Origin of the sequence: Kocuria sp., from assembly GCF_030538595.1 — a bacterium.
GTDB lineage: Bacteria > Actinomycetota > Actinomycetes > Actinomycetales > Micrococcaceae > Kocuria.
Map to the genome: position 1 here is coordinate 1 of NZ_JAUNTS010000018.1, position 56,610 is coordinate 56,610.

Below are 56,610 nucleotides of genomic sequence, written 5' to 3' on the forward strand. Positions count from 1 at the left end.
CCGAAGACGGCAACCGCTTCCAACACGACTGGGCAGGACGCTGGCGCCCATAACAGGCCCGGGATTTACACACTTTTTGGGGCGTATAACCCGTGAACCTGCGGGGCATGTGAACTGATCAGGGACTCATGGAACGCGTGCGACTCATGGGAAAGGGGGTCCAGGTGCGGCCAATGCCGTACCTGGACCCCCTTTCAGTGGGCCGTCTGCTTCACCACCTCAGTGGTTGGAGGAACTTCCAGCAGATTCCAGCTCGTCAACATCGTGGGTGTGTTGGTGGTGTGCTGCTTCCAGTTCAGCGGGGGTCACGGGCGCCACGCGGTCTTCAAAGAAGAACCGGGAGAGGCGTCCACGTAGTTTCTCCGGGCCGCTGACCTTGCCCTTGGCGTTTTCCTGGGCGGGGTGAACGCGCCGGTCCTCGAAAGCCACCAGGCTGTAGCGCCGGTACTCGTCCAGGGGCTCGTGCACCTCGATGAACTCACCGTGGGGTAGTTGCTGCACGCGACCGGTTTCACGGCCGTGGAGCACGATCTCGCGGTCTTTGCGTTGCAGGGCCAAGCAGATACGCCGGGTGATGATGAACGCGATGATCGGGCCGAAGAAGAACAGGAACCGCAGCAGGTAGATGACATCGTTGACCGCCACGTGGAAATGCGTGGCAATCAAGTCACCGGTGGCTGCGATCATCAACACGCCGTAGTACACCATGGCGGCCACACCCAAACCGGTGCGGGTGGGGGCGTTGCGGGGACGGTCCAGGATGTTGTGCACCCGGTTGTCCTTGGTCACCCACCGCTCAACCCACGGCCACAGGAAGAGTCCAAGAATCATCAGGGTGAGTCCCACCATGGGAATGAGCAGACTCAGAGGAAGGCTCATGTTCCAAAGGCCCACTTCCCATCGGAACGGGGTGTTTCCGGGCATGAGTCGTAACGCACCATCGGCGAAACCGATGTACCAGTCGGGTTGGGAGCCGGCTTGGACGGGGGAGGGATCGTAGGGGCCGTAGTTCCAGATCGCGTTGATCTGCACGATCGAGGCGATGGCGGCCAGGACACCGAAGACGATGAAGAAGAACCCACCGGCCTTGGCCGCATACACCGGGCCCACGGGGAATCCGACCACGTTGTTCTCGGTTCGACCGGGGCCTGGGAACTGGGTGTGTTTGTGCACCACCACCATGAACAGGTGCACCACGATCAACGCCAGGATGATCACCGGCACAATGAACACATGCACGATGTAGAGCCTTCCAATAATGTCCTGACCGGGGAATTCGCCCCCAAATAGCAACATGGAGATGTAGGCACCAACCAGCGGGATGGACTTGGCCATGCCGTCGGCAATGCGTAGGCCGTTGCCGGAGAGGACGTCGTCGGGTAGGGAGTAGCCGGAGAACCCTGCGACCAGGGCCATGACGAACAGCAGGCAGCCGACCACCCAGTTGAGTTCACGGGGGCGGCGGAAAGCGCCGGTGAAGAAGATCCGGGCCATGTGGACCATGATCGCCACGGAGAACAGCAGGGCTGCCCAGTGGTGGAGTTGGCGTAGGAACAATCCGCCGCGGATGTCGAAGGAGATGTGCAGGGTGGAGGCGTAGGCGGCTGACATTTCCACGCCTTGCATGGGGACGTAGTTGCCGGTGTATTCGGTGGTGGCCATGGTGGGGTCGAACCAGAAGGCCAGGAAGGTGCCGGAGAGCAGCAGGATGATGAAGCAGTAGAGAGCGACTTCACCGAACATGAATGACCAGTGGTCGGGGAAGATTTTGCGGCCGAACTCTTTGATCATGGGGGACAGGCCCACGCGGGTGTCCACGAAGTTGGCGATCTTACCCACGTTGGTGTCGGCCTGATACTCAGCGGACGTGCCGTGGGTGGAGGTAGCGGTGGAGGTAGCCATCAGTTACCGTTCTCCTCTTCCATCTCACGAACAGCGATGGGACGCTGCGAATAGGTGGGGCCAACGGGCTCCGGGAAGTCAGCCTGGGCCACCAGGTAACCCTCATCATCCACGCGAATGGGCAACTGGGGAAGGGGGCGTGATGCCGGGCCAAAGATCACTTCACACTCGTTGGCCAGGTCAAAGGTGGACTGGTGGCACGGGCAGAGCAAGTGGTGGGTGTGCTGCTCGTACAGCGCAATGGGGCATCCAACGTGGGTGCAGACCTTGGAGTAGGCAAAAATCCCATCCACATTCCAGTCTTCACGATCGGGGCTCACGTTCACGGTGTCCGGATCCAAGCGCATGAGCAGCACCACGGCTTTGGCCTTCTCATCCAGGTAGCCGTCGTCGTGGCTCAAACCGGACAGGTTTTCCGGCAGAACGTGGAAGGTGGAGCCCAGAGTGACATCGGAAGCCTTGATAGGCGTTCCGGAAGGGTCGCGGACCAGGCGGACACCTTCTTCCCACAGGGTGTGGCGCAGAGGAGTGAGATTGAGCGGACCAAGATCACGCAACAGCCCCACGAACGGCAGGGGAGCCAAGACGGCAGCACCGATCAGGGTGTTGCGGATCAGGGGACGACGCTTGATCCCGGACTCGTCCAGGATGGTGTCCATGATCTGTTCTGCCTCAGCGCGCTGATCTTCGGAGACCAGGTCATGGCGCTCCTCCACCAGCTCGTGGTCCGGCATCAGAGTACGGGCCCAATGCACCACACCAACACCGATACCGAGCATGCCCAGGGCAATGCCGCCACCCAGCAAGAGGTTCTGGAGGCGCAGCGTGGAGGTGACGCTGGGGTCGGTCACCGAGTAAATGTCTCCTTCAACCCGGACACCGTAGTACCCGAGGAAGAAGAGAATTGAGCCGATGATCGAGACGGCGAACAACAGCGCCACCTGACGTTCGGCGCGCTTGGCAGCTGCCGGATTGACGTCAGTGGTGCGGGGGCGGTGCGGAGGCAGACCCGGGTCTTGGAAGGTGTCCGGCGTAGCCGCGTTGCGGTCCAGCACGTTCCCCTTCTTTCCCTGGGGAAGGCCGTCACGGTGGTCAGCCATGTGGTCCCTCTTCTTCTTGTCTAGTGTGAAATGTGGTGCTTGGTTGCCGGATGAACCGGAATCTTGCGTTTGATCAGGCCGACCGTGAGGTCAACCAGACAGCAAAGCTGATGATGATCAACAGACCGATGGTCCAGATGAACAGGCCCTCAGAAACCGGGCCCAGGGAGCCCAGCCCGAATCCGCCGGGATCGGTGTTGTTGTCGATCGTCTTCAGGTAGGTGATCACATCGCGCTTTTCTTCCGGCGTGATGTTGGCATCGTTGAAGACCGGCATGTTCTGCGGACCGGTCTGCATGGCTTCATAGATGTGTGCTTCCTCCACACCCATCAAGGACGGGGCGAACTTGCCGCGGGTCAGAGCACCGCCGGCACCGGCAGCGTTGTGGCACATGGCGCAGTTGGCCAGGAACACCTTGGCGCCGTTGGCGGCATCTCCCTGGGTGACGTCCAGGTATTCATCGTCCGGAACAGCGGGGCCGGCACCCAAGGAGGCAACGTAAGCAGCCAGCTGGCGGGTCTGTTCATCCGTGAACTGCGGAGGCTTGACCTGAGCCTGCGGGCCCTGCATCTGCATGGGCATACGGCCAGTGCCTACCTGGAAGTCCACGGAAGCAGCCCCAACGCCCACCAAGGACGGGCCGGCATCGGAACCTTCGGCGTTCATCCCGTGGCAGGTGGAGCAGTTGGCGATGAACAGCTTGGAGCCCTCATCAACTTCAGCCGCGGTGTAACTGTCCGCAGCCTGAGCCTGGTTGGTGGTGGTGGCGACAGCGTAGAGACCACCGGTCAGGAGCAGGGCGCACAGGAGCAGCGCGAGCAGGGCCAGCGGGTGGCGGCGCTTCTGGGAGAGAGCCTTCACGTCAGAAGATCCTTAAGAGTTGAGCGGAGCGGGACGGAGCTGGTGAGTGGTCATCGCAGGAAGTACACGATGATGAACAACGCGATCCAGATGACATCCACAAAGTGCCAGTAGTAGGAGACCACGATCGCTGATGTGGCCTCGAAATGACCGAACCGCTTGGCCAGGTAGGCGCGCCCAATGATGATCAGGAAGGCCACCAGTCCGGCGGTCACGTGCAAAGCGTGGAAGCCCGTGGTGATGTAGAACGCGGAACCGTAAGCATTGGCGGCAATGGTGATGCCGTGGGACACCAGCTCTGCGTACTCAAAAGTCTGCACGGACACGAACACGGCACCCATGAAGAACGTCAGGATGAACCACTCGATCATGCCCCACTTGGCCACCTGGAAGATGCTGCCGGTGCGGCGCGGCTGGAGTCGCTCAGCTGCGAAAACACCGAACTGGCAGGTCACGGAGGAGAGCACCAGGACGGTGGTGTTGGCGAACGCCAAGGGAATGTTGAGCTTGGCCGCCTCCTCTGTCCACAGCTCAGGCTGGGTGGCGCGGAGGGTGAAGTACATGGCGAACAGACCCGCAAAGAACATGAGCTCGGAGGCCAACCACACGATCGTCCCCACCGCGGTGAGGTTCGGGCGATTGATGGCCGGGGCGGGCTGCCGCGCTGCTGGGGCATGGGTTGCTGTCGTCACGAACGACATTATGTCGCCAAACCGTCCCCCGAACCAACCGAGACACCCCGTGACGGCATCTAAGTTCTGAGTGGCAGCTGCGGTTTGCGGGTGGAACATGCTCTGAATTGCCTCTGACTTCACCGCATCCGCAGTGGTAAACCCCTGAAAATCAGGGCATTTGAGGTGTTGCGCGGCTGTGTCCTCCATGGCAACTTCTGGCAGCAGATGGGTCCCGGATAGAGTTGCCACCGTGACTTCCACAGATCCATCCCAGTTGTATCCATCCGTTGCCCAAGCCACCGCCCTTGACTGGTCACAGATGATCACCGACCTCATGGCCGGTCAAGAACTGACGACTCAACAGACCTACGCGGCCATGGATGCAGTCATGTCTGGTGAGGTGTCCGACGTCGTTCTGGCTGGGTTTCTGGTGGCTCTGCGAGCCAAGGGGGAGACCGTGGGGGAGCTGCGGGGGCTGGCGGACGCCATGGTCTCCCACGCTCGGGAGATTCATGTCCCGGGTCCGGCTGTGGACATTGTGGGTACGGGCGGTGACCGCCTTCGTTCCGTGAACATCTCCACCATGGCCGCGTTGGTGGCAGCAGGTGCCGGCGCAAAGGTGGTCAAGCACGGCAACAGGGCCTCCTCCTCCAAATCTGGCTCCGCTGACTGTCTGGAGGCCCTGGGCGTTCAGCTGGACATGCCCGTGGAAATGGTGGCCTCCTGCGCAGAACATGTGGGGATCACCTTTTGTTTTGCGCAAACCTTCCACCCGTCCATGAAGTACGCAGCGGCAACGCGTAAGCAATTGGGCGTCTCCACGGCGTTCAACGTGCTGGGCCCCATCACCAATCCGGCCCGCGTGACGGCCTCTGCCATTGGTGTGGCAGACCGGAAGCTGGCGCCCATGATGGCAGGGGTGTTCCGTGACCGTGGTGATCGCGCGTTGGTGTTCCGCGGTGAGGACGGCCTGGATGAACTGACCGTCACCGGGAGATCGGAAATCTGGGAAGTGCGCGATTCAGAGATCACTGAGTACGTGCTCGACCCTGTGGATCTTGGGATGGCGCGTGCAACCGTTGAGGATCTACGTGGCCAGGACGCACAGTACAACGCGGCTGTGGCACGGCGGGTCCTGGCGGGGGAGAAGGGGCCCGTGCGTGACGCCGTTCTCCTGAATGCTGGTGCCGCCCTGGTGGCACTCGATGAAGAGGCCACTGAACCGTTTGCCGAACGGTTTGAGACAGCAGTGGCTCGGGCGGCCGACTCGGTCGACACCGGAGCGGCGGCGCAGGTGCTCAATGACTGGGTTCAGCATTCACGTGGCGACAACTGAGGGTCAGTCCATCCCCAGGGAGAAAGCATCGTCCAGATCCAGCTTGCTGTACATCCGGAAGGCAATCTGAGTCACAGTCTCTACTACACCTTCAACCTTTGACAGTCGATCTGCGATGACCACCGCCAGATCATCGTGTTGTTGCACGCGGACCATGGCAATCAGATCCCAGTCGCCGGTCACGGAGTAAACCTCAGATACACCTTTCAACTCTGAGATTTCCTGCGCCACCTCCGGGATGCGTTGCGGGTCGGTGCGGATCATGACAATGGCAGTCAGCATGCGGTTTTCCTTCAGTCCAGTTTTCAGGTGGCCAGTTGTGGGCGGGCGAATTCTGCGGGGGCCAGATGCGGGTGGGGTGATGCTCAGGCAGAGCGTGCCGATCAGTTCAGGTGGTGGTGGAAGTCTTGGGGGCACGGCGCCGCAAGATGAGCCACGCAATCGCACGCCATCCCACCAAAAAGATGAGGAGAACGCTGGCGGCCACCACAATGAATGATGGCTCAACGCTTTCCCCGGACACAGTCCGCATGGTCATGCCGCCCACCACCGTGACCAGCCACAACAGCAGGCCACCTTGGATGGAGATTCCGGGACGCCCAGCCATGGCGATTCCCACCCAACCAACTGCCGCTGCGGCCAGGAAGGGCCATGCGGTGTCCAGGAAACCCAGTGCGCTCTCGCCGTGAGCGGCGCGGCCCACGGCGGCAAACACACAGATCAACAGGACATCTATCAGGACCCACAGGACCACGGCGCCGCGCACATTCTTGACGGGCAGTTTTTCTCCCGTGGCTTGGGGCAGGGGTTCGGGGATCATGAATTTTCCTTTCGGCCCCGTCCTCGGAGCGGTGATCGTGACGATCTTGCTGGTCAGTGAACCTCTGAGGCTCTCAGCCAATCCAGGGCTTCTGCTGTTCTGCCACTAATTTTACGTCAGTGGTCGGCATCACTTCATTCGTGGATAGGGTGGACACATGGAGACTGCATTTCAGGACAATCCCGTACACACCGTTGGTCAGCTGCCCACGCAAGGTTCCACTGCGCCGTCGTACAGCTTGGTGGGCTCCGATCTCTCTGAGGTGACCTCACAAGACTTTGCCGGGCGCCGCGTTGTGCTCAATATTTTTCCGAGCCTGGACACTGGCGTGTGCGCGGCCTCTGTCCGGCGGTTCAATGAACTCGCTGCCGGCCTGGAGGACACCACCGTGCTGTGTGTTTCCGCAGACCTTCCCTTTGCTCAGGAGCGATTCTGCGGAGCGGAGGGAATTGACAACGTTGTGGTGGCCTCCAGCTTCCGATCCACTTTTGGTCAGGACTGGGGCGTGAGCATGGTGGATGGGCCGTTGGAGGGCTTGCTGGCACGCGCCGTCGTGGTTGTGGACGCGGACGGTCGCGTCATCCACACGCAGCTGGTTCCGGAAATCACGGAGGAACCCAATTACGACGACGCCGTCGCGGCGCTGGGCTGAGTGCACCTCATGCCAGCTTCATTGCAGATTGCGGGTCTGACCTTAAGCGCTGAGAATCCGGCCATCATCGTGCCGTTGGTCGGTGAATCCGTGGACGACCTGGTGGCTGAAGCCCGTGCCGCTGTGGAGGTTGGCGCGGATGTCATTGAATGGCGGGCTGATCATTGGTTGGCGGCCAGGGCAGCTGAGGCAGCTGCCGTCGGCGCGCGCGATGTTGCGGATGTCATGAGCCAGTTGCGTCCGATCACAGAGGTGACGCCCGTACTGTTCACGGTTCGGACAGTGGCTGAAGGCGGTCTGGGACCAAGCGACTCGCATTACGGTGCTTTGCTGGAAGAGGTGATCACGCAGGTCGGTGCCGATGCGGTGGACATTGAACACCGCCGCGAAGGTGCACAGGGCCTTTTTGATACGGCCCGCGCCCATGGCGTTCCCACGGTGGCCAGTTTCCACAATTTCCAAGCCACACCGCCGTTGGAGGAGATCTGTGCCATTCTCAGCCAGCAGGAAACCATGGGAGCTGCGGTGGCCAAGGTGGCCGTGATGCCGCAAGACGCTGAGGATGTTGCCACTTTGTTGGCGGCCACGGCACGCCAGGCACAGACTGCGGGCGTGCCGCTGATCACCATGTCCATGGCGGGTGCGGGCGCCATTTCTCGCTGTGCCGGTCACCTGTTCGGATCGGCTGCCACGTTCGGTACCACGGGGCGGGCTTCTGCACCCGGCCAGATCCCGGTGGGAGACCTGAAAACCCTGATCGCAGGTCTTGGTCAAGCCTCCACCGAATCCTGAGCTGCTCTGTCACCCCTCGGTTCTAAAGCCGTGAATTCTGCTGCCGTCTGCGAGTGCCAATGGCATCCACCAGGGCGATGATCAGGGCAAAAATCAAGACCACACCGATCAGGGTGTAGGTGGTGTCAGCTGCCACATGGGCACCGGCGGGCAAGAGGTGGAAGTAGATCCCGGTCATACCCGCAGTGCCCACTGCGGTGCCAATGCGCTGGCCCGTCTGGGTGATGGCCGCTGCTGTACCACCCTGTGACACCGGTACTTCTCTGAGGGTCAGTGTCTGGTTGGGGCTGGTCACCAGCCCACCGCCAATGCCAATGGGGGCCATGGTCACAGCCAGAATCCACAGCGGTACGGTCTGGTTGGAAATCAGCGGGGTCATGATCACCGTGGTGGTCAGTCCGGCCAGCATGATGAGTAGGCCCATGACAACGGTCCACCGGCCAAAACGCACCACCAAGCGTCCGCCAATTTGTGCGGAGACGGCAGTGAGCACCGCTGCGGGAAGGCTCAGGAGGCTGGCAGTCAAAGCGGACTCTTGGAATCCCTGTTGCACCAGTTGGGCCTGGATCACCCAAGTAGAGGTGGCTGCCATGAAGTACACGCCGATCATGAGCGAACCCAGGGTGTAACTGCGGATCTTGAACAGGCTCAGATCCACCATGGGGTGGTGACCACGTGCTTGGTAACGCCGCTCCCACATCACCCAAATCCAGGCCAGGAGAAGGCCCGTGGGCAGCAGTATCCACGCCACCGGGTGATCCGAAGCCAGCATGAACGGCAGCATGATGGTGAGTACGGAGGTCCCCAACAATGCGGCGCCCACCGGATCCACGTCAAGGTCACGTTCCCACGGGCGTTTGGCGCGCAGATCCATCCAGCGCCAGGCCAGCACCATGATGGTTGCTCCCACCGGTACGTTGATGCCCAATGTTGTCCGCCACCCGATGTCCACGGGGAACATACCAAGCAAGAAGCCGCCAATGACTGGCCCCACGGCTACTGCCACGCCCACCACGGCACCGAAGGAGGCAAAGGCGCGGGCACGCTCAACGCCTCGATAGTGCTGTTGAATCAGCCCGGCCACCTGCGGATTGATCAGCCCAGAAGCTACCCCCATGACCACGCGGGCGATATTGAGCCAGATGATGGATGGCGCCAATGCTGCGGCTAATGAGGCCACAGTGAAGAGCGTGATGCCCATGAAAAAGATGCGTTCCCGCCCCAGGAGGTCTCCGGCGCGCCCCGCTGCCACCAGCACAATGCCGAATGACAGGGCGTAGCCGGACAGGATCCACTGCAGACCGGTGTCTGTTGCTCCAAGTCCCTGCTGAATTGAAGGAAGGGTGACATTGACAATGCTCACCGCCATGAGTGCCATGAACAGTGAGGCCAAAAGAATTGCCAGGATTCTTCCGCGATTGGGGTCCGGTTGGGTTGGTGATTCGGAGGTGGTGGGTTGGGACATCACCCGCTTGATGCTACGCCGTTGACGGCCGGGGCCGTGGTGGTCAGCTCAGTCTGACTGGCTGACCACCACGGCCCGGCTTTGGCGCCAACGCTGCGGTGCTAGTTCTGGTGCGTCCTTGAGTCAGCACCGGTGCGTCACTGGCCTAGCGCTGATGGGTCACTGACCGTAGGCGCGTTGCACCCCGCTGCGGTCGTAGGCCGAGAAACTGAGGTTGGCCGAACCACCGTTGCACTGTGGGTAGTGCATGATCGACACCGAATCGTAGGGTGTCAGCGGGGTCCAGTTGTTGTCCTCAAAACATGTTCCGGCTTCTGGGCGCGTGTGTTCGTGGCGGAATCCAAGGACGTGGCCCAGTTCATGGGCCATGATGGCTTCCTGCTGCCAGCCTGACGAGTAGAACTGGTTGGTCACCAGCACGTTTCGCGCAGATTTGGGGCTGTTGGGGAAAAACGCGCGGGCAATGTAACCGGTGGACGATGTTGGCTCCACCGAGAACACCACATTGTTGTTGCTGGTGGTGCAATTGCCGTCCTGGGAGGGCACGTAGCGGAAGTCGACGCCGGAGGTGGCGTTTTCCCACATGGTGCCGCCGCTCTGCATCGCGTTGACCACGGAGGCCTTGCGAGCACCAAAGGTGTTGGACACGCAGTAGGTGAGATTGCGGGCCTGGGTGGCCGGCCACAGCGTTGCGTTCCCGTAGACATCCGTATTTGCTATCAGGTCTCCGGTGCCGCCGGTCTCAGGCGCTACAGGGCCAGCGGGTAGCGACTCGTAGAACGTGAACAGGGATCCGGTGTCTGCAACAGGAATGTCCCCGTCCACAATGTATTGACCGTCTGAATCACGGAATGTGTCTGATTTGAATTGTTGCCAGCTTGGTTTCTGCTCGGATTCATTGGAACCGGTTTGCTGAGCTGACGCCGCAGGTGATGCTGTCAACGTAAGTGCAGCCGCAGCAATGGCAACTCCGATTTTATTGAGGGTTCTCATGCTGGGTCCTTTCCGGGTGAAGTGATCACCCACATGCTGTGGTGGTGGGGCATCTGGCGATCTATGTGGTGACGGGCCCAGTTGTCACCGGCGTGCCGCCTGGACACCCCTTTCAGTTGAAGGACGTTGTGACTAGTCAGAACACGATCAGAATAGCGAGTTGGTGGAGGTGATGTGACGGTAAACCCATAAAGGGGGATAGGTGTATGCACGTGAATGCGCATGTTTTGATTGACACGTCACACGCTAAAATTCGGGGAAGTACTCTGCCGCGCATGCTTCAAGTGGCTTGAAAAATCAGAGTGTAATTCCCTCTGTGGTCAATGCAATTGGGTTGGCTTTCGGGGTGCGTCCCTGGACTTTGGTCCAGGGGTCGAGAATGACAAACTCTCGATCGTGGAGGCCGTGTCCGCGCTGAGGCTTGGATGTAATCAATCTTCGGTAGGCATTCGTGAGATTGCCCCAATTCCTGCAATGGTTCGGTGACATTCCTCCCTGATCTGGGGACGCCAACCTGCGCGGCTCATGCAAGGCCATACGGTTGAATAGGGCTTCAGTGGGGTGGCGATGAGATGGGGGAGGTCTGTCCGTGGAGTACGCCGTGACCGATGTTCACGTGGACACCTACCGCGGGCGATTCGCGGTTCGAGCTGTGGGCAATCCGGGTGGCCAGATTGTGATTGCCGTCCACGGGTTCGCCGATCATCCAGCATCTTTTGATCAGCTGGGTCGGCACCTGGCCGGACATGGCTATGTGACGGTGGCGCCTTACTTGCGTGGCCACGTGCCGTCACCCATGACTGGAGGCATGTCCATTCAGGATCACGCAGCGGATGTCCGGGCGTTGGCCCGTGAGCTCTCACCCGATCAAGCGGTCCGTCTGGTTGGCCACGGCGAGGGTGCATGGATTGTGCATCAGGCCTTGGTCCAGGATCGGGTCGGTGTGACTCCGGCAGATCAGGAACTTGCCGGGGATGATGAGCTGCAAATAACCCCAATTGACGGAACACCGGAATCTCCTAGGATCGGACCAACCGTTTTGCTTGGTTCTCCTGAGCCGCCCGTTGTGCGGGGTCTACTGTTGCGACACCCAGGGCTGGCATGGTCCATGCGTCATCTTGCTTTGCGCCGGACCGGGCGATGGGGGCAGGAGCAAATTCGGAGGAATGAGTTTGCAGCGCTCCCGCACCTGTGGCGTCGCTGGTCACCTGGGAATCACATGCCGGCCCACCACGCGCAGCGCGTGCGTGACATGTATACCCACTCCATGCCGCACCCCCTGAACCTTTTGGATTTGCCTTCCGCTGCCGCCACCACAGAACACACCGGACAGTCTGTACTGTGCATCATGGGTAAGAACGACGCCGCGATTCCGCCTCACCTCCTGCCCGGGCGTCATGCGCGGGCCACTACCAGCCAACTCATTGTGATCGGTAACGCCGGTCACTTTCCGCACCTGGAAGCGCCCGACGCCACTTTTGCAGCCGTCACGGCGTGGTTTGCCGATCGCAGCTTGGCGGAGGTCAGCGGACAGTCAGTTTGAGGGCACTCTGACTGGCGGTGTGCGCTGAATTCGGGTGGGTCGGTGCAATAGCCTGGTTTCATGACGGATGAACGCACGGGCAGCTCAATTCACCTTCAGAGAGTGGGTGATGGACCCAAGAATGTGGTCTTCCTTCACGGGTTGATGGGCCGGGGCAAGAATTTTTCCCGGTTCGCCAAAGAGCTCGCGCAGGAATGCACTGTGCTGCTGGTTGACCTGCCCAACCACGGTTCATCCTCCTGGACGGATTCCATTGACTATGTGTCCATGGCGCGGGAAGTATCGGATGCCGTGGATGCTGAGCTGGGGGAGCAGCCCTACTATCTGGTCGGGCATTCCATGGGTGGCAAGGTAGCCATGACCATGGCGCTGACAACCCCGCAGCGGATCATCAAGCTCATGGTGGTGGACATTTCCCCGGTGCCCAGTTGGAACAGTGGTGGTGAGTTTCCACATCTGTTGGGCAGCTTGCGGTCAGTGGACCTTGAAGCCGTGGCCAATCGTGCAGAAGTGGACGAGCAACTGGCTGAGCCCATCCCGAATCCCACGGTCCGTGGATTTCTGATGCAAAATCTGCGCTTCAAGGATGGTCACTTTGGGTGGCAGCCGAACCTTGACCTGCTCTACGAGAGTCTGGACACCATCGGTGGTTTCCCGGAGTTCCACACCACCTACGACCGTCCCGTGACCTGGGTGGCCGGCAGCGAATCCCGGTATGTCCAGGACGAATACCGGCCAGCCATGAAGAACCTTTTTCCGCAAGTCCGAAAGGTCACGGTCAAGGGCGCGGGGCACTGGGTGCATTCCCAGAAGCCGGAAGAGTTCACACAGCTGCTCCGGCACTTCTTGGATTGACGGTCCCTGTAGAAAAGATGGTCCTACGCTGAGCCCATGGATATGCGCATTCAACTCGGGGACATCACGCAAGTGGACGTGGATGCTGTGGTCAACGCCGCCAATTCCACATTGATGGGTGGCGGGGGAGTGGATGGTGCCATTCACCGGGCCGGCGGGCCCGACATTCTGGCCGCTTGTCAGCAGCTACGCCGGTTCACCTTTCCAGATGGCTTGCCTACGGGCCAGGCTGTGGCGACGACGGCGGGCGAGTTGCCCGCGCGCTGGGTGATTCACACTGTGGGGCCGATCTACTCGACTGGCGAGGACTGTTCGGAGCTGCTGGCCTCCTGTTACCGGGAGTCATTGCGCATTGCTGCTGGCCTGGGCGCCACTACCGTTGCATTTCCTGCGATCTCCGCTGGTGTTTACGGGTGGCCCATGGAGGAGGCCACCCGTATTGCTGTTGATGCGGTGCAAGGCATGACTGATGAAGTTGGGGCCACCGTGCGGGAAGTGCTGTTCGTACCTTTCGCGCAGTCTGCAGAGGACGCCTACCGGCGCCATCTGGCTGGCTGCTGAGCGTGCTGGTTCCAGCGTCTATAAACAGCCAGTTACAGGAGGCCGTGACGTTCTGGCGCTAAAGGTGCGGATACGGGAGGTTGTCCTCGCAAGGCCGGTGGTGGCTGTAATGGAGGTTTCAGATCTCGACCGCGGCGAGTGCCTTCTTATCCGAGGGAGCTTCGGTGAGTGCGACTGGTGAATACCCATCAACTGCGGAGTGAAGGTTGATGTATCCGGTTCGGGCGCCGAACTGCTAAGTGCGGTCGGCAAGCGGTGTGGTGGACTCGTTGATATCGGTCGGCTCGGCTTTCAGATGACATACGAAAGCACCTGTACGGCGAGCGAGAGGGCGAGCATCCCGAGGCAGTTCATCCAGAACGCCTGACCGGTGAAACGCGCTCGGAAGTGCGCCACGGCAGCGCTCACGAAGTAGATGATCACCCCTGTGTTGGCGGCAAATGCGACACCTGGAATCCAGATTCCGGCCAGTAGCCCCACGGCTGCGGTGGTCTTGATCACGATCAGGGTCCACCACCACTCGCGGGGGAACCCGACCCCGTCAAGGCAATCGCGGATGAATTTCGGGGGGGGCGAAGGGATGCTACTACATCGAGCAGAAGCGCCAACGCGAGCACGGCCGGCAACCACCAGGCGTGAGGAACAAGAATCATGGTGATCAACCCTTCGTGATGCAAATCGTGGTGAACGTCGAACGGAGGCTGACAGTCAATGCCGTCGGATCGGCGTCGGGGTGAGCTGACCAGGACATGAGTGTGCCGACGTAAGAGAAGTAGGCAGCTCTTGCAATCGCCGAAGCGCGTTCCCCGACACAGGGACAGGACTCGTCAACCACGACACGGATCTCTTCCACCAAACGAGCTGCAAGGGTTGTGAACAGCGTTGACGGATGAGTCCCCGAGACAACTGCCGACGCGTAGGCCCTCGCAAGATCCTGATGATCGGTGAACATCGTCACGAACGGCCCCACAAGTCGCAGAATTCGGTCGACGCAATCGGAGTCACCAGCGGCATCGCTGCTCGACGCCGCTGCTCGGGCATCGTGCTCGGTCATGATCAACCCGTCGAAGACCTGCACAAGCAGCGCAGTCTTGTCTCCTACAGCCATTACGGTGCCCACACTTACCTCGCTCGCCTGAGCGATATCCCGAATGGTCGTTGCGCCGAATCCGCGCTGCTCGAACAACCGGCCCGCTTCTTCAAGGACGCGCGTCCGAGTGACCTGCCGCATCTCTTCACGCAAGTTGGGCATCGAACCTCCCCATCGTCGAACGTGTTCACTGAACAAGTTCAGCATAGTGCTCAATGGGTGGCTTGTCTCAGTCGGAGCGTCGTCACTATCCCCGCGTCAACCACTTTGCGGCCAGCAACGGCTAGCCTGCCGTCATGACGGATGAGCCAATCGGATGTATGGGTTTGCTGGCGCAGGCCAGGGCTGATCTGCGGCGTTTGCGACCTTGCCAAGCCTTGGCTGAACAAGCCAGGGGAGCGGTGCTCATTGATGTACGGACACCGGCTCACCGGGCAGATTCGGTGGAGATTCCCGGGGCTCTGGTCGTGGATCTGACGATTTTGCCGTGGCGTTTGGATCCCGCGTTCGAGTGGCGTATCCCTGAAGCTGTCAGTTGGGAGCAGCGCTACATCTTGCTGTGTCGACACGGATATTCGTCGTCGTTGGCGGCGTGGAATCTGCGCCAAATGGGTCTGACCAACGCCACGGATGTGATCGGCGGGGTTGAGGCATGGATTGAACAAGGGTTGCCCACAACCACGGCGTCGGCTGACGTTCGGGCTTGAACGCTTGGAGACCTGATTGTCCTGCTGGCGGTGATCGTCCTCATGGTCCGGTGACCCTGCCGCCCAACGTGCTACGCTTGCTACATGTCGATAATCCCACACCGAGAACTGCGCAACAACAGCAGCGAGATTCTTCGCCGGGTTGCAGCGGGGGAGACCTTCGAGGTGACCAACAACGGCAAGGTGGTGGCGGTCGTCAGCCCCCCGAAGCCGCGCTCTCGGGTTCAGGAGCTGGAGGAGGCCGGGCTTCTTGAGCCGGCGAAAGGGCCAGCTGACTTCAGGGGACTGCATAGGGCAAAAGGGCTCAAAACCTCGGAGATCCTGGCTGATCTGAGGGGCGACCGGTGACCGACGTTTACCTCGACACCTCGGCCGCGATGAAACTTGTGGTCGAGGAGCCAGAAAGCGATGCCTTGGCGAAGTGGATTCACCACAGCAGCCCGCGGCTAGTCTCATCTCGCCTGCTCTGCACGGAGCTGCATTGCGCCGCCTGGCGGCAGCGCATCGACGGTGAGCTGGTTCGAGCGGTGCTTGACCGAGTCAGCTTGCTGTCGATCCACGACGGGATTCTGATGAGAGCCGGACAGGGCAGATCAGAACTTCGGAGTGCAGATGCCATCCACCTTTATTCAGCAATGGATGCAGGCCTGCGGGAGATGCTTGTATATGACGGGGAGTTGGCCCATGGGGCCCGGGGTATGGGGTTTGTCATATCTCAACCGAAGTGACTGCTCCCAAGGAGATGAGGCCGGGTGTCGGAGCCGACGACAGAGCCCCAAACCCGAAAGCTGGGGGCTACTGGTCGAGGGGAGGCTGATTGTCCTGTCGCAAGCAACTTCGCCACCACTCCGCGTAAGTGGACTGATTGACTGAGACAACTGGCGCAGAAGCAGTCTCAATGAATCTAGCCAGTTCGTAGCGACTCGCGATATCAGAACACGCAGGTAGGGGACGGGTCCCCGTTCGTTTCTAGCGTGGAGCCGACACCACGAACAGCCAGCGGTTCGTTCCTACAACAGGGCGTTCAGTGCTGTGAAGAGTGCCTCAAATCGGTCTAGAGCCTGCGACCTCTCTCTCCCCGTAAGGACGTCCGGATGCTTGATGAGGTGGGCCGCAGGCGCGTAATGGTCGTACTCGTCCACATCTGCAGGAAGCGTACGAAAGTGCTCCTCGACTGCGGGGACGATGCGCGTGGGACGGTCCTTGCTTGTCACCTTGACGCGCTTCTTTACCTGGAGCTTGTAGGCGGCGTTGACGACAGTCGCGTAGGCCGACGCGCCGAGGATGTCCTCGGTGTCACCCTCACCGACGGTCGGGTCCTCGGAGTACTCATCCGCCGTGAACACGTGACCGTCACGGAGCAGCTGGGAAGCGCGCAAGTCACGGACCTTGGCCTTGTCGCCGTGCCCGTGATCGGTGAGGACTGCCACGTGGAGCTTGTTGCCACCGAACAAGGCCAGGAAAGACTGGATCTTGCTGATCCCCCCGCACGGCGTGACCGTCCATCTGGGGTCCAGCCGGGTACGGCCCTCCCCTCCGAGTTCAGAGGATGCCCACTGGAGGTACAGCAGGTCGGATGGTCCCTCGACGAGCAACGTGTGCTCGCCTACGAACAGCGTCTGTGAGATGTCGTAACCCAGTGCCGCGCGGAGCGGGAACAGCGTGTCCCCGTCTGCGCTCAGTGCCCGGTCACCGACCTTGGTCCCGAGGATCGTTTCGTCATCCCCGTCAACATCTTGGACGGTGCGAGCGGAGCCCACGTTGGCCGGGTCGACCATGAACGGTGAATGGGTTGTGTAGATGACTTGGTACTTGGGCAGGAGCTCTTCCCTGATGTACCGCAGTAGGTCGTGCTGCGCCTTGGCGTGCAGGGTAAGACCGGGCTCGTCCAGCAACACGACCAAGTTGTCCCCGTGCTGCTTCTGCACCTCTGAGAACCACACGAGAAACGAGAAGAACCACACGAAGCCTGTGCTGCGCTCGTCGAGGATGATGGTCGCGTCGTGCCGGGTGTTCTCTATACGCGTCTCGAACACGTTACCCGTGTTGAAGGGTGCGTCGTCGCCGGGGTAACCAGCATGGGGCATGAAGCGGACCTTCAGGTTTTTGTTCTGCGACCAGTACTTGAAGATCTGCCGAGAGGTCCGGGCGGCTACGGACTCCAACTTCGCGACGAGGGGCTCCCACGACGTGGCACTCACCAAATCATCGAGGGACAGGCCAACCATCGACAGGAGCGATAGGAAGACGGGCCCGCCGGTGAGTGACTCGACGGTGTTGTTCTTCACGTGCGTCTGGAGCTGGTTGATGCTCACGCGACCCGGAAGGCGGTCGTAGTTCGAGTAGTACACGAACAGCGGAAGGTGCTGTTCCAGGTAGCGGGTTACCGTCCCAGTGAGGCTCTTAGCCGGGAACCGTTCGACTAGTTCGGTGAGGAAGGCCGTCTGTCGCGCGCTCGGTTCCGCAACTTCGGAGAGCGCCTTGATGAGGGCGCTCGCAGTGTTGCACCCGGCGAGGGCCTCTGACTCATCATCGGCCAGTCCCGAATCATCCACCAGCACTCGCACGCATGCGGCGTGATCCAGCGGAAGGCTCCACTCCAACGTGTTGTCATACCCCTTGCTGACGGTCACCTCACGGCTCGTGATGGCGTCCTCAGTACCAGCGATGTCGGCCAGCGACTCGTATTCGTGGTCGGACAAGGCGAATACCGCCTCGATCGCGGTCTCGCCGCTCGGCTCACCCAAGACCCGAGGGAAGTCCGTCGACGAGAAGTCGGCACGCTCTGGACGAGCCGACGACAGCTTCTCCAGCGCCTCAAGAACGGCTGTCTTGCCGGACTCGTTCTTGCCGACAAGGCACGTCAGAGGCTCCAGTCTGAACCAGTCCGAGTCCAGAACGCACTTGTAGTTGGACACCCTCGCCCGGATCAGGTCCATGCCGACTCACCTCTCGCTGGTCATACGGACGTGCCGCCCGTCGGTAAAAATCTACGACGTCGGACCGACAGCCCGCCCCTCCCGCGCTGCGGAGCAGGGAATCGGTCTCAGTAGTTCCCCGCTACGGGGGACTCGTAGAGTGACTTGGCGTCTCCTGCTGCGTCCACTGCCGCGCGGACATGCGCGTTCTTCAGGTCGAGCACGCGGGTTTGGTCGCCTGTGCGTGAGGTGGCTTCGATGCGGTGGAACTCTTCTCCGTACTCGGCGGCGAACGCTGCGAGCCCGCGCAGTTTCACGAGCGCGTCGGACAGGTGGTGGCCGTGCGGGTCAACGATGGAAACGCGCACTCCGGGCCCAGTGTGGTCGAAGAATACGAAGTCGGGTCTCATGGTCTTCCACGTGCCTTGCGCGTCCTTGTAGGCGATGCCGAGGGAGTCTTGGGCGGACCGGGCGGGGTTGCGGTACCAGCCGGCGGCGCCGGGCCGTGCCAGTTCACGGTCGAGCACTTCAAGTTCCAGGTCGTTAAGCGTGCCGACGGGGTACTGGCCGTCCGCTCCCGCGAGGAGATGCTTGGGCCGGGTGGGCATGGGCTTGGGCTCGGAGTCTTCGGTCTCGGGCGGGTAGGCGGTCTCCACGAGCGCGTTCTTAGGCCGGGTCAGGTCCATGCGTTGCGGGTCGACGGACATGGCGCGAATGTCGTTGTAGACGGCCTGCCGCTCCGGGGTTAAATCCTTGATCGCGACCCGGTACTGGTCGAACCACTCCCTGGTGAGCTTCTCGGCTTCCCGGTCCAAGTCATCACCGACCTCGGGCACGAGCGCGAGGGCGGCGACCTGCACGTACGCGTCCCGCAGCCCGTCGTCGTCCTGGTCGTCGTCAGGTCCAGCGAGCAGGTCCACGTACGTGCCCGCCAGGTCGGGGGAGAACACCCGACCGGCCTGCCTGTAAGCATCCCGGATCGACCTGTCATCCGCGACCTCAGTGAACCTGTCCAGCGACACGCCCGTCTGCCCATGGTGCCCTGCGACAGCCTCCCCGTGCACGGTCCATATCTCCGACACGGCGGCGTCGAGCTTCTCCTTGTGGCGGGCTGCCGCGCCGTTCAGGACGGCGTGCATCTCCTTGTGTGCGTCTGCGCCGGCATCGGGTCTGAGACCATCGACGGCGAGGGCGTGCGCGAGCGCGGTCAGCCGCTTCACAGGCTTCGCGCCCTTCCGTGGCAGCGACTGCGACGGAAGGGACACGAGCGCGTCCCACACGGAGTCCGGTACGTCCGGGTTGGGCGTCATCGTCTCCGGGCGGATGAGGACACGCCGGCCTGTCGGGTCGGGGAACCCGTCCAGCTCTCCGGTAAGGATCTGCACGACCTGAGTTGCGGTCTTCCGGTCGAAGAACGGCAGGATGCACTCCACGCTGTTCAGGACCTCGTTCCCCTCAATGCGCATCGCCAACGGGGTGCGGACGAGCCGGCCGAGAAGCTGGGTGATGTGGGTTGCGTCCTTCGCGGGCCGGAACGACATGAGCACCTCCGCGCGGGGACAGTCCCACCCGGTGGAGATGCCGTCCTTCGCGATGAGCACGCGCACGCTCGTGTCATCCTGCACCCGCTCCGGCGAGATGTGCCTTACCGCGTACGGCCCGTACGTCTGCGTGGTGTGGTCGCCGAGGACATGCGCGACCTCGTCCCCGCCGAGCTCAGGCCACTCGTCGAACACCACGTCCAACGCCCGCGCCACCGTGTCCGGGTCGGGCGTGTTCGGGATCTGCAACACCATGAGCGGCACCACCGGGTCGGTCTTACTGCCGTCACCGGTCTGGTCAGCGTGCACTGCCGCGTACTCCGCCCACGCGGCAGTGGACTCCTTGATCTTGCGCGTCGCACGGGTCAGAAGCACCGTGTCGAACACGCCTGTCTCGGCCGGGATGTCGAGCACGATCGTGTCCTTCAACAGGCCGGACGCATGCACCCGTGCAGGGTCCACTTGCACTCGGTCCAAGCCCCGCCTCGACGCGGCAACCTCTGCGGCTTTCATCGCCTGCTCGAACCGGTCCACGGTCGCGGAGACACCCCACACGACCGGCATCGGCGGCACTTCCGCATGGCCGTTCACTAGCCGACGCAGGATGGTGGGCTTGTCCGCCGACGCCTTCGTCCCGAACCCACGATGTGCCTCGTCCAACACCATGTAGAGGGTGAGGTTGGGGTCTTCAATAGTGTTCCGGAGCGTGTCCCAGATGGTGAAACCTTGGAGATCCGGTCGCACGGAGGCACGCAGGTCCGGGATCTGGTTATCTTCATCCCCGGCGTCGTGCCCACGGGTGAGACGGGAGGTCTTGGTGAGCTTGTCAGTGTTCAGGAAGTACACCTTGCCGGGGGAAAGCTTCTCCTCGCTGAACGGGTGCGCGATCACGCGCAGGTCGGAGTGGGTCAGCTCGTCGGACGCGGCGAGCAACCGGAACCGGGTCTGCTCGTTTAGGTTCGGGTCGTCGGAGAACCACAACACCACCGCGGACTCGTCCGGCTCGAACCCGAGCTCGTCGTGCCCGTAGAACAACGCCTCAATCACCGCCGCGGCCATCACCGTCTTACCCGCACCTGTCGTCGCCGTCAGAGCGAACTGGCTGGTGCGCCGCAAGCGCGGGTTGTGGAACATCTCCCGCGCCTCGGCCAGGTTGGAGAGAATGTCGCGGACCGCGTCCTGCTGGTAGTCCTTCAGGGTGTACCGCACGCCGTCACCGCCTGCCCGTGTTGATCTCGAAGTTTCGCAGGTACGACTCGTACAGGCGCACCACGTTCACCGTCTCCGGCAACGACTTGGCGACCATCTGGAACCGCCGGTCGTCGTCCGTGACCACGAACACCAACCCAACCTCCGCGTCCGAGACGGTCCGCGTGAAGTCCTTCGCCGCGTCCAGATTCACTAGCACGCCGTATGTGTCGGCCACGTCCCAACCCTCCTCCGGCACTGAGTCAATCCGACGGCCACGCGACCCCGCGCGCAGCCACAGCAACGGCGCAACCATCGCGAAGTCACGGTTCCGTGCGACCCGCCACGGTGACTCATAGGTCAGATCGAAGAACTCGACGTTCTCCTCGAAACCCTCCGAAAGGGGGAACTCGTCGATGAACTTGTAATCCCCCTTGACCGGCTTCCCATCATGGGTCTCGCCTGTCACGGCAGCTCGAATGCGCGGCTTCGTCACGTAATCGCAGATGCCAAGTCGTTCCCACGCCTCGTCTCCGGGCCTTAGCCCCTTCTTGCGCAACCCTGCCTGCTCGTCTGAGCTGACCTCGTTGTTCGTGATCACGATCGCCTGACGGCGGCCCCCGTCGGCGTGGTTGAGACGCATGACTGCATGCGCGGTCGTCCCCGATCCAGCGAAAAAGTCAAGCACCGTGGCGTTGGGCTTATGACTCACGAAGAAGCGAAGCGAGTCCTCGACTGCATAGAGTGACTTGGGGAACGGGAATGACCTGCCGGGGATGAACGCCGACAGCAGCGTGGACCCGTATTCGGACGCGTTGTGGCTCGTCACCTTCCACTGGGTCGGGGCAACCCGCTCGTCTTCGCCCTCACTGGGGAGAGACCATGCAACCAATGACCCGTCAGCAGCGCGCCCCTCGATCTGGTACCTGTCGGACATGACCTCGGCATACGCCCCGTCGGAGAGGTAGTTGACCACGAACCCATAGTCGGTCTTCCGACCGAGACGCACACGTCCCTGACCAATCCGGGTACGGAGCTCATCAGCACCGACCTGCCATCGTCCCTCACTCCCGTTCCTACGGAGCGGCAGGATGGGCACCAGCCCTTCGATCCTTGGGGCAACGCGCTCACCCTCCGGGATCGGTTCACCGACGTACTTAATCTGTCGGCCCTCGGGGTCTGAGTAGATCGGGTAGAACATGGTCGGTCGGTCCTTGCGGGCTGAGTTCGACCCTCGGCGCATCATGGAGGACCATCCCGGCTCGCGGCGCCTGTTATCGGTGCCTTCCTCGTCAACAGCCGCGACGGTGTCGCTGCCGTAGGCCGCCTTTGGGGAGGGAGACCACTCTCTTGAAAGTGGCAACCGTGCGGGTACTGCGGCGCCCAACATTACGAAGAAGAGGTACTCGTCGGCCCGCCGGAATCCGCCGCGGCTAACCCCCTTCGGGTTGATTAGGGTCGACACCATCTGGACGCGAGCGCCCGGAAAGGTCTGGTCGATTAGCAGTGACAGGCGGGCGAACTCGCGTTCGTCGATAGCGACGATGAGCACTGAATCGGTAGGATCGAGGAGTTCTCGGGCGAGCAACAGCCGGCGTTCCATGAACGCAAGCCACTTAGAGTGGCGGTACAGGTCCTCACCGTCCACGTAGTCGTTGTTGTACTTCCAGTCTTTCGCCCCCGAGTTGTACGGCGGGTCGATGTAGATGCAGTCAACCTGGCCGCGGTGGGTGTACAGCAAGGTCTGCAATGCGTGATAGTTCTCCGCGTTGATCACGGTATGGAACGGCTTGTCCGGGCCGCCCCGCTCAACTCTGCCGGTGGACACGAGGCCGGGGTAGATGGGGTCGCGGAACTCGGCAACGACCACGATGTCTTCCACGGACACGACCTGGGTTTCGGATGCGCCGTCAGGTCCGGTGAGCTCGACGTGCGCGATCCGGTCCTCGTCCACGGTCTCGACCCGCGTCACCCGCCAAAGCCGCTGGTCGCCGCGCGTCGTTGTTTCACGGGGCGGAAGGACGCGCACCTTGTCGCCTTTGCGTACAGGGCGGCCCGGCAGCTCGACGGCTTCAGGTTGGTGGCGCTCGAAGTTCAGGCCGAACGGGCGGCGTTCCTGCAGCACTCGGATCTCGGCTTCCAAGTCAGCCCCCAGGGTGGGGTCTTTCGCTTTTGCCTGGGCGAGCAGGTCGGTCAGCCGTGACACGTCGGGGTTTCCTCTCGTGGCGCTGTCGCGCCGGGGCTTGTTGCTCTGGTCGAGTCTAGGTAAGGGCACCGACAGAATCGGCCAGGGCACGCTGACCGCGGGTCGTTCGTCCTAGAAGGTGAGCGTCAGGAGTCGGTCAGGATGCGGTACCGGAAACGCACTGAGGCAGGTATGTAATCCGGCTGGGTCACCTCACGCTGAACGGCGAGCAGGTCGACGAGGCAGAGGGCGCCCTGCTGGTTCTGCAGGATGATCTGCTGCCCGACGTGCGCGACGACACTGCGCCCCGGTGTGAGCTGCGAGGCCAGTTCCTCGTGCTGGGTGGCTCCCGAGAGGTTCAGCCCGACTGCGTGGATGTAGTCCTTGAGGACGTACACGGACTGCGCCCCGCAACCTGAGATGAAGAACGCGAACTCGAACTCCCCGCACCCCAGACGATAGGTCCGGCCGGGGCTTCGCTCGTAAGCGAAGTCGACCTCTCCCTCAGTCGCGGGGTCGGCCCAGGAGGCGGGGTCCCGCTCGCGATCGATCGTCTCCAGCCGGACGCTGCGCGCTCGCAGGGTCGCTATGGACGTGGCGTGGTCACGGTTCGCGGGAAGGTCCTCCATCCATCGCCAAAGCTCTTCGACCTGTTCACTGCCGGGGAACCGTCCGTTGGTCGGGTCAGCGACGAACGGGTGGCCCTTCGGCATCTCGGGCGCTAGCCACGCAGGCAGCGAGAATCCGGGGTTGTCCTTGAACACGACTGAAAGCCATGTCGGCGGTTTGTCCTCGTAGGCGGTCTTGAACCAGCCGTTCTCGATGCCGACGCCGCTGTCTGGGAGGTGGTCCGCGCGGTAGACGTAGTTCTCGTCCACGACGAGTAGGACGTGTCGGCTGTCCGTTGCGCGTTGCATGAACCCGGTCAGGCTGTCCCCGTAGTCCACGTCGGCGTCTACGAGCACGTCATATCCAATGGCTTTGAGGTTCGCTGCGAGCAAGCGCACCCACTCGCGGTGTTGGTCGGAGGTCCACGCGTAGGAGATGAAAAGGTCAGCGGTCACTCTCTGATCGTAGGAGGCCGGGGAGACTCGTTCGGCGAGTCGGCTGGTCCCTGGAGGCGTGTCAGTGTGGACTGTGGGTTGTGCCCGTCCCCGTCCCGCGCTGGTTGCTGTACAGGCTCGTCTACGTCTCCGAAACGGGTAACCGGAGGGTGATCACTACGCGGCCGCATCCTGAGATTGTCGGCAGCCCCGTGCCAGCGGTCCTCGACTCGTCGTGGCTTGCGTCGGGAGAGGACCTGCGGGGGACACCGACGCACGCGGTGGTGCAGGATCTTTTTGATCAGGGCAGCCCGCCCGCGGTGGAGGTTTTGGCTGATCACGGGGCGTGGGGTGCGGAGTCCGTCGATTTGGGTTCGGGGCTCGTGGATGAGGTCGACTGGGAAGATTCGCCCTTCGGGGGCGCTGCGTTCCGTGGGCGCCCCGGTTTCACGTACTCGGGGGAGACGTTGGATCGGGTGGTGTTCGTCCGGGCGGGGGTGCTGCCTGCTGACCAGGACACGCTCGTTGTTTCTCTCAGTCGGTTAGACGGTTTCGCCTCTGTGGAGGAGATGTTGCGAGCTGACCCGTTGGACTCTTTAGACCGTGTGAAGGTGGGGTTTAAGTCGAACGTGTATGCGTCGTTGCGCCACCGCGGCGACGACTACCCGGCCTACTTGGCGGTTGTGGCCGGGTTGGGTCTCGCGGAGGGCATGATCCCTGCAGGGATGGTGCTGGGCATCTGGGACGTGAAGGGTGTGTCGGGGCGACAGGACGGGGAGGCACAGGACTTCTACGCGTGGGAGTCGCCGCTGGTACGTGTGCTGCGCGCCTCGCTGGTCGGCACAGTGATCCCGCCGGTTCCCGGCGCAGTCTGGCGCTTACCCGACAGCGGAGAGGACGCCCGCGACAGCAGCGGGTAGGCCCAACTCGTCAGAGTGCCTGAGCAAGTTCCACCGGTCGGGCTGAACCGCGGCGCCCGGCGCGAGGTACTGCTGGCGTCTGTGCGACCGGAGGGCGAACAAGACAGTCTGCATCCGAGTGGACGCGCGCCACGGTTCGTTGTCCTCGGTGGCGGGCACGATCCGGCGGCTTTCCGCGTCGAGTGCGCTGCGGACATCGACGGGGTCTGTGGCGGGGTCTGTGGCCCATGCCAGCAAGCTCCCGCGGGTGAGAACGCGCGCGAACGCGACCTGCTCCGGGTAGAGGACGGCGTCGACGGGCAGACCACCGCTTGTCTCTTGGCGGGTAGTGATCGTCGTAGGCGACACCGCCATTCGCGCGCATTCGGCGGCAATGGTCATGGCGGCGCTGTCGAACAGCACAAGGCGCGTCGCGAGAGTAGCCCGATAGTGTCGCTCGGCAGTGAGCGCTGCGGGAAACGAATGGAGGCGCGGCTGATCGGTGCTACCCATCCATCGCTTGTGCCGCACGCAAACCTGTCCTTGGGTGGGGAGACGCCCGTAAGCTTCCTGCCCGCTCGCGCATTGCAGGCACAGAAGTCGGTCCGTGACACGTTCCCCCATAAGCACCTGTGGCACCGTGAAAGCTGACGGGTGCAGGGCGCCGAGCTCGCGCCACGCTTGGAGCCGGTCGGGGTGCCGTCGTGACAGTGAACGGACGATCCGTCTGTCCCACAGTGCCTTCTCGATCAGGCGCACGTCCGTGCCGTTTCGCCCCGCTGCCCGGCGGGCGTATGTGTCCACGTCCTCCCCGCCGTACAAGCGGGTCGGTACGGGCAACGGAGTGAGAGTCATTGGGCTCGCTTCAGCCTTGCCCGCCCGTCCCGCGGGGAAGGGAGCGCCGCCGCGCGGAGTTGCCCTTCCGCGTTCTGGTCTATGCGGATCCGGTCAAGTTTGGCGCGATCGATCTTCTCACTCTTGTCCTCCATCGCGAGTTGGGCCGCTTTAGACACGAGCAGGCGCAGCGACCCAATGGACCCGCCGGTCCGGTCGTACAGGTAACTGGACATGCCCTCAAGCGTGCCGTTCTTGTGTTTGGCGAGGGGGAGGAGTTCTTCGACAGCGACGACCAGGTCAGCCCAGTCGTCTCGTTGCTGCTGCGTCCCGTGCCCGAACGACTGCATCTCATACATCGTGACGCGGCCGGCGAGCTGAGCGCCGATGGTGCCGGTGAACAGGTCAGAGGTGGGAAGGTCGATGCCGACGTACACGAACACCGCGTCGAGGCGCTCAGCGAACCCTTTCAATGCGGACGCCGCGTCGGCGCCGGTGGTGGAGCGTGTTTTTAGGTTGTGGATCTCGTCTAGCAGAACCATGCTCGTTCCCAGTTCGCGGAGTACGGTGATGACTTGTTCGGTTAGTTCCTGCGCGGTTGCTTGGCGGTGCATGGGTAGGCCCAGCCATTGGCAGAATGCGGCCATCATGCCTTTCGTGGTGGTCCCTGCGGGGGTGGGCACGTAAACGACGGGGGCGTAACCGTCGTCGTTTTCACGGCTGGTCCTGGCCCTCATGCGCGTTTCGTGCTGTTTCGCGATCCACATGGTCGCGGTGGACTTGCCGAGAGTGGAAGGGCCGGAGACGGCGAGACCGGGGCGTGCGGTGAACTTCTTCGACGCGAGCGATCCGACGAGCAGCCGCGTGTTCAGGTCGATCGCGTCGGTGTCTGGTGTGGACAGCACGATGTTTCCGTCAAGGAACGCGATCCGCTGCTCGTCATAGTCGGCCTTCTCGGTGGGGGAGAGGGCTTCGAGTTGGGCTGGGCCGAGGCGGGCGGGTTCAACGGGTGCGTCTGTGACGTACTCGCGCCAGGCTTGGAGGGTGTCGGGGATCGCCATGTGGTTCTCCTAGTTGAGCCGTCGGGTGCGGCGCGGTCGTGTCTGCTCGTCCGGTCCCTGCTTAGGGGGTTCCGGTTCGGGCGGGGGAGCGGGGTCCGTGTTGTCGGTTTCGACGGTTGTTGGCGCGGGCGGAGGCGTGTCGGGTATGAGGGGTTCTGCGAGGGCGGAGCGGCGGGCCGCACGGCGTTCCTTGGCCGTCAAACCTGCGTCGCGGGTTTGGATACGGTAGATGCCTTCGAGGACCTTGACGGGGTTGTTCTCGTCGCGACGGTCGAGGGCGGCCTGTGCGGCTTTGAGCACGTCATAGGAGAACGGGGGCGCCTGTTTCGCGAGCGTCCACGGCACTTCAATCCACGTGCCCGCAATGCGGTCGCGCACCCAGATGTTGTTCAACCGGCCGGGGTCGTAGCGGATCTCCCAGCGTCCGTTCGCGTTGCCTTTCAGACCGGAGGGTCGACCGCGGAGGTGGTGCAGGTCGGGGGAGTCGTAGCGGAGTCCGGCGAAGTTGATTCCGTACGGCTGAACGCCACGCCAGGTGATCGGCAGCAGCTCCAGGTAGTCGGCGGCTTCAAACGTGACGTGCACGGGCGGGGCAACGCCTGCGAGCGCGGCGTACATTTCGTTCGGGGTCAGGTCCTTGCGTGGCATGGCAGGGTGACGCAGTCCGGGGTGGGGTCGGTTCTGCCATTCGGCGACAACCCACTGGTCAAGGAGGTTCTGCACCTCCTGCAGCGTCCACACCGCCTCCGTGGAAGGGTCTTTCCCACGCCTAGTCACTGAGCGTCCGGTGTACCCGGACAGGTACTGCACGAACAGCGTGTTCACGGCAGAGAACAGCCGCTCGATGTGGGGCTTGTCGGTGGGGGTTCTAGGCGCGGACTTGATGACGCTGATTTGCAGGCGTTGGCAGGCTGCGGTGAAGGTTTGGCCGACGTAGACCTTGCCCCGGTCGATGGTGATGGATTCGGGTTGGATGATGGGCCTGGCTGCGATCTTGTCCGCGAGGTCGTCGGCGTCCATGAGCACGCCGGGCGGGAGGATGCTGCGGGAGAACGTCATGGAGGCGTCCCAGCCGGGTTGCATGGGCAGGGGGGTGAGCGCTTTGGCGAGCAGGAACGCTGCCACGTCAACGGACTTGGTCGCGTCGGCACGGAGCATGGTCGCGGACAGGGTGCGGGTGGCGATGTCGAACAGGATGGTGAGGTCGGGGCGTCCTGTTGTCCCGTCTGGGTAGACCACCATGAGGTCGAGGGGTGTGGAGTCGATCTCCATGAGCTCGCCCGGTCGGGATGGTGTGCGACCGCCGAACGTGCGGTCTGGTCGGTTTCCGAGGGAGCGGCGCGTTGTGGCGTCCCCGAACGGATGCCGGTTGCCTTCGAGGACACCGATCGCGCGGTACATGGTCGCGCGGGATGGGATGGGGAGCCCTTGGAGCGTTGCCTCGCGGGTGACGTTGTTGATGACCCGTGAACGTGTGCCGGTCGACTGATCGGTCTGTCCGCGTAGTTCCGCTTCGATGAGGGAGACAACGCGCGGGTCAACGCGGCCGGTCGTGCCCGTTGGTTTGGTGGATCGACCGTCCACAAGACCCGCGACGCCCTTGTCCCGGTACGCGTAGGTGTGCCGACGGAGCGTCCGCTCCGTCATGGGCGTACCCGCTGCGGCAAGTTCGGCGACCTTGGCGTGCACTCGTTCCATGAACGGGACGCTGCTGTCGTACTCAGGGCGAGGCGCCTGTGCGTCCGCGGAGACAGAGTTCGGGTCGTCGTCGGCGGCGTCGGGAATGTCAGGGTCAGACGGCGGTTTGCCGTAGAGCACCTCGTGGACGTGAGTGTGAAGGAACCGAACGCGTGCGGCTGCCGACGGGTCGAGCGTTTCGTAAACGGACAGCCCCGCCATGTCGGGCAGCATCATGGGGGAGTCAGGCAGGTAGGACTCGTCGTCAAGGAGAACGCTGACTGCGACCTTGCGAATGCGGTTAGTCGTCAGCGACTTCAGCGCGAGCGTCGGGCCTTCCTGGGCAACGACCTGCCACGAGTCACCGTCGAACTGGATGAAATCCCACAGCCGTACCGACTTCATGCGGCCACCACCTGTGTGTTCAGCGACAGCGGCAAGGTGAGGTCAGTCGTGAGCGTGTGAGTCCACAGAAGGTGGTAGACGTTCGCAATGATCAGCTCGGCTGACACGGGCGCAAACCGGGCGACCTGCTCCACGCCCTTGCTGAGGGGGATGCCCGTGCGGAACGCCGCGATGAGCCGGTCGCGTGTTTCAGGAGAGGGAGCGCATCGGTCCTGCCGATAACCGGACAGCCAGCGCAGCGCGGGCGCGACGTCGTCGGGAAGCCCGCCCCACACCTCATACTGCCAACCGGCTGTCTCGCACGCGGCCCGAGTCAGGCTGAACTGGGCCAGCGCCTTCTCCGTCTGTCCAGAGGGAGACCGCACATCAACGATCTTCCCGTCACCGTTCGCAAGTCGCACGAAGTAGTCGGGCACATGCGACTTGTGACCAGGCGTGCCTTTCGGCCAGAGGAACGCGACAGGCTGGCTGCTGACGCCCACCACGTCGGCGTCCCAGTCGAACCAGAGGAGCGCATCCCGCTCCAGTAGAGACTCGAACCCCACGTGTGAGCGGGTGGTCGACGACCACCACAGTCCTTCGTAGTTCCGCTTTCCGGGCCACGCGGCGAACTCGCGGGCTGGCCGCGCATCATCCAACCGAACATTGGACATGCTCGCGTCGATGGGCTGCGACTGCCAGCCAGCATCCTCGGACGACCACAGCACGAGCGTCGTGTCCGTGACGTTCGCCGGAAGTGTTCGCTGCTTGACCGCCACGCTCGCACCTCCACCTTGGAAACTTTAGGTCAGACTGACCTTATCCATCCGTAGGTGGACATGTCTAGTGCGAGAGAGGACAAGTTGAGTGAGAGAGGACACTGATCGGCAGCTTTCACAGAGAGTCCTGATCAGCAGCACTTTACATAATGTAGATTATCGGCGTATCAACACTCAGGCGTGACCTTGCCACGAATCGACGTGTCTGGTCACCACGTTGCGTCAGCGTGGCGTCATGCCAAGGACAATGATCTGACGCCACCTGGTCGGCAGCGGATACAGTCCGGTGCCTTGTTTGCGTAGACCAGCTTAGATAGTCCCGAAGGTGGAATGCCTGTGACCAGTTTCCATGTGAGGCCAGCACAGCCCGCAGATGTTCACGGCATTTGGTGTCTCCGGCGCAGACTTGAACAGTGGCTGGCCAGCCACTGCGTTGACCAGTGGCCCGCTGGATCACTGACCGAGGAGACTGTGGCAAGCCAGGTCAGAGCCGGATTGTGGCATGTTGTTGTGGATGAACCCACGGTGGAATCCAGCAAGATTGTTTACGCAGCTGTTCGGTTGCAGGATGTGGACGACGACTTCTGGCCGGAGCGTCCCCCGACCTCTGTGTATGTGCACGGCTTGATGGTGGATCGAGCCCACGCTGGCCGCGGTTTGGGTACGCACCTTCTGGACTGGGCCAGCGCTGAGGGCTTTAGCCGCGGTGCCGAATGGTTGCGATTGGACTGTGCCGCCTCGAATGAACCGTTGAAGCGTTATTACGCGCGCCAAGGGTTTGAACAAGTCGGTGTCACAAAAGTTCCTGGGACTGTTGATGCCGAGGTTCTCCTGTGGCGCCGCCCGATCCCACGGTGATGGCAATGGTCGGTGTGAGCGGTGCCCCAGGCGCACTCAGGCAGCAGAACCGCCCCGGGCAGCGCACACCGGCAGTGCGACCACAAATGTTCATCTGAGAAGCGTGCCGCTCCCCTTCTGGGGCGAGGGCTGGAGGGTTAGCGTTGATCCCCAGTGCGCCCAAAATTGGGCGGCCCTTCTACAACCGGAAAGGTCCGGGCCATGAGTAAAGAACTGGATTTCATCCGTGGCGTGGATAAGCTGCACGCCTTTTACACGGAAAATGTACGGCTGCTGGCACATGCCTATGACATCGACGACCACACAGCCGCCCGCCTCCTGGACCGCTACGACTACCGCAATGTGGCCCGCAGCATCCTGCGCCCACCACGCGTGGATGTCCTGGGTGAGATCACCGGTGAGTCGTCAGGAGACCATCCGGGGTGAACTCGCGCCGCAGGTCAGCCGGAATGCGCTGGGCCAAGTCATGCATGTGGCGGTGTTGCTTCTCCCCCGCACCTGCAGGAAGCCGGAGATCAATCAGCACGGCCCCGTGATGCTCGGCGGTCAACGTTTTGCGCCAAGCCTGCGCAGGGTCGTGGTCGCCAGAGTGCTTGATCCCGGTGGAGACCAGAACCACTTTCCCATCCAGGTCAGGTTCAGGCTTCATGAGCCAAGCCATGATCGACGGCAGACGGGATTGCGCCGTGGACAGGGCCAGCAGTCCCCCGGCCATGCCAGTCAGGCAAGCCCCGGCGGCTGTTGCCGCAATGGGCGTGAAAATTCGCACGGTGTTCCCCTGATTTCCTGGCAGCGCGACGTTGTATGACTGCACCAGCTTAGGAAGGTGAACGCAAGATGAACAGAGTCTTTCCGGTGGGCTTTGTCTCAGAAGGCACCGGAGATGGAGGCTCCGCACAGAGCGCAACCCCCGCATGTGTCACAACTTGGTGTCACATGATCTGATGGGGTGTGTGAGCGTGATCCAGACGACAGGCAATGATTAGATGGTGATTACAGATGTAAACATCTCTGCATCTGCGGTGAATGGACGCGGCACCAGACGGAACACAGCCAGGTGGCCGCACCCGAACAGGAGGACTGAGAACCAGTGTTGGAATGGATCCTGATGAACGGTTGGGTGATCTGGCTGATCATCGCTCTGCTGTTGGGTGTGGTGGAGATCCTCACCTTAGATCTGACCTTCCTGATGCTGGCCGGTGGTGCGTTGGCCGCCTCCATCTTGTCTGCGGTCTCCGGTGGAAATCTCATCCTGGAAGTTCTGACCTTTGCGGCAGTTTCGGTGCTGTTGATTTTTGCCATCCGACCCCGCCTGCTGCGCAGATTGCATCAAGCCCCGGGATCGGATGCGCTCTCCAACACCGACCGTTTGCCCGGACAGCCTTGCCTGGTGTTGGAGCCGGTGACTGCCCACACCGGACTTGTTCGCTTGGACGGGGACGTCTGGACCGCGCGGGCCGAGGGCGATCACCAATATCAGGTGGATCAACAGGTTTTTGTTCAACGGGTCAACGGCGCCACGGTTGTGGTGACCCACGTGCCACTACGACCTGCCGGGCCAACGGTGGAAGCCTGAACCGCTACGCGCCACCCCCTAAAACGGGCTGCCTGGCGGGACCAGAGCTCATGGCCCACCTCATCCCCTGAGCCCACTTCATCCACACAGACCATCCAGACCACCTAGACCATCCGAAAGGAAACACCATGGTTTTGCTGATCCTGCTGGCGGTGCTGATCATTCTGGCGGTGGTGACACTGCTGAAAGCAGTGCGCATCATCCCGCAGGCACGTGCCGGCATCGTAGAACGCCTGGGTAAGTACCAGGCCACCCTGAATCCGGGGCTGCACATTCTTGTGCCTTTCATTGACCGCTTGCTTCCCCTGATTGACCTGCGTGAACAGGTGGTGTCCTTCCCGTCCCAGTCCGTGATCACGGAGGACAACCTGGTGGTGGGGATCGACACGGTGGTGTACTTCCAGGTCACCGACCCTCGGGCAGCCACCTATGAGATCACCAACTACATCCACGCCGTGGATGAACTCACCTCGGCCACCCTGCGTAACGTGGTGGGTGGCCTCAACCTCGAAGAAACCCTGACCTCGCGTGACAAGATCAACGCGGAGCTGCGTGGCGTGCTGGATTCCACCACCGGTCGCTGGGGCCTGCGGGTCTCCCGCGTGGACATCAAGGAGATCACTCCCCCGCCGTCCATCCAGGACTCCATGGAAAAGCAGATGCGCGCCGAGCGTGACCGCCGTGCAGCCATTTTGACGGCTGAGGGCCAAAAGCAGTCCCAGATTCTCACCGCCGAAGGTGAGCGGCAGGCAGCGGTGCTCTCCGCAGAAGGTGACGCCAAGGCAGCCATCCTGCGCGCTGACGGTGAGGCTCAGGCCATCCAGAAGGTCTTTGATTCGATTCACCGCGCCAAGCCCACCCAGAAGCTGCTGGCCTACCAGTACATCCAGACCCTGCCCAAGGTGGCCGAAGGTTCCGCGAACAAGGTGTGGATGATCCCCGCTGAACTGGGCGATGCCCTGCGCGGCGTGGGTGAGTTCCTGGGCAAGCCCGATCAGGGCCGCGACTGGGGCGATGTCATGGAGGAAGAGGAACAAGCTGAGGCTGAAGCTCGGGAGGCCGCCAAGGCTGATGACGGGATCGTGAAGTCGGAGACCGTGAAAGTCACGGACGAAGACCTGAAGCCCTCCACCGCGGTTGCCGACCCGGATGCTTTCACCATTCCGGAGCCGGAAACCATTGACCCACATGCTCCCGTGGACCTGGATGCCCCGATCCCCGGCGACAACAGTGGTCGAGGCGCCGGCAAGGACTCCCCCTTCACAGCCGAGCACCAGGAGACCTACGGGATCGTCCCGGATCACAACGACGACGACCGCCCTGCCGCCCGCTGAGTGGATACTCACCGATGAACCCTGAAAGGGTCCCTCGTGCAGATCACGAGGGACCCTTTTCTGTGCCCAGCTCCAGTTCTCCAGTGTTGGGATGGGCCACGTGGTGTGGAGTGCGGCAGCCCGGGAACAAAGGCTGCGGTGAAGGCGTTGAATGATCCTGAGATCAGTGGCCCGTACTGAGACGGGTGGGCTCTGTTCACACCGCCCCGGGTAGACTGGACCGCTGACTCACGTTTGACCATGTTTTCCACTGACAGGAGTTGCACCTGATGAGTGACCGCAGCCTGCGAGGCATGCGCCTGGGCTCACAGTCCATGGAGTCCGAAGCCGGCGTGGAGCCGGCACCGCGGCAGCGCGTGGAATACCGCACTGAGGATGGCGAGCAAGTATTTGTCACCTTTGCTTCCGAAGCTGAGATTCCCTCCGTGTGGGTCTCCAAATCCGGTAAGGAAGCGGTGATCGTCAACGGCGAAAAGCCTGAGAACCCCAACGAAAAGCACCAGCGAACCCACTGGGACATGCTGATGGAGCGCCGCACCACGGAGGAATTGGAAGACATCCTGGAACAGCGCTTGAAGTTCTACCGGGAGCAGCACGCGCTCTGAAATGCGCAAGGCGCGCCTGACCTTCACCTGGCGCAGCCAAGCCGCTTGCCCTACGACGACGCCGCCGGAACCTTGAATACCAAGGTTCCGGCGGCGTCGTCGTAGGGTATGCGCTCAGCGTCCCAGAGCGTTGTTGAACTTGTCCCGCAGAACGCGGGCTCGGGCGGTGGTGCCCCACTTGGCCACGTTCACAATGGCTTCTTTGGTGATGTCACCGCTCATCTTGGACACACCTTCTGCACGCTCCACAAAGGTGATGGGGACTTCCACCACCTTCAGACCGGCCAGTTCGGTGCGCCATCCCAGATCAATTTGGAAGCAGTATCCGCGGGAGGTGACGGTGTCCAGGTCAATGGCCTTGAGAGTGGAGGCGCGGAAGGCGCGGTATCCGGCCGTGATGTCCTGGATGTTGGAGCCCAGGAAGAAGCGGGCGTAGATGCCGCCACCGCGGGAGATGAACTGGCGGTACCACGGCCAGTTGACGGTGGAGCCTCCGGGCACGTAGCGCGAACCGATGGCCAGATCAGCGCCGTTCTCAACGGCCTGCAGCAGTTTGGGCAGTTCCTCCGGTTGGTGGGAGCAGTCGGCGTCCATCTCCACCAGGATGTCGTAGCCGTTGTCCATCCCCCATTTGAAGCCGGCAATGTAGGCCTGGCCCAATCCGTTCTTCTCGGTGCGGTGCAGCACATGGATCTGGGGGTCGGCTGCGGCCATGGCATCTGCCATGTCGCCGGTGCCATCGGGGCTGTTGTCGTCCACCACCAAAACGTCTCCGGCCGGAACCGCGCGCCGCAAGCGGTCCATCACGGTGGGCAGGGACTCACGTTCGTTGTAAGTGGGGATGATGATGAGGGACCGCACGCGGTTGGTTTCCTTTCGCAAAGAGTGCCAGGCAAGTACGTGGATTCAGGCTGCCGGCACCCGCTGAACGGACCGGGTGTCTTCGGGCCATGTGCGTGAGCCCGTGGGCTACGTGACGCACATGTTTTCCAAGGGCACCCGGCCCGTCCGGCAGTAGGCGGCCAGTCTATCCAGCGGTGACCTACGGACAAACCATTTGGGTTCACTGTGCCATGCCTGAGCGGATGGATCGGCCACGACAGGCCATGTCTCACGCAACGATCGGATTGACCTCAGTGGCCACGCAGACAGGTAGTGCTTCATCCTCCAGCGCGGGCAGCAGTGGAGTTCGGGCACGGGGATCGGTGCTCCAGGAGGCACCTGTGCCGGACGGGGCCTGCACCATGAGCGCTTGGACTTCCCAGCGGGCGTAGGATGCAGGCGCTCCAGGGACGAGTTGGCCGCTCATGGGACCACCGCGTCCGAGTGCTCGCCACGCACCGCGGGTGGCTGCGGTGAAGGCGGCTCGGGTGGAGATGCTTTGGTCTGCCTCCGGGAGGTTCAGCAACTGTTTCATGGCCCTCCACGGGTTCATGCCCGGGTCCGGCCAGCCCAAGGTCACGGGTGTCCCCCGCCGATAGAACTCGGCCGCCACCTGCGTGGCCAGCGGATCCAGGCACACCGTTGTGGTGTATCCGCTGATGCCATCGAGGAAGTGGCGCACCTGGTGGAGGCCCACGGTTGAGCTGATCTCCAGTCGTAAACCGCTGGCGTTCAGCTGGCGTTCCCCGCGCTCAGCGGCCAGCTGATGCAGCACGCTGGTCAGGGCCACCGTGTCTCGCTCGGTGTTGAGCACCACCGTGGGCCGCAGCCTGTGCTCCATGCACAAGGTCAGGAACTGTGCCAGATCCGTGTGCTTCACCCGCTCTGAAAGTTGAAGCCGCAGGCCGACCAGGGGTGAGGCCGTGAAGGGTTTTTGGTCTGAGGCCGCCCACACGTTGAGGATGTCAACGACAGCATCCCGGGGGTGTTCGGAATCCACCGTAGGTGAGTGAAACAGTGTGGGCAGGCGGTCCGTGGCGGAATCCGTCAGTGCCTCCGGTCCCAGGTCTGTTCCGGTGTGTACCAGTGCGGCCACACCCTGACTGGCTGCGGTCTGCAGCACCTGGGCCAAGGGCTGGGAGGCGGCGGTCACGTCCGTACTGCTGTTCACGAATGCCGGGGTGAGGAGGTCCCCGTCCAAGTCAGTGACCGTCATACGATCATCGCGCACGGCGCGGGCGGCTTGTTCGGAGCCAACCCACACCACCTGGCGGGCGTGCGGGTTGGTGGAACCTGCTTCCACGATCATGGCGGAGGCAAAAGGGTCCGCTTGGCTGTAGACGGAGCCGTTGTGCAGCAGTGCGGGCGTGGAATCGGAGCGGGAGGGCATGGAGATGTCAGTCATTCGTGTCTTCGGGTACTTCTTGGACGGATTGGACCACCACACCGCGGTGGATCAGCTGAACAGCACGTTTGCATCCGGTGCGCAGCGCGGGATCAAGCGTGGTGATGGATGCCATCTGGTCCAGCAGATCAATCACCTGTTTGGTCCACCGGACAAAGTCTCCCGCGGCCAGTTCCGTTTCATCCAACGTCACGTGCAGGGAGGCACCACGTGCCCACCGGTACATGGGGGTGACCAAACCGAACTCGGGTTCGGCCGTGGTCTTGACCCGGTGTAGTTCCTCCTGGTCAGTGAGCATTGACCAGTTGCGGATCATGCCATCAACGGCGCGTTCCATGGCCGGAAGCGGCATCACCGGGCGAATGCCTGCATCCTCCCGCTTGGCCTGGTAGACCAGGGAGGTGACCGTTGCTGCCAGCGCAGCAGGATCCAAATCGGAGAACAGCCCGTCCTGCACACTCATGGCCAGGAGCAGATCCCGGTCACCGTAAATATGGCGCAACTGTTCGCCAGCGGCCGTGGGAACCAGCTCTTCCGAGTCCGGCCCCGAACCGGTCTGCGCCACGCTCAGATAGCCCAGCGTTTGCAGGACACCGCAGATCCGATCAAAAGTCGCCGCCACGGCATTCGTACGATTGTTGAGCTGGCGCAGCAGACCGTCCGTGTCTTTGCGCAGTCGATCCCAACGCTGTGCCCATCGCGCGTGATTCTCACGGTCATTGCACCCGTGGCAGGGATGCTCCCGGAGCGCTCGCCGCAGCTCCACAATGCGGGCCTCCGCACCAGATTCGCTGCGCGCAAACTGAATGGGGGTGCGGGGCCGGCCGGGGGCGTCGTCGTTGTGAGCGTGGCCTCCGCGCGGCGGCTTGCCGTCCGTGAGGGCCTGACGCATCCATCCGGCAATGTTCTTGCGGTCTTTGAGCGTGTCCGTGCGTAGCTTGTTCGGCAGTTTCACGTAGGACACCGGGGCCATGGTGCCATCCAGGTCTTGAGTGTTCAGCCGCCGCACATTGGAGTCGTAGGTGACCACCACGGGACGCGGTTGGTCTGCCCGGGAATCGGCGGCGATGACGACGGCGTACCCCCGGTTGCGCCCGTGCGGCACCTCCACCACATCCCCCGGGCGTAGTTGCGCCAGTGAGTCAGCGGCCTGGGTGCGCCGGGCATGTGAACGGGATGAGGCAGCAGCGGTTTCAGCCTCTTTGAGCTCGCGGCGCAGCTTGGCATACTGCGTGAAATCACCCAGGTGGCAGGTCATGGCCTCCTGGTAGCCAGCCAGAGTTTCCTCTTGCGCCCGTACTTTACGGGCCAGTCCCACCACCGAGCGGTCAGCCTGGAATTGCGCAAAGGAGGATTCCAGAATGGTGCGGGAGCGTTGGGCACCAAAGTGGGCCATGAGGTTCACGGACATGTTGTACGTGGGCCGGAAACTGGAAATCAACGGGTACGTTCGCTTGGAGGCCAAACCAGCCACCATGTTGGGGTCCATGTCCGGCCGCCACAGCACCACGGCGTGGCCCTCAACATCAATCCCACGCCGCCCCGCACGGCCCGTCAGCTGGGTGTACTCCCCCGGTGTGATGTCCACGCGGGACTCCCCATTGAATTTGTCCAAGCGTTCCAGGACCACTGACCGGGCGGGCATGTTGATCCCCAGTGCCAGTGTCTCCGTGGCAAAAACCGCCTTGACCAGCCCCTGAGCGAACAGCTGCTCCACCACTTCCTTGAACAGGGGCAACAGTCCGGCATGGTGAGCGGCAACGCCGTGCAACAACCCGTCACGCCAGGGGTAGAACCCCAGCACCTCCAAATCTGAGGCATCCAGGGTGGCCGCGGCCTCCGCCACCACGGTGCGAATGGTTTGGCGCTCCGATTCGGTGGTCAACCACAGGTCAGCCGCCAAGCACTGCTTGACGGCATCATCACAACCAGCCCGGGAAAAGATGAACGTGATGGCAGGCAGTAATTCTTCGGATTGCAGCCGCCTGATCAAATGCGGCCTGGAGATCCGAAGGTTCTGGCCTCCGCGGTGATCCCGCCCGCCAAAATCTGCGGAACGGTCCCGGCCGCGCTGGCGGCGGGCCATTCTGTCCCGGGACCGTCCTCCCGGCCCGCGCCCACCCCGGTATCCACCGGGTGCCTGACTGCGGGCCAAGTGGATCAACTCAGGATTGACAGCCGGACCGTCATGGTCGCCGCGCTCCCGCGCATGACGACGCCGATCCACCACATGTTCCACGGTGGAATCATCCACAAAGAGGTCCATGAGTTCGGTGCCCACCTGGACGTGCTGCCACAAGGGCACCGGGCGGTGTTCGGAGACCACCACGTCCGTGGAACCGCGCACGGCCCCCAGCCAGTCACCGAATTCCTCCGCATTGGAGACGGTGGCGGACAAGCAGGCCATCTGGACGGTGGCCGGCAAATGAATGATGACTTCTTCCCAGACGGCACCGCGGAAGCGGTCGGCCAGGTAGTGCACCTCATCCATGATCACAAAGCCCAAGTTGGCCAGGGTGGAGGACCCCGCGTAGAGCATGTTGCGCAGCACTTCAGTGGTCATCACCACCACATCTGCATCCGAGTTCACCGCAGTGTCCCCGGTGAGCAGCCCCACCCGGTCAGCCCCAAAGCGGCGCATGAAATCGTGGTATTTCTGATTGCTCAGAGCCTTGATGGGGGTGGTGTAGAAAGCCTTTTGGCCGCGAGCCAAGGCCAAGTGGACGGCAAACTCCCCCACGATTGTCTTGCCCGCACCGGTGGGTGCAGCAACCAGAACTCCGCGCCCGGCTTCAAGGGCTCTGCACCCCTGGAGCTGGAAATCATCCATCTCAAAATCCAGGGAAGCCGCAAAGGCGGCCAGCTCAGTCTTGGCCTCTGCCTGACGTTTCTTGGCGGCTGCGTAGCGTTCGGAGGGAGAAGGCATGGTTCAACCCTACGTGCTGGGTACACGATCCGCCGTGGGACTACTTCAGGTCAGCTGTGGGCGTGGCCTTGATGCTGTCGGCGGAGTAGTCGCCTTCTTGTTTTGCGCGCTTCTTGGCCCGGCGTCGGTCATTGAACAAGCAGACGCCCACAGACAGAAAGAACAGACCCATCAGGGGTGCAGCAATGTAGAACATGACCATCATGTCCGGGCCCGGAGCCACAATGGCTGCCAGGAGCAGCACCAGGATGATCACCCAGCGCCACGCCTTGAGGAGAGTTCGTCCGGAGAGCATCCCCAGCATGTTCAGGCCCACCAGCAGCACGGGCAACACACAGGCCAAGCCGATGGTCAGGATCAACTGGAGCACAAAGCGCACATAGGGCACGGCCTCGATCACGTTGCCCGTGTCTTCCGGGTTGAACGCCGTCAGGGCGAACACCGCGGCGGGCATGGTGACGATGCCCAGGAAGCAACCGCCCAGGAACAGCGGCACGGCGGCAATGACAAACCCGTAGGCGTAGCGCTTTTCCTTCTTGTGCAGCGCCGGGGTGATGAAAGCCCACAGCTGATACAGCCACACGGGGCTGGCAATGATCAGCCCCAAGATGATGGAAACCTCCACCATCACGTTGAAGGATCCGCCCACTCCACCGAAATTCAGGAAAGCCTCACGACTTTCCTGCTGGTTGAGTTGCTTGATGGGCTCGGTGAGCCATTCCATGAACGGGAAGTACAGGAAGAAACCACCCACCATCCCGATCACGGTGGCAATGGCGGAAATGATCAACCGGTTGCGAAACTCCCGCAGATGTTCGGCAAGAGCCATTTGAGCCTGCGGGTTTTTCCTACGGCTGCGCTGAGCACGGCTGGACTTGCGCCGCTGTGCTGCTGTGTCCGCCGCGGAGCTCTTGGAGGCTTGGGGGCGTTGCTCGGGTGCCGTGGGTCGGGTTTCGCCGGTGGGGGTATCGCTCATGGAAGGTGAAAGGTCAGCGTGTTGTGCCGTCAGATTCGTTGCGCACCGCTGAGTCTGCCGGGGATTCAGCGGAGGTGCTGGTGGAACCGTTGGACTGCGGTGCGGTGTGGCCACTATTGGTGGAAGGGCCGGTGGCGGGCTGCTGGGTGCCGGTGGTCTCCACCGATTCACCGTTGACCACGGTGCGGTCCTTGTCGTCATCCTTCATTTCCTTGACCTCGGACTTGAAGATGCGCATGGACTGGCCCAGGCTGCGGGCCATGCCCGGCAGCTTGGGGGCGCCAAAGAGCAGCACAATGACCAGCAGGATCATGATGACAACCATGGGATTGTCGAAAAGTCGACCGAACATGATGTTCCTTTCGGTGTCACCGCGTCAGGTCGGAGACCTTTTGCGGCTGGCCCATCGCCCGGCGTCGTGCCGAACGACGTTGAGAGCGGGCCGTGCGTCGTTTTGATTTGCCACTACGGTACTGCCTCCGGGCTTCAAGCCAAGGCGTGTACACGTCGGATCGGCGTGGTTGGTGGTGTGGATGTGCTTCAGCGTCCGCGGCCTCATCAAGCCTGTGCGTCACATGGTCCCCGTAGTCACCCAATCGGTGCAACATTGCAGAGACCTGACGCCAGAGCCGCCAGAGCAGCAACGCCAGAAAACCGGCGCTGATCAGGACCAGTACGGTCCACAGCACAACCCACATCCACCAAGACATCACCAGCAGTCTAGCCCTCAGCTGTCCTGCGGACCGTCCGAATTGTAGGCCGCCAGCGCAGTATTCACCCAGAGTTGCCCGCGAGCGGCATGGGCGTGCGGTCCAACAATGCCAACCTGTCCACCAAAACGAGTGACCAGAGAAAAGGCCAGTTCCTCGGTGGTGAAAGAAATCTCCGCCGCCTCAAACTCCACCGGACCACTGGCACCAACCCGCCCTGATCCAGGTGACCCGGTGGGGGCCGGTGACGTTCGGCGTCGTGCCCTGGGCAGCTTGACGGCCGCCGTGCGTCGAGCCCGGTACTGATCGGCAACCCAACGTGCCCGCCGGTCCGTGACCAGCACCAGCTGTTGGTCAGCGGTGGCGGCAGTGGCTGCGGGCGGGCGGGCGACGTCGTCTTCGTGGGGTTCAGCCTCCCCCACCACCACCGCGCTACGGATGCGGTCCAGGCGGAAGTCGCGGAAGTCCTGGGCGCGGGTGCACCAGGCCATCACGTACCAGTGGGAGTTCGCCGACACCAGACGCAGGGGGTCGATCTCCCGCTCTGTGATTTCATCCCGGGAGGCCACGATGTAGCTGATCCGAACCCGCTGCTTGGCATCAATGGCGCCCCGCAAGGTGGCAGCCACCACGGAAGAGGTGTCGTGTTCGGCGTGGGGCTCCTGGGCTTCCTGGGCTGCTGCGGCCAGGGCCAAGAAGGTTTCATCGGGGCGTGCCCCCACGGCATTGGCCACGGTGGCAGGCTCCCCCGCGGCCTCGGCCACTTTGCGCAGTGTGGATTCAATGGCTGGTGTGTGTTCCCCGGGCAAGGAACGTAGAGTCTGCAAGCCCACCAGCAAAGCGGCCGCCTCCGGTTGGGTCAGGCGCACGGGGGAGGAAATCTCGTCCGCGTTGGTCACGGTCACAGCACCTTGGTCCCAAGACGCTTCAATGAGCTGATCGGGCGTGTGCCCCGGTCGCCCGCAGACAAACAAGGTGGTCAGGTCCTCCACCACCTGGTCCGTGGAAGCCTCAACATGCTGTGCCACCTCCTCCAGCTGAACACCTTGATGACCGTAGACGTAACGGACGATTTCCAACATGCGGGCCAGCCGGTCTGCACTCGAATTGGAGGATCGCCGAGGCTTTCGGGAGGCCTTGGTCCAGTCCACCGGAACGTCCTGCACACGCTGCTGGAAAGCCGCAGCCGCCTCCAAGCGGCGCAGCACGCTGTCGCGTACCCGGGACTGCAAACTCATGGCAGCTGATTCATCTGATGCTGGTACAAACGCGTCCGGGCCAACGGCGGCGATCTCCGCTGCCACTCGCTCGGGCTCCGTGACCGGGACGGTCAAGCGGTCGAACTTCCCCGTAGCACCTTCAAGGCCCTGCCCGTGCGCGGTGGCGGAGGCCATGCGCCGCAACATCTGGGCACGGCCCACCGCCACGTCCACGGTCACGGAGCCCAACTCCGGTGCGGCCTCCATGGCATCCAGCCGTTCGTTCATGGAGAAGTCACCCGGTGGGGTGAAGGTGTGTGTGGTCACTCGAACATCGGAGACAATCCGGGAGAGGCGGAAGGTGCGTTCCGCCTGCCGGTCCAGATCCCAGCCCGTCACGTACCAGGAACCAAACCGTGAGCCCACGCCCCACGGTTCCACACGCCGTGTGGAGAGCTCATCGGTGGAAGCCGCCAGGTAGTCAAAACCCACTCGGCGGTGCTTCAACACCGCTTCCATCAGCGGCGCAAAGGAAGGTTCCTGGACGGAGATGGTGGGCTGGATGAGGGGGGCGTCGTCGTCGCCGGCTGCGGGCTGCAGCACCGGCTCCAATTTGCGCAAAGCACGCCGTGCGGTGCTGCCCAGGGCAGTCTGGGTCCAGGCGTTGGCTGCCAGGGACAGCACAGCGGCCTCTTCTGCGGTGAAATGCAATGCGGGCAGCGCAAAGGAACCGCGGGCAATCCGGTATCGGAACCCGGTATCCTCCTCAAAAAAGGCATCCTCCGGGACTTCTTCAATGGGAAATCCCAAGGCACGTAGTTCCTGCTTGTCGCGCTCGAAAGCCCGCTCGAAAGCGGCATCGGAGGGCATGACCGTGTAGTCCGGGACTGCGGCTCGCAACTCCGACCGGGTGTACCCGCGCTCCCGGTAGAGCAGCGCAAAAATCAGATTGAGGCGACGTTCGGAAGCGCGCCGCTGCTGATCAACGGGCACGGAATGTTTCCGAGGACGGCAGGGCAGCATCAGCGAACATCAGGCAAGCACCAGCGAGCATCAGGCCAGCATCAGCGAACGTCAAGGAGGTCCACTACAAAGATCAGGGATTCGTTGGGACCAATGACTCCACCTGCGCCACGTTCGCCGTAGGCCATGGTCGAGGGGATTTCCAAACGACGTCGGCCTCCCACCCGCATCCCCAGCAGTCCTTGGTCCCACCCTTCGATGACCTGGCCGACACCCACGGTGAAGTCCAACGGCTGGTTGCGGTTCCAGGAGGAATCGAATTCCTCGCCTTCGGAGAAGGTGACGCCCACGTAGTGACAGGAGACTTGCTGCCCGGCTTGTGCGGTGGCGCCCTTGCCTTCAATCAGATCCACAATCTTCAGCTCAGCTGGCGCTTCTCCCCCCGGGAAGTCCACTTCAGGCTTGCTGCGGTCCAAGTTGCGCTGTCCAAAAGACATGGATTCCTCCGTGTGGTGTTCGTGGAATTTCTCAGGAAAGGAAGGGATTGAGGGTCAGGGGGTGGGGCTTGCTGAGGCTGCTGCCGGGGTGTCCGTTGCTCCCAGGATATCCACCACAAAGATCAGGTCACCGGAGGGTGCGGATGGATTCTGTGATCCTTCCACCTCCTCCTGGGTGCCGTAGGCCTTGTCCGCGGGAATGGAGATGATCACGCGTGAGCCCACCTTCTTGCCCACCAAACCGTCAGACCAACCTTCAATCACGCCGTCCAACGGGAACGCAATCGGAGCACCGCGTTCATAGGAGGAGTCGAAAACTTCGCCGTCCTCCCACCGGACGCCCACGTAGTTGACGGCCACCGTTTGGCCTTCCTGAACCTCGGGGCCATCTCCTTCAATAAGGTATTCGGAGACCACGTCATTAGGTGCATCTCCCTCTGGGGTGCTGATTTCAGGTGCGCCACCTTCGGTCTGGGTGACCATGGGCAGCCCCTCCGGGGTGGGTGACATCAGACCGTCAATTTCGGAAGGGACGATCTCCCGAACGGTGTAGCGGGTGGTGGTCTCCGTCACCTGACCTGCCCCGGCGTCCGTGGACCGGGTGATGTCCACCGTGGTGCCCACGCGGGCATCCTTGAGCTGGTCATAGGTGAAGGAGTCCTCCTCCTTCATGGCCTCATCCAGGGTCATGACCGTGGGCGTGGCTTGCCCAGGTTCGCCATTGGTCACGGCGGCGCTGGTCATCAAGAGAGTGTCACCTTCTGAGACCTCTTCGCCATCACCTTCATTCACCACGGAGGCCGTGGGCTCAGGTAGGGGCTCCGGTTCTGGGGTGTCCACGGCGGCCAGAATGTCCACCACGAACAGCAGGTCACCGGTGGGGTAATCGGAATCCTCCCCCAGCTCTTCGGTGGTGCCATAAGCCTTGTCGGCGGGGATGGACAGGATCACGCGGGAGCCAACCTTTTTCCCCACCAGCCCTTCGGACCATCCAGCAATCGCATTGTCCAACGGCAGTACAGCCGGAGTGCCGGTTTTCCAGGAAGAGTCAAAGGTTTCGCCATTCTCCCAACGGGCACCCACATAATTCACCACGGCGGTCTGGCCCTCCTGGACTTCCGCACCATCACCTTCGATGAGGTATTCCGAGACCATGCCCTCCGGGGCATCACCGGAGATCTCCCCGAACTCGGGAACGCCGTCGTCGTTTTGAGTGACCGAGGGCAATCCCTCCGGAGAATCGGACATTTCGCCCTGAATCTCGGTGGGGATCTCCTGGACAATTTCGTAAACCTCAACGGAGGTGGAGTTGTCACCCTCCTGACCGGAGTTGCCGGCCGTGCTGGGGGACGAGTAGGCCAGAATGCCGCCAACTTTCATGTCCGTCAGGGTGTCGTAAAGCTCCGGCAGGCGCTCCTTGAGACCGGAGTCAACCTTGAGAATCTGACCCGCACCGGAGGAATAGGACTCCCCCACTTCCTCACCGTCGGAGCCGCGGTAAATCACGGCCTGAGCCAGCAATACGGAGCCGTCCTCGATCTGCGCCCCATCGCCTTCGCGCAGCACCTTGGTCTGGTTTTCCTCCACCTCAACCGGAGTTTCAAAGGTGACCTCCGGAACCTGGCCACCGGAGGGATCGTTGGTGAGCTCCACCGAATTGAAGCCACCGGAGGAACACGCGGTCAAGAGCAGTGCCGCCCCAATCGCAGTTCCAGTCGTCAGCCAAGCCTTACGCACGTGATCCTCCAGACGCGCGCCGTACGGCACGCGGTTCGTGGCGATAGTTGGCGGGCGGCATGAAGCCCGCCCGCAGGTTCGTGCCACAGCGTAACGGTCTGATCTGGATGCTTGCTGAATCAACTCACATCCGGTGCGGGCTCGACTCCTTGGGACGCGGCGCGGGCCTGAGAATCCGCCACGGCAGCCCGGTTGGCCAGGTGTTGGGCATCCCGACTGGCGCGGCGTGCCTTCTTGTCCGACACCTCACGCTCGCCCAATGCCACCGGGGTCCAGGCCTGCAGATCCTCTTGGGTGTAATCAGATTTGGAGGCGCGGCGCTTGGGCGCCAAGCGCGGGGAGCCGTCAGCCAACCGCCGTGCGGTGATCAGGAAACCGGTGTGCGCCACCATGCGGTGATCCGGGCGCACCGCCAAACCCTCCACGTGCCAGCCGCGGACCATGGTTTCGTGTGCGTCCGGTTCCGTGAACCGACCATCGGTGCGCATGGCCTCGGCCGTCCGGGACAACTGGGTCACCGTGGCCACGTAGCAGATGACCACTCCCCCGGGAGCCAGGGCGTGCGCCACCGCATCCAGGCATTCCCAGGGCGCCAGCATGTCCAAAACCACACGGTCCACGGAACCGGGTTGCTCGGCAGCTCCCAGCTCCTGCGCCAAGTCTCCGATGGACAACTTCCACGCGGGGTGGCTGCCGCCGAACATGGTGGCAATGTTGCCCGCGGCCACGTCAGCAAACTCTTCACGCCGCTCGAACGAGTGCACGCTGCCTTCATCCCCCACCGCGCGCAACAACGCGATGGTCAATGCGCCGGAACCCACACCAGCCTCCACCACCCGCGCGCCAGGGAAAATATCTCCCATGGTCACAATCTGACCGGCGTCCTTGGGGTACACCACAGCGGCACCGCGGGGCATGGAAAGGACAAAGTCCTTCATCAGCGGACGCAAGGCCTGGTATTGAATCCCCACGGAGTTCTGCACCACAGTGCCCTCCGGCTCACCGATCAGCAGATCATGCGGCAGAACACCCTTGTGCGTTTGATACTCAGCCCCCGCCGTCAAGGTGATGGTGGTCAGACGGCCGCGGTCATCTGTGAGCTGGATGCGCTCGCCCTCCCGCATGGGGCCGCGACGATTGATCGCCCCGGTGGGTCCAACGCCTCCTGTGGCGGCTGCACTGTCTGCGGCCTCTGCACTCTCTGTAGCTTCTGCACTCCCGCTTTCTGTGGCTTCTGCGTTCTGACGCAATGCCTCAGCCTCAACACCGCCCTGGACAGCCCCGTCCTGGGTGAAGGTTCCGGCGGAATCGGCGTTGCGGGAGGAGGTCATGGGCTCACTTTCCAAGGGCTGGGTGGTTGCCTGCGGATGCACAAGTTTCAAGCGCAGACCATTGTGTCATCCTCAGCGCAGCCCTGGATTCACAAGCCCGCCTGCTGCAAAACCTCATTGAGCCGCCCGGCGCGCAACACCCCTTCCACGGTGCCGGTGGAATCCACGACGACGAACACCCCCTGGCCGCTGCGTGCCGCGAACTCCAACAGCGGCAATTCTGCAAGATCGTCACGGATGACGGCACCGTGCGGCAGCGGATCCATGATGGCATCCACCGTGATCGCGGGGCGTTGGACAGCTGGCACCGCCGTGATCCGGGCCGGATTGAGCAGGCCAACGTATGCGGCGTCGTTCGGGGAGAACTCCTCCGGGGTGCCATCGGTGACGATCACGGCAACTGGCCCGTACGGGGCTGGTTTCCCCGGTTCGGAGGCGAAGGCCTCCCTCAGAATCAACTCCACCGCGGCCAACGGAGTGCGGGCGGGCACCGAAATGGCGGGTTCCATGAGGTCCGCCGCGTTGACCCCGGCCATGGCCCGAGCCGCGCGGGCCCGGCGCAGGGCCGCAGTTGCCCCGGAGAGCAGCATCCAGACCAACAACCCGGCCAGGATCACGAAGGCCACGGAGCGCCACAGGCCGGTGACCAGCAGCAAAGCCACCGTGGCCGCGGCAATGATCCGACCCGTCCAAGCCGCCACCAGCGTGCCCACGAACTCACGCCTGCTGACACCCCACACCACGGCTTCCAGAGCCCGGCCGCCGTCCAAAGGCAGACCGGGAATCAAATTGAAAACACCCACAAACCAGTTGGCCCATGCCGTGAGTTCCAGCAGAACAAGGAACACCTCGACCCCCGCAGACGGATCGGCCGGGGCCACCACCACAAGAATCAACCACCCGAGTAAACCCAGGACCAGATTGGCCACCGGCCCCACCACCGAAATCACCAGTGATGACCACCAGGAAGTTCTGGCCTGACCAAAACTGGTGTGCCCACCCATGAGGGACAGGGTGATGTGAGTGACCGGCCAGCCAAAGGCTCGCGCAGCCCAGGCATGGGCCAGCTCATGGAGCAGCACGGACAGCGCCAGAAGTAGGCAGAAGATGGCCGCCACGGCGTAAACCCACGCTCCGATGTCTGGGATCACCCGCCGCAGCACCGGGGTGTAGAGCAGCACAATGACAGCTGCAATCACAAACCAGGACCGATCCAGGTGCAGCGGAAATCCGAAGACCCGGCCCAACTGGATGGGACGGCGCCAGCGGGAGCCGCCACCAAGTGCTCCCGAGTCAGACACCGATTCCGTGCTGCGGGATTGACCGCTCACGGTGTGTCCTGGTCTTTCGGCGCACTCTGCTGCCATGTGTGGTGAGAGCTGGCCACACCACCCTGGCCGGGCTCCACGTTCTGCGCCCGCTGCACACACGTGCCCAAGTCAGTGACCGTCACACCATCCAAGGTATCCAGCAGGACATGGGCATCGGCGTCTGCCAACGAGGTCAGATGAACCACACCCACCGCAGTCACACCGGCATCCCGCGCGGACCGGATGCCGGTGACAGAATCCTCAATTGCCACCATCTGGCCCGGTTCCAAGGACGTGGCGGTGTCAGCTGCCTGGCGACCTTCGGCCTGTAGGGCGGCCAGACGCCGCGCGGCGAATACATACGGAGCCGGCGCAGGTTTCCCGGGCAGTCCAAGATCTCCGGTGACAACAACCTCGAACAGCTGCTCCCCCATCCACCCGCGCTCGCGGGCCATCACGGTCAGTTGATCCAGGACGGCGGTGGCCAGGGTGGAACCGCTGTTGGTCACCAGCGCCGTGGGAACACCGGCCGCGTGGCATTCAAGGAGCAGGTCAAGTGCCCCGGGACGCAAGGGAAGGTCACGGTGGATACCGCTGAGGACCCGGGAATGCAGTCCCTCTACGATTTGCGGGCCGGATAGTGGCAGGCCGTGGGCCTGCATGGTTCTGATGGTGTTCTCCTCCGATGACCCCACCATGTCCAGTGAATCCTGATGGCCCCATGCGATGTTGTGGGCTGCCATCAGCTCGGCTTCAGCGGCAAACCAGTGCACTTCTGTGTCCACCAGGGTTCCGTCCATGTCCCAGAGCACAGCTTGCGGCAGGTACTCGGTGGTTGGGGGTGTTGCGCCTCGGTGGGTGTGTGAAGCCATGGCCACGATCCTATCTGGACGGCTTCGCGCGCCTGGGTCGGCCCGGCTGGCTTGCGTTGGTACGCAAATGGCCACTGATCGAGGCAGTTCTTGGTCCTTTGCGTACCACATTTGGTCTTTTGCGTATCAATTGAGGGCGAATGCGGACCGCAGGTGGAAGCACGACGGCGGGGCGGGTGGTCTGCGGGAGCGTTCGCTGAGCGCAGGCGTGACGGCCCCTGCGACTGGCCTGGTGCCCGGACCCGCGTAGAGTGAGATGGGTGAACGCTTTTGAGGAAACCAGCACCCCGTCAGCCCCGGAGCCGGGTTCCCAAGCTGAGGCGGGGCCATTCGGAGTGGTGCATGAAGCTGGCACACCGGAACGGGTCAAGGTCTTGGTGGCCGCCTTTGAGGGCTGGAACGACGCCGGGGACGCCGCCACGGACACCGTCAAATTTCTGGGTGAGCACTACGGTGCCAGGGAAGTTTTTGAAGTGGCTGCCGATGAGTATTACGACTACCAATACTCGCGTCCTCGGATGATTCGCTCGGCAGCCGGGGAGCCCAAGTTGGCCTGGCCCACCACCAAGTTGTCCACTGCCACGGTGGATGGCACCAACCTGGACCTGGTGCTACTTCACGGTTGGGAGCCGTCCTACCGCTGGCGGGGATTTTGCGCCGAGATCCTGGAACAAGCCGCCGCCATAGAGGTTGATTTTGTGGTGATGGTGGGAGCCTTGTTGGCGGATGTCCCGCACACCCGCCCCATCCCGATTTCCATGAGTTCCGATACGGATGAACTTCAAGATGAGCTTGAAGTTTCCGGCTCCGAATATGAGGGTCCCACCGGCATTGTGGGGGTGCTCTCCCATCTGGCAGCCATGTCCGGGATTCCCACTGTGAGCCTGTGGGCAGCGGTACCGCATTACGTGGGGCAGTCGCCGTCGCCCAAAGCGCAGCTGGCCCTGATGCGCAAGCTGGAAGACTTGCTGAGTCTGCGCCTGCCCATGGAGGAACTGGTGGAGGAGGCGGAAGCCTGGGAGCGTGGGGTCAACGAGTTGGCCGAGGACGATCCAGAAATCGCCGCCTATGTGGCCAAGCTGGAAGAAGCCAAGGACACCACCGACCTCCCGGAGGCCTCCGGGGATGCGATCGCCCAGGAGTTTGAACGCTTCCTACGCCGCCGCGAACAGGACTAACTCCGCCGAAAACATGGTTTGGTGGGAAAAACCGCGCTCAAATTGCATCAAACCATGTTTTCGGCGGAGTTTAGAGGGTGATGCCCAGGCGGGCTTCCACCGCATCGCGCGCCAAGGTGTCCCCGGAGCCCGGTGCACCGGCGATCACTGACTGGGCCCAACCATCCACAGCTGCCAATGCTGCCGGCGTGTCCAGATCTTGCGCCAGAGCGATCCGCACTTGCTCCAAGGCGGCATCAAAAGAGCCCGGCTGCGCCACATCAACTGCCTGGCGCCACAGCGCCAATCGCTCCTGGGCTTGGGCCAACAACTCATCCGTCCAGAACCAGTCCGTCCGGTAGTGCTGAGACATGATGGCCAATCGGATGGCGTTGGGGTCAACACCTTGGGCACGCAGTTTGGAGACCAACACCAGGTTGCCCAGAGACTTGGACATCTTTTCCCCGTCCAAACCCACCATGCCCGTGTGCATGAAGCTACGAGCCATGGGGTGGCCGGAGAGCGACCAACTGTGCCCGGCACCCATTTCGTGATGCGGGAAAACCAGGTCTGAACCGCCGCCCTGCACGGTGAATGGGGCAGGCAGGTACTGCAAAGAAATCAGGGAGCACTCAATGTGCCATCCCGGCCGACCACGCCCTAGAGAGCCACCATCCCACGCGGGTTCGCCGGGACGTTCCACGCGCCACAGCAGCGGGTCCAACGGATCACGCTTCCCCGGACGCTGCGGATCACCACCGCGTTCGGCAAACAGCGGCAGCATCTCCTGTCTGCTCAAGTTGGAAATCTGACCAAGGTGCCAGGCCCCCGGGCACGCACCCGTTCCGCCGTCGTCCGGGCCGCACGGGGCCGCCCAGGCGGACTGAGGCTGCGCGGGAGCGTTACCGGTCTCCCCCAGAGCACCCACCGCGTTGACGTCAAAGTAGACATCCCCATCCGGTTCCCCATCGCTGCCGGGCACACGATAGGCCAGTCCCCGACCCACCAAATCCTCAACCGCCGGGACAATCCACTCCACGGACTCCGTGGCCCCCGTGTAGTGAGCGGGCGGCAGCACATTCAAGGCAGCCATGTCCGTGCGGAACAGCTCAATCTGTTCGGCCGCCAGATCGCGCCAATCAACCTGGTCGCGGTCCGCTCGCTCCAGGAGTGGATCGTCCACGTCCGTGACGTTTTGAACGTAGTCCACGGGGATTCCGGCATCCAGCCAACTGCGGTGCAAAAGATCAAAAGCAACGTAGGTGGCGGCGTGGCCCATGTGCGTGGCGTCGTAGGGCGTGATGCCGCAGACGTACAGACTCGCGCGCTCCTGACGCGGCAGCTGCTCCACCTGCCGGGTACGCGTGTCAAAAATTGCGGGAACGGGCGCGCTGTGCGGCAGCGGGGGGACGGGCCGCGCGGACCAAGACTTCATGGACACCTCAAAATGACGGGGAGAAACGACGACGGGTGGGGTTGCCCGCAGGATCAAAGGCTGGTGACCGTGGGGATCGCGGAGATCACGCCGAAGCCCAGGAGCAGGAAGACCACCAGGCCCAAAGCAATGCGGTACCACACGAACAGCGCGTAGGAACGGCTGGAAATGTAGTTCATGAACCAACCGATGATCACATAAGCCACCACAAAGGACACCACGGTGGCCACCAGGGTTTGGGTCATGGAGTACGCGGCGGGTGACGGCGAGGCGATTTCCGAGGCCAGCTTGTAGAGCCCGGAGGCAAAAACGGCGGGAATGGCCAGCAGGAACGCATAACGCGCAGCAGCTTCACGCTTGTAGCCCATGAGCAGGCCGGCCGTGATGGTGCCGCCGGAACGGGACACCCCGGGGATCAGAGCCAAAGCCTGGGCAAAGCCATAGAGCAAACCGTGCTTGACGGTCAGATTCTCCAAGCCGCGGACCTGCTTGCCGATCTTGTCCGCGATGCCCAGGAACACACCAAAAACAATCAGCATGGTGGCGGTGATCCACAGGCTGCGGAACGTGGTGTCAATCCAGGTTTCAAGCAAAAGACCCAGCACGCCAATGGGCAGCGAACCCACAATGATCAGCCAACCCATGCGGGCATCGGGATCCTTGCGGTCCACACGGCCCACCAAGGACAGCGCCCAATGCTTGACGATCCGCACGATGTCGCGCCAGAAATAGATCACGACGGCGGTTTCGGTACCCAGCTGGGTGATGGCGGTAAAAGCCGCGCCGGGGTCAGCGCCGCCGGGAAGGAACTCTCCCACAATGCGCAAGTGCGCTGAGGAGGAGACAGGCAGGAACTCGGTGAGTCCCTGCACCATGCCGAGAATGATTGTTGAAAGCCAGTCCACTCGGCCACCTTAGAACAGGTGGATTGGCTGTGGGCCACCGACAAGCTGCGGGATCGCTCACAGTTGTGACCACACCACTGTGTTCTTCCCACATGACAAGGTCGCCGCCCACATTCAGTCTGTGGGCGGCGACCTTGTTCATCGTGATGACCGCGTGGCGGGTCGGCTCCGGAGGAGTGACCGCTGCGGGATCAGGTCATCCCCGCCGCGGCAGAAGTGCTCAGCGGTTCTCCTGCGGTTCGTCGTCGTCAAGGTCGTCATAATCGTCCTCATCCAACGGTGAGGAGTCGTCGTCGGCTTCTTCCAGGTCCTCGTAGTCGTCGTCATCATCGTCTTCGGCGAAAACGGTGAGCGGGGTGACCTCATCAAAGTTGTCGTAGAGCGATTCTTCGTAGGCATCGAAAGCATCAGCGATGGCCACGTAGGCGCTGTCTACGGCGGGGTCCTGGTCACTGCGGCGGTTGGAGAGGGCGGCCAGGTGCTCCTCAAGGGCTGAAACGAGGGACTGCAGTGCGACTCGCGGATCGGTGCTCATGGTTCAGACGTTACCCGTCCGCGGGCAGAATGGGGAGGGATGAAAGAGCAAATCGTGCAGAGCACGGCAAGAATCACCTGGGACCCGGAGCAACGCTTTGAGTATTTGGTGCTCACGGTGGCCCCCGGCGAACGCGTGTCGGAGGCCCGTGCCCGGTTGACCGAACACGCCGAATACGGAAAGTGGGAGCTGACGCGTTCAGTGCACCTGTACGGGGGAACCCGCAAGTTCTGGATGCGACGGCGGGTGATGCGGGTCCGCAGCACCCTCTAGTTCGGTGCCCACACCGCTTCAGTAGTTGGTGAGCAGGGTGTGCAGGACATCCGCGCCGAAGTTCAGCGACTCGATGGGCACCCGTTCATCCACCCCGTGGAACATGGCGGGGAAGTCCAGTTCATCGGGCAGGCGCAAGGGCACAAAGCCGTAACCGGTGATGCCCAGAGCATCCAGAGATTTGTTGTCGGTGCCGGCGGAGAGCATGTACGGGAGGACCACGGCATCCGGGTCGTGGACTTGGAGCGCATCCACCATGGCATCCACCACGGTGCCGGAGAACGGCACTTCCAGCCCGATCTGGTCGGATTCAAATTCGATCCGCACCTTCTCCCCCGCCAGTTCCTGCAGCTTGGCGAGCACGTGTTCGCGTTGCTCCGGGAGATACCGAACGTCCAGCCCAGCCACAGCCGAACCCGGAATCACGTTGGTTTTGTAACCGGAAGCCAACTGCGTGGGATTGGCTGTGTTCTGCAACGTGGCACCCACAAAACGAGCCACCGAACCCAACTCGTTGAGCAACTTCTGAGGGTTCTGGGGATCAAATTCGACGCCGGTCAGCTCCGTCACCGAGTCCAAGAACTGGCGGGTGGTTTTGGTCAGCTCAATGGGCCACTGGTATTCCCCAATGTTTGCAATAGCTCGGGACAGGGTGGTCACGGGGTTGTCGTGATTGACCTGGGAGCCATGTCCGGCCGTGCCTTGGGCGTGGAGTTTGAGCCACATCAGGCCCTTCTCCGCCGTTTGCAAAAGGTAGGCCCGTTGCCCGCCAATGGTGGCCGAGTAGCCTCCGACTTCACTGATGGCATCCGTGACGCCGTCGAAAACCTCCGGGTGCTTCTCCACCACCCATTTGGAGCCGTATTCCATGCCGGCTTCCTCGTCGGCAAAAAAGCCGATCACAATATCGCGTTGTGGCCGCTGCCCGGTGCGCTGCATGTGCCGCACCACGGAGAGCATCATGGCGTCCATGTCCTTCATGTCCACGGCTCCGCGGCCCCAGATCATGCCGTCGTGCACTTCCGCGCCGAATGGATCCAAAGACCAGTCCTCAGCCATGGCGGGCACAACATCAAGGTGCCCGTGCACCAGAAGTGCCGGTGCGGCTGGGTCCGTGCCCGGAACTCGTGCAAACACGTTGGCGCGTCCGGGAGCAGACTCCAGCAGGGTGGTCTGCAGGCCGACTTCTTCCAGCAGGCCCGCCGTGTACTCGGCGGCGCGCCGCTCACCCTTGGAATCTCCGCTGCCGAAATTCGAGGTGTCTATCCGGATCAAATTCCGAGCGATCTCAACTGCTTCATCGTGCGGGGTGGCTGCGTCCTGGACACTCATGCGCTACTCCTACGGGTTCACGGGCCCGCACGGTTGCGCGCCGGTGGGTACGTGGCCGTGCGGGTTGATGAGTCCAGGCTAGAACATGGCCACAGCGCACACCTCCGTATCCGCCCCTTCACCACGCTGGACCGGCGTGTGTCCGCAGGACGGTGCGTCACTTTTGCCTAGCGGGCGCCGTTGCCTAGCGGGCGCCGCGGTCCTGGCCGGGGTAGCGAGACAGTTTCAGCTCCCCGTTCTGATCGACCACCCGCGCGCGATCGGTGGAGCCATCGGCAAGGTCCACCGTGACCAACGTGCCATCGGAACGGGTTTCAGTCTCCTGAGAGGGGACAGACATCCCCTCAAATGTGTTGCCGCCACCGTGCCATTGCTCCAAATAATTGACGCAAAAGCGGGAGTCGCCATTCATGTGACGGTGAATGAAATCCTGAGAGAGAGATTGGCAGGCCGCTTCCCAATCCTTGTCCTGCATGGCAGAAATGAAATTCTGCGTCACCCCACGTGGGCTGGAGGCCGAGAAGCCGCAGGAACTCAGGCCAGTGGCGGTGCTCAGCACGATCAGCACAGAAAGACCAGAGGTCAGAACCTTGGGCTTCCGCTGTGCTGAGTGCGCCATGATCACGCCTTCCCGCCTATTGGTGATGTGCCTTTGCATGTTATCTCGACACATAGAAGGCACTAGATGGTAAAACATGAACATGTCATCCACTTAACCTACTCAGCGCGTATGCTGTCCACAGTTGTTCCGCAGTAAGACATTCCCCCGTGTCATACCGCCAGCCGCAGGCTGGTCTGTTCTTCAGGAGAACCTGTGTCCGAGCACTTCCCCACAACTTTCGGCAAGGACGCCGTGGTTGACCCCCTGCCTCTTCCCGCCGGAGCTGCCAGTCAATGTGTTGGTATTCCCGTGGTGGAAATCAGCACCACTTGGTTTGCTGCTCTGCGTGACCACTCCCGGTGGAAACTCACCATTCACACTGGCGACGGCGCCCTGGTCACCCGGCAATCCCACCGCGACTACACCTCAGCTCTGGATGCCGCCGTCACCATCTGCCGTTATCTGCGCTGGGGTCCCCAAACCATCGACTTGGCAGCCTGACGACTCACCGCTGTCTAGGTGATGCCGCCACTGTCTGAATGGTGGGCCTAAATGATGGGCGGAGCCGGTGGAAGAGGTGTGGTGCGCTGCGCTTCCTGACGGAGATCTGCCAGGAGGGCAGCTGCGTCGTCGTCGTGAGTGAGGAACGGATCCCGGAGGGTCACGATCCGCTGTGTGGGTCCGTTGACCTTGACGTTGACCCAGTCGATGGTGGTGTGTTGCCCGGCATCCAGGGCAGCTTGAACCAGGGCTCCGCGGATCTGGGCGCGGGTTGCAGGCGGGGTGTCCACGGCAGTCTGAGCCTCCGAACCATCAGTGCCCGGCAGACGGGCGGCCATCCCGCGTTCTTCCAGCATGCGGAACAAACCGCGTTTGGGGGCGATGTCGTGATAAGCCAAATCCATCTGGGCTATCCGGGGTGCCGAATAATCGCCGCCGTGACGGACCACCCATGAATCCAGGAGTTTCTTTTTGATGGCCCAGTCGATTTCAGTGTCAATCCCCGTGTGATCCTGCTGTTGCACGGCTGCCAACGTGCGTTCCCACAGGTCCAGAACCCACGGCACGCGGTCATGATGGGCGCCATGAGCCTGCACAAACCGCGTGACAGTTTCCAGGTATTCGTACTGCAAATCCAAGGCAGAACGTTGACTGCCATCCGCCAGATCTACGCAAGTGGTGCCCGTGAGGTCATGCGATATCTGGCGTAGCGCCAACGCTGGATCCTTCAGCGTCCGATCCACCAGCACGTTTCCGGACTCAATGACGCGCAGCATCAGGTCTGTGGCGCCCAGGCGCAATGCCGTGGTGGTGGTGGACATGGTGGAGT

54 protein-coding genes and 1 pseudogene (1 of these 55 only partly in view) are annotated in these 56,610 nt (G+C 62.5%); 18 read left to right on the forward strand and 37 right to left on the reverse strand.

The window, feature by feature from the left end; genetic code table 11:
* Window positions 1-219 precede the first annotated feature (219 nt).
* The 4 genes from qcrB to ctaE all read right to left on the reverse strand — a co-directional run bounded on the left by qcrB (window position 220) and on the right by ctaE (window position 4,556).
* Complete coding sequence (qcrB, locus tag Q4G32_RS12850; protein WP_303351970.1) at window positions 220-1,902, reverse strand: cytochrome bc1 complex cytochrome b subunit; 1,683 nt, start codon at window positions 1,900-1,902, stop codon at window positions 220-222.
* The gene (gene qcrA / locus Q4G32_RS12855) at window positions 1,902-3,002 is read right to left on the reverse strand and encodes a cytochrome bc1 complex Rieske iron-sulfur subunit (RefSeq protein WP_303351971.1); all 1,101 of its coding nucleotides are present in this window, start codon (window positions 3,000-3,002) and stop codon (window positions 1,902-1,904) included. The genes qcrB and qcrA overlap by 1 nt, the downstream gene beginning before the upstream one ends.
* A 73-nt stretch (window positions 3,003-3,075) precedes the next feature.
* Window positions 3,076-3,864 (reverse strand): cytochrome bc1 complex diheme cytochrome c subunit, encoded by a 789-nt coding sequence (gene qcrC / locus Q4G32_RS12860; protein ID WP_303351972.1) that lies wholly within the window; start codon window positions 3,862-3,864, stop codon window positions 3,076-3,078.
* Between the two features lie 50 nt (window positions 3,865-3,914).
* Window positions 3,915-4,556, reverse strand: a complete 642-nt coding sequence (ctaE, locus tag Q4G32_RS12865; RefSeq protein WP_303351973.1) for an aa3-type cytochrome oxidase subunit III — start codon at window positions 4,554-4,556, stop codon at window positions 3,915-3,917.
* Window positions 4,557-4,857: 301 nt separating this feature from the next.
* Between ctaE and trpD the strand changes: the two genes are divergently transcribed.
* Window positions 4,858-5,874 (forward strand): anthranilate phosphoribosyltransferase, encoded by a 1,017-nt coding sequence (trpD, locus tag Q4G32_RS12870; protein WP_303352095.1) that lies wholly within the window; start codon window positions 4,858-4,860, stop codon window positions 5,872-5,874.
* Between the two features lie 3 nt (window positions 5,875-5,877).
* On the opposite strand, the gene Q4G32_RS12875 is transcribed toward trpD, so the two are convergent.
* The gene (locus tag Q4G32_RS12875) at window positions 5,878-6,156 is read right to left on the reverse strand and encodes an Lrp/AsnC family transcriptional regulator (protein ID WP_303351975.1); all 279 of its coding nucleotides are present in this window, start codon (window positions 6,154-6,156) and stop codon (window positions 5,878-5,880) included.
* A gap of 106 nt (window positions 6,157-6,262) precedes the next feature.
* Window positions 6,263-6,694 (reverse strand): DUF3054 domain-containing protein, encoded by a 432-nt coding sequence (locus Q4G32_RS12880; RefSeq protein WP_303351977.1) that lies wholly within the window; start codon window positions 6,692-6,694, stop codon window positions 6,263-6,265.
* Window positions 6,695-6,851: 157 nt separating this feature from the next.
* Between Q4G32_RS12880 and tpx the strand changes: the two genes are divergently transcribed.
* Window positions 6,852-7,346, forward strand: a complete 495-nt coding sequence (tpx, locus tag Q4G32_RS12885; protein WP_303351978.1) for a thiol peroxidase — start codon at window positions 6,852-6,854, stop codon at window positions 7,344-7,346.
* A 9-nt stretch (window positions 7,347-7,355) separates the two neighbouring features.
* The gene (gene aroD / locus Q4G32_RS12890; RefSeq protein WP_303351979.1) at window positions 7,356-8,138 is read left to right on the forward strand and encodes a type I 3-dehydroquinate dehydratase; all 783 of its coding nucleotides are present in this window, start codon (window positions 7,356-7,358) and stop codon (window positions 8,136-8,138) included.
* A gap of 22 nt (window positions 8,139-8,160) precedes the next feature.
* On the opposite strand, the gene Q4G32_RS12895 is transcribed toward aroD, so the two are convergent.
* On the reverse strand, window positions 8,161-9,603 hold the full coding sequence (locus Q4G32_RS12895) for an MFS transporter (protein WP_303351981.1): 1,443 nt from the start codon (window positions 9,601-9,603) through the stop codon (window positions 8,161-8,163).
* Window positions 9,604-9,762: 159 nt separating this feature from the next.
* On the reverse strand, window positions 9,763-10,596 hold the full coding sequence (locus tag Q4G32_RS12900) for a M57 family metalloprotease (RefSeq protein WP_303351983.1): 834 nt from the start codon (window positions 10,594-10,596) through the stop codon (window positions 9,763-9,765).
* A gap of 589 nt (window positions 10,597-11,185) precedes the next feature.
* Here Q4G32_RS12900 and Q4G32_RS12905 point away from each other — a divergent pair.
* The 3 genes from Q4G32_RS12905 to Q4G32_RS12915 are packed head-to-tail and all read left to right on the forward strand — an operon-like array spanning window position 11,186 to window position 13,555.
* The gene (locus Q4G32_RS12905) at window positions 11,186-12,139 is read left to right on the forward strand and encodes an alpha/beta fold hydrolase (RefSeq protein WP_303351985.1); all 954 of its coding nucleotides are present in this window, start codon (window positions 11,186-11,188) and stop codon (window positions 12,137-12,139) included.
* Between the two features lie 60 nt (window positions 12,140-12,199).
* Window positions 12,200-12,994, forward strand: coding sequence for an alpha/beta fold hydrolase (locus Q4G32_RS12910; RefSeq protein ID WP_303351987.1), 795 nt, complete (start codon window positions 12,200-12,202; stop codon window positions 12,992-12,994).
* Between the two features lie 36 nt (window positions 12,995-13,030).
* Window positions 13,031-13,555, forward strand: coding sequence for an O-acetyl-ADP-ribose deacetylase (locus tag Q4G32_RS12915; RefSeq protein WP_303351988.1), 525 nt, complete (start codon window positions 13,031-13,033; stop codon window positions 13,553-13,555).
* A 127-nt stretch (window positions 13,556-13,682) separates the two neighbouring features.
* On the opposite strand, the pseudogene Q4G32_RS12920 reads toward Q4G32_RS12915, so the two are convergent.
* The 3 genes and pseudogenes from Q4G32_RS12920 to Q4G32_RS12930 all read right to left on the reverse strand — a co-directional run.
* Window positions 13,683-13,784 (reverse strand): annotated as a pseudogene (locus tag Q4G32_RS12920) (IS481 family transposase); the annotation flags it as partial.
* 62 nt (window positions 13,785-13,846) lie between these two features.
* Window positions 13,847-14,185 (reverse strand): DoxX family protein, encoded by a 339-nt coding sequence (locus tag Q4G32_RS14010; RefSeq protein WP_368660401.1) that lies wholly within the window; start codon window positions 14,183-14,185, stop codon window positions 13,847-13,849.
* A 28-nt stretch (window positions 14,186-14,213) separates the two neighbouring features.
* Window positions 14,214-14,807, reverse strand: a complete 594-nt coding sequence (locus Q4G32_RS12930; protein WP_303351990.1) for a TetR/AcrR family transcriptional regulator — start codon at window positions 14,805-14,807, stop codon at window positions 14,214-14,216.
* Window positions 14,808-14,941: 134 nt separating this feature from the next.
* On the opposite strand from Q4G32_RS12930, the gene Q4G32_RS12935 reads away from it, so the two are divergent.
* The 3 genes from Q4G32_RS12935 (at window position 14,942) to Q4G32_RS12945 (ending at window position 16,080) form a co-directional block, all read left to right on the forward strand.
* The gene (locus Q4G32_RS12935; protein ID WP_303351992.1) at window positions 14,942-15,352 is read left to right on the forward strand and encodes a rhodanese-like domain-containing protein; all 411 of its coding nucleotides are present in this window, start codon (window positions 14,942-14,944) and stop codon (window positions 15,350-15,352) included.
* Between the two features lie 84 nt (window positions 15,353-15,436).
* On the forward strand, window positions 15,437-15,700 hold the full coding sequence (locus Q4G32_RS12940; protein ID WP_303351994.1) for a type II toxin-antitoxin system Phd/YefM family antitoxin: 264 nt from the start codon (window positions 15,437-15,439) through the stop codon (window positions 15,698-15,700).
* Window positions 15,697-16,080 carry a type II toxin-antitoxin system VapC family toxin gene (locus tag Q4G32_RS12945; protein WP_303351996.1) on the forward strand — a complete coding sequence of 128 codons (384 nt, stop codon included), beginning with the start codon at window positions 15,697-15,699 and terminating at the stop codon, window positions 16,078-16,080. Before Q4G32_RS12940 ends, Q4G32_RS12945 begins: the two co-directional genes overlap by 4 nt.
* Window positions 16,081-16,362: 282 nt before the next feature.
* Here the strand turns inward: Q4G32_RS12945 and Q4G32_RS12950 are convergent, their stop codons facing one another.
* The 4 genes from Q4G32_RS12950 to Q4G32_RS12965 all read right to left on the reverse strand — a co-directional run bounded on the left by Q4G32_RS12950 (window position 16,363) and on the right by Q4G32_RS12965 (window position 24,248).
* Window positions 16,363-18,291 carry an ATP-dependent nuclease gene (locus Q4G32_RS12950; protein WP_303351997.1) on the reverse strand — a complete coding sequence of 643 codons (1,929 nt, stop codon included), beginning with the start codon at window positions 18,289-18,291 and terminating at the stop codon, window positions 16,363-16,365.
* Between the two features lie 107 nt (window positions 18,292-18,398).
* On the reverse strand, window positions 18,399-21,020 hold the full coding sequence (locus tag Q4G32_RS12955; protein WP_303351998.1) for a DEAD/DEAH box helicase: 2,622 nt from the start codon (window positions 21,018-21,020) through the stop codon (window positions 18,399-18,401).
* Window positions 21,021-21,024: 4 nt separating this feature from the next.
* Window positions 21,025-23,205: a DNA methyltransferase gene (locus tag Q4G32_RS12960; protein ID WP_303351999.1), complete on the reverse strand. Its 2,181-nt coding sequence runs from the start codon at window positions 23,203-23,205 to the stop codon at window positions 21,025-21,027.
* Between the two features lie 125 nt (window positions 23,206-23,330).
* Window positions 23,331-24,248 (reverse strand): toll/interleukin-1 receptor domain-containing protein, encoded by a 918-nt coding sequence (locus tag Q4G32_RS12965; RefSeq protein ID WP_303352000.1) that lies wholly within the window; start codon window positions 24,246-24,248, stop codon window positions 23,331-23,333.
* Window positions 24,249-24,511: 263 nt separating this feature from the next.
* Here Q4G32_RS12965 and Q4G32_RS12970 point away from each other — a divergent pair, with 263 nt between their 5' ends.
* On the forward strand, window positions 24,512-25,147 hold the full coding sequence (locus Q4G32_RS12970) for a hypothetical protein (RefSeq protein ID WP_303352001.1): 636 nt from the start codon (window positions 24,512-24,514) through the stop codon (window positions 25,145-25,147).
* Here the strand turns inward: Q4G32_RS12970 and Q4G32_RS12975 are convergent.
* The 4 genes from Q4G32_RS12975 to Q4G32_RS12990 form a co-directional block, all read right to left on the reverse strand.
* Window positions 25,106-25,528 carry a hypothetical protein gene (locus tag Q4G32_RS12975; protein ID WP_303352003.1) on the reverse strand — a complete coding sequence of 141 codons (423 nt, stop codon included), beginning with the start codon at window positions 25,526-25,528 and terminating at the stop codon, window positions 25,106-25,108. The genes Q4G32_RS12970 and Q4G32_RS12975 overlap by 42 nt on opposite strands.
* Before the next feature lie 449 nt (window positions 25,529-25,977).
* Window positions 25,978-27,021, reverse strand: coding sequence for a TniB family NTP-binding protein (locus tag Q4G32_RS12980; RefSeq protein WP_303352004.1), 1,044 nt, complete (start codon window positions 27,019-27,021; stop codon window positions 25,978-25,980).
* 9 nt (window positions 27,022-27,030) lie between these two features.
* Entirely contained in the window at window positions 27,031-29,103 is a 2,073-nt protein-coding gene (locus Q4G32_RS12985; RefSeq protein ID WP_303352006.1) for a Mu transposase C-terminal domain-containing protein, read from the reverse strand.
* The gene (locus tag Q4G32_RS12990) at window positions 29,100-29,861 is read right to left on the reverse strand and encodes a TnsA-like heteromeric transposase endonuclease subunit (protein ID WP_303352008.1); all 762 of its coding nucleotides are present in this window, start codon (window positions 29,859-29,861) and stop codon (window positions 29,100-29,102) included. Before Q4G32_RS12990 ends, Q4G32_RS12985 begins: the two co-directional genes overlap by 4 nt.
* A 471-nt stretch (window positions 29,862-30,332) precedes the next feature.
* Between Q4G32_RS12990 and Q4G32_RS12995 the strand changes: the two genes are divergently transcribed.
* Together Q4G32_RS12995 and Q4G32_RS13000 are read left to right on the forward strand one after the other, a co-directional pair.
* Complete coding sequence (locus tag Q4G32_RS12995) at window positions 30,333-30,719, forward strand: GNAT family N-acetyltransferase (RefSeq protein ID WP_303352009.1); 387 nt, start codon at window positions 30,333-30,335, stop codon at window positions 30,717-30,719.
* 201 nt (window positions 30,720-30,920) lie between these two features.
* The gene (locus Q4G32_RS13000) at window positions 30,921-31,145 is read left to right on the forward strand and encodes a hypothetical protein (protein ID WP_303352010.1); all 225 of its coding nucleotides are present in this window, start codon (window positions 30,921-30,923) and stop codon (window positions 31,143-31,145) included.
* Here Q4G32_RS13000 and Q4G32_RS13005 read toward each other — a convergent pair.
* On the reverse strand, window positions 31,111-31,488 hold the full coding sequence (locus Q4G32_RS13005) for a hypothetical protein (RefSeq protein WP_303352012.1): 378 nt from the start codon (window positions 31,486-31,488) through the stop codon (window positions 31,111-31,113). The two genes, Q4G32_RS13000 and Q4G32_RS13005, sit on opposite strands and share 35 nt — an antisense overlap.
* Window positions 31,489-31,809: 321 nt before the next feature.
* Between Q4G32_RS13005 and Q4G32_RS13010 the strand changes: the two genes are divergently transcribed.
* From Q4G32_RS13010 to Q4G32_RS13020, 3 genes are all read left to right on the forward strand, one after another.
* Complete coding sequence (locus Q4G32_RS13010; RefSeq protein ID WP_303352014.1) at window positions 31,810-32,295, forward strand: NfeD family protein; 486 nt, start codon at window positions 31,810-31,812, stop codon at window positions 32,293-32,295.
* Between the two features lie 128 nt (window positions 32,296-32,423).
* Window positions 32,424-33,629, forward strand: a complete 1,206-nt coding sequence (locus tag Q4G32_RS13015) for an SPFH domain-containing protein (RefSeq protein WP_303352016.1) — start codon at window positions 32,424-32,426, stop codon at window positions 33,627-33,629.
* Between the two features lie 269 nt (window positions 33,630-33,898).
* Complete coding sequence (locus tag Q4G32_RS13020) at window positions 33,899-34,234, forward strand: RNA polymerase-binding protein RbpA (protein ID WP_303352018.1); 336 nt, start codon at window positions 33,899-33,901, stop codon at window positions 34,232-34,234.
* Window positions 34,235-34,348: 114 nt separating this feature from the next.
* Here Q4G32_RS13020 and Q4G32_RS13025 read toward each other — a convergent pair whose 3' ends face one another.
* The 11 genes from Q4G32_RS13025 to Q4G32_RS13075 all read right to left on the reverse strand — a co-directional run bounded on the left by Q4G32_RS13025 (window position 34,349) and on the right by Q4G32_RS13075 (window position 49,042).
* Complete coding sequence (locus Q4G32_RS13025) at window positions 34,349-35,095, reverse strand: polyprenol monophosphomannose synthase (protein WP_303352020.1); 747 nt, start codon at window positions 35,093-35,095, stop codon at window positions 34,349-34,351.
* A gap of 250 nt (window positions 35,096-35,345) precedes the next feature.
* Window positions 35,346-36,521: a hypothetical protein gene (locus Q4G32_RS13030; RefSeq protein ID WP_303352022.1), complete on the reverse strand. Its 1,176-nt coding sequence runs from the start codon at window positions 36,519-36,521 to the stop codon at window positions 35,346-35,348.
* On the reverse strand, window positions 36,514-39,447 hold the full coding sequence (locus Q4G32_RS13035) for a DEAD/DEAH box helicase (protein WP_303352024.1): 2,934 nt from the start codon (window positions 39,445-39,447) through the stop codon (window positions 36,514-36,516). Before Q4G32_RS13035 ends, Q4G32_RS13030 begins: the two co-directional genes overlap by 8 nt.
* 40 nt (window positions 39,448-39,487) lie before the next feature.
* Entirely contained in the window at window positions 39,488-40,423 is a 936-nt protein-coding gene (gene tatC, locus Q4G32_RS13040) for a twin-arginine translocase subunit TatC (protein WP_368660402.1), read from the reverse strand.
* Between the two features lie 13 nt (window positions 40,424-40,436).
* Window positions 40,437-40,775: a Sec-independent protein translocase subunit TatA gene (gene tatA / locus Q4G32_RS13045; protein ID WP_303352026.1), complete on the reverse strand. Its 339-nt coding sequence runs from the start codon at window positions 40,773-40,775 to the stop codon at window positions 40,437-40,439.
* A gap of 375 nt (window positions 40,776-41,150) precedes the next feature.
* Window positions 41,151-43,325, reverse strand: coding sequence for a helix-turn-helix transcriptional regulator (locus Q4G32_RS13050; RefSeq protein WP_303352028.1), 2,175 nt, complete (start codon window positions 43,323-43,325; stop codon window positions 41,151-41,153).
* A gap of 71 nt (window positions 43,326-43,396) precedes the next feature.
* Complete coding sequence (locus Q4G32_RS13055) at window positions 43,397-43,792, reverse strand: FKBP-type peptidyl-prolyl cis-trans isomerase (RefSeq protein ID WP_303352029.1); 396 nt, start codon at window positions 43,790-43,792, stop codon at window positions 43,397-43,399.
* Window positions 43,793-43,846: 54 nt separating this feature from the next.
* Window positions 43,847-45,559, reverse strand: coding sequence for an FKBP-type peptidyl-prolyl cis-trans isomerase (locus Q4G32_RS13060; RefSeq protein WP_303352030.1), 1,713 nt, complete (start codon window positions 45,557-45,559; stop codon window positions 43,847-43,849).
* 89 nt (window positions 45,560-45,648) lie between these two features.
* A complete protein-coding gene (locus tag Q4G32_RS13065; protein ID WP_303352099.1) occupies window positions 45,649-46,653 on the reverse strand; it encodes a tRNA (adenine-N1)-methyltransferase in 1,005 nt (334 codons plus the stop codon).
* A 296-nt stretch (window positions 46,654-46,949) separates the two neighbouring features.
* Entirely contained in the window at window positions 46,950-48,191 is a 1,242-nt protein-coding gene (locus Q4G32_RS13070; protein WP_303352031.1) for a site-2 protease family protein, read from the reverse strand.
* The gene (locus Q4G32_RS13075; protein WP_303352033.1) at window positions 48,188-49,042 is read right to left on the reverse strand and encodes an HAD family hydrolase; all 855 of its coding nucleotides are present in this window, start codon (window positions 49,040-49,042) and stop codon (window positions 48,188-48,190) included. The genes Q4G32_RS13070 and Q4G32_RS13075 overlap by 4 nt, the downstream gene beginning before the upstream one ends.
* 260 nt (window positions 49,043-49,302) lie before the next feature.
* On the opposite strand from Q4G32_RS13075, the gene Q4G32_RS13080 reads away from it, so the two are divergent.
* Entirely contained in the window at window positions 49,303-50,220 is a 918-nt protein-coding gene (locus Q4G32_RS13080; RefSeq protein ID WP_303352035.1) for a PAC2 family protein, read from the forward strand.
* Between the two features lie 70 nt (window positions 50,221-50,290).
* On the opposite strand, the gene mshC is transcribed toward Q4G32_RS13080, so the two are convergent.
* The 3 genes from mshC to Q4G32_RS13095 all read right to left on the reverse strand — a co-directional run bounded on the left by mshC (window position 50,291) and on the right by Q4G32_RS13095 (window position 53,074).
* Window positions 50,291-51,634, reverse strand: coding sequence for a cysteine--1-D-myo-inosityl 2-amino-2-deoxy-alpha-D-glucopyranoside ligase (gene mshC, locus Q4G32_RS13085; protein WP_303352037.1), 1,344 nt, complete (start codon window positions 51,632-51,634; stop codon window positions 50,291-50,293).
* Between the two features lie 53 nt (window positions 51,635-51,687).
* Window positions 51,688-52,539, reverse strand: a complete 852-nt coding sequence (locus tag Q4G32_RS13090; RefSeq protein WP_303352039.1) for an undecaprenyl-diphosphate phosphatase — start codon at window positions 52,537-52,539, stop codon at window positions 51,688-51,690.
* Window positions 52,540-52,759: 220 nt separating this feature from the next.
* On the reverse strand, window positions 52,760-53,074 hold the full coding sequence (locus tag Q4G32_RS13095) for a hypothetical protein (protein WP_303352041.1): 315 nt from the start codon (window positions 53,072-53,074) through the stop codon (window positions 52,760-52,762).
* 39 nt (window positions 53,075-53,113) lie between these two features.
* Between Q4G32_RS13095 and Q4G32_RS13100 the strand changes: the two genes are divergently transcribed.
* Window positions 53,114-53,347 (forward strand): DUF5703 family protein, encoded by a 234-nt coding sequence (locus Q4G32_RS13100; protein ID WP_303352043.1) that lies wholly within the window; start codon window positions 53,114-53,116, stop codon window positions 53,345-53,347.
* Window positions 53,348-53,365: 18 nt separating this feature from the next.
* Here Q4G32_RS13100 and Q4G32_RS13105 read toward each other — a convergent pair whose 3' ends face one another.
* Both Q4G32_RS13105 and Q4G32_RS13110 read right to left on the reverse strand, forming a co-directional pair.
* On the reverse strand, window positions 53,366-54,679 hold the full coding sequence (locus Q4G32_RS13105; RefSeq protein ID WP_303352044.1) for a M20/M25/M40 family metallo-hydrolase: 1,314 nt from the start codon (window positions 54,677-54,679) through the stop codon (window positions 53,366-53,368).
* A gap of 184 nt (window positions 54,680-54,863) precedes the next feature.
* Complete coding sequence (locus Q4G32_RS13110; RefSeq protein WP_303352046.1) at window positions 54,864-55,298, reverse strand: hypothetical protein; 435 nt, start codon at window positions 55,296-55,298, stop codon at window positions 54,864-54,866.
* Between the two features lie 195 nt (window positions 55,299-55,493).
* Here Q4G32_RS13110 and Q4G32_RS13115 point away from each other — a divergent pair, with 195 nt between their 5' ends.
* Window positions 55,494-55,781 (forward strand): hypothetical protein, encoded by a 288-nt coding sequence (locus Q4G32_RS13115; RefSeq protein WP_303352048.1) that lies wholly within the window; start codon window positions 55,494-55,496, stop codon window positions 55,779-55,781.
* Window positions 55,782-55,828: 47 nt separating this feature from the next.
* Here Q4G32_RS13115 and pafA read toward each other — a convergent pair whose 3' ends face one another.
* On the reverse strand, window positions 55,829-56,610 hold the 3' portion of the coding sequence (gene pafA, locus Q4G32_RS13120; protein WP_303352049.1) for a Pup--protein ligase. The gene runs 673 nt beyond the window's last position; the window shows 782 of its 1,455 coding nt (coding positions 674-1,455); its start codon lies off the right edge, out of view; its stop codon occupies window positions 55,829-55,831.

Excerpts from the sequence above, each read along its gene's own strand:
- Q4G32_RS12915 (WP_303351988.1), top strand. The coding sequence starts at position 13,031 with ATGGATATGCGCATTCAACTCGGGGACATCACGCAAGTGGACGTGGAT.
- Q4G32_RS12980 (WP_303352004.1), bottom strand. The coding sequence starts at position 27,021 with ATGGCGATCCCCGACACCCTCCAAGCCTGGCGCGAGTACGTCACAGAC.
- Q4G32_RS13100 (WP_303352043.1), top strand. The coding sequence starts at position 53,114 with ATGAAAGAGCAAATCGTGCAGAGCACGGCAAGAATCACCTGGGACCCG.
- mshC (WP_303352037.1), bottom strand. The coding sequence starts at position 51,634 with ATGAAGTCTTGGTCCGCGCGGCCCGTCCCCCCGCTGCCGCACAGCGCG.
- Q4G32_RS13000 (WP_303352010.1), top strand. The coding sequence starts at position 30,921 with ATGAGTAAAGAACTGGATTTCATCCGTGGCGTGGATAAGCTGCACGCC.
- qcrA (WP_303351971.1), bottom strand. The coding sequence starts at position 3,002 with ATGGCTGACCACCGTGACGGCCTTCCCCAGGGAAAGAAGGGGAACGTG.
- Q4G32_RS12940 (WP_303351994.1), top strand. The coding sequence starts at position 15,437 with ATGTCGATAATCCCACACCGAGAACTGCGCAACAACAGCAGCGAGATT.
- Q4G32_RS12985 (WP_303352006.1), bottom strand. The coding sequence starts at position 29,103 with ATGAAGTCGGTACGGCTGTGGGATTTCATCCAGTTCGACGGTGACTCG.
- Q4G32_RS13095 (WP_303352041.1), bottom strand. The coding sequence starts at position 53,074 with ATGAGCACCGATCCGCGAGTCGCACTGCAGTCCCTCGTTTCAGCCCTT.
- qcrB (WP_303351970.1), bottom strand. The coding sequence starts at position 1,902 with ATGGCTACCTCCACCGCTACCTCCACCCACGGCACGTCCGCTGAGTAT.
- Q4G32_RS13110 (WP_303352046.1), bottom strand. The coding sequence starts at position 55,298 with ATGGCGCACTCAGCACAGCGGAAGCCCAAGGTTCTGACCTCTGGTCTT.
- Q4G32_RS13030 (WP_303352022.1), bottom strand. The coding sequence starts at position 36,521 with ATGACTGACATCTCCATGCCCTCCCGCTCCGATTCCACGCCCGCACTG.
- tpx (WP_303351978.1), top strand. The coding sequence starts at position 6,852 with ATGGAGACTGCATTTCAGGACAATCCCGTACACACCGTTGGTCAGCTG.
- Q4G32_RS12950 (WP_303351997.1), bottom strand. The coding sequence starts at position 18,291 with ATGGACCTGATCCGGGCGAGGGTGTCCAACTACAAGTGCGTTCTGGAC.
- Q4G32_RS13015 (WP_303352016.1), top strand. The coding sequence starts at position 32,424 with ATGGTTTTGCTGATCCTGCTGGCGGTGCTGATCATTCTGGCGGTGGTG.
- Q4G32_RS13020 (WP_303352018.1), top strand. The coding sequence starts at position 33,899 with ATGAGTGACCGCAGCCTGCGAGGCATGCGCCTGGGCTCACAGTCCATG.
- Q4G32_RS12930 (WP_303351990.1), bottom strand. The coding sequence starts at position 14,807 with ATGCCCAACTTGCGTGAAGAGATGCGGCAGGTCACTCGGACGCGCGTC.
- Q4G32_RS13055 (WP_303352029.1), bottom strand. The coding sequence starts at position 43,792 with ATGTCTTTTGGACAGCGCAACTTGGACCGCAGCAAGCCTGAAGTGGAC.
- Q4G32_RS12880 (WP_303351977.1), bottom strand. The coding sequence starts at position 6,694 with ATGATCCCCGAACCCCTGCCCCAAGCCACGGGAGAAAAACTGCCCGTC.
- tatC (WP_368660402.1), bottom strand. The coding sequence starts at position 40,423 with ATGAGCGATACCCCCACCGGCGAAACCCGACCCACGGCACCCGAGCAA.
- Q4G32_RS13035 (WP_303352024.1), bottom strand. The coding sequence starts at position 39,447 with ATGCCTTCTCCCTCCGAACGCTACGCAGCCGCCAAGAAACGTCAGGCA.
- Q4G32_RS12935 (WP_303351992.1), top strand. The coding sequence starts at position 14,942 with ATGACGGATGAGCCAATCGGATGTATGGGTTTGCTGGCGCAGGCCAGG.
- trpD (WP_303352095.1), top strand. The coding sequence starts at position 4,858 with ATGATCACCGACCTCATGGCCGGTCAAGAACTGACGACTCAACAGACC.
- aroD (WP_303351979.1), top strand. The coding sequence starts at position 7,356 with ATGCCAGCTTCATTGCAGATTGCGGGTCTGACCTTAAGCGCTGAGAAT.
- Q4G32_RS12895 (WP_303351981.1), bottom strand. The coding sequence starts at position 9,603 with ATGTCCCAACCCACCACCTCCGAATCACCAACCCAACCGGACCCCAAT.
- Q4G32_RS12975 (WP_303352003.1), bottom strand. The coding sequence starts at position 25,528 with ATGACCATTGCCGCCGAATGCGCGCGAATGGCGGTGTCGCCTACGACG.
- Q4G32_RS12900 (WP_303351983.1), bottom strand. The coding sequence starts at position 10,596 with ATGAGAACCCTCAATAAAATCGGAGTTGCCATTGCTGCGGCTGCACTT.
- tatA (WP_303352026.1), bottom strand. The coding sequence starts at position 40,775 with ATGTTCGGTCGACTTTTCGACAATCCCATGGTTGTCATCATGATCCTG.
- Q4G32_RS12875 (WP_303351975.1), bottom strand. The coding sequence starts at position 6,156 with ATGCTGACTGCCATTGTCATGATCCGCACCGACCCGCAACGCATCCCG.
- Q4G32_RS12910 (WP_303351987.1), top strand. The coding sequence starts at position 12,200 with ATGACGGATGAACGCACGGGCAGCTCAATTCACCTTCAGAGAGTGGGT.
- Q4G32_RS13075 (WP_303352033.1), bottom strand. The coding sequence starts at position 49,042 with ATGGCTTCACACACCCACCGAGGCGCAACACCCCCAACCACCGAGTAC.
- Q4G32_RS13065 (WP_303352099.1), bottom strand. The coding sequence starts at position 46,653 with ATGCGGGAGGGCGAGCGCATCCAGCTCACAGATGACCGCGGCCGTCTG.
- Q4G32_RS13105 (WP_303352044.1), bottom strand. The coding sequence starts at position 54,679 with ATGAGTGTCCAGGACGCAGCCACCCCGCACGATGAAGCAGTTGAGATC.